Raw genomic sequence first — 57671 nt, 5'->3', positions numbered from 1 at the left:
ATGACCGGATTATTCCGTTCTGCCGCCCTCCGGGCGGCGACCCTGGCGCTGGCGGCGTGCATGACGCTGGGCGCCCAGCAGGCCATGGCGCAGACGCGCACGCTGGACGGCTTGCCGGATTTCACGTCGATTGTGGAAAAGACCGAAGGTTCGGTCGTGAATATCCGAACCACTGCCACCGTGCAGCCCCGTGGCGGCATGCCTGGCTTTGGCGGTGATGACCCCTATGAAATGTTCCGCTGGTTCTTCGGCCCCGATATGGTACCGCCGGGAGCCGGACGCCGGCCTGGGCCGGGGGCCGGGCAAGCGCCGGCAGAGCCGCGTACGGTGCCGCGCGGTATCGGTTCGGGCTTTATCGTGTCCGATGATGGCTATATCCTCACCAATAACCACGTTGTCGATGGCGCAACGGATATTTTCGTTACCTTCACCGATGGCCGTGAGGTCAAGGCGCGCCTGATCGGTGCCGATGCGCGTACCGATGTGGCGGTGATCAAGGTCGATGACCAGAAAGACTTGCAGCCGCTGGCCATAGGTGATTCCAACAAGCTGCGCAAGGGCCAGTGGGTGCTGGCCATCGGTTCGCCCTTTGGCCTGGAGTCCACCGTGACGTCCGGTATCGTGAGCGCCATTGGCCGGGAAACCGGGGATTACCTGCCTTTCATCCAGACGGATGTGGCCGTCAATCCGGGTAACTCCGGCGGACCGCTGATCAACCTGGATGGTGAAGCTGTCGGTATCAATTCCCAGATCGTGACGCGCAGCGGCGGCTTCATCGGTATCTCCCTGGCCATTCCCATAGACGAAGCCATGCGGGTGGCAGATCAGCTCAAGGCCAATGGCCGGGTGGTGCGCGGCCGTATCGGTGTGCAGATTTCCGAGGTCAGCAAGGATGTGGCTGACGCCATCGGCCTGCCCAACTCGCAAGGTGCGATGGTCAGCATGGTTGAGGAAAAAGGCCCGGCAGAAGCTGCTGGCGTGCAGGCCGGCGATGTGATCGTGGGCTTCAATGGTCATGAAATCAAACGCTGGTCTGATCTGCCGCGCCTGGTTGGCGATACCAAGCCGGATACCAAGGCGCCGCTGGAAGTCTGGCGCAAGGGTAAGAAAATGACCTTGAGCGTGCGTATCGGCGAGATTCCGGCAGATGAAAGCCCGGCAGCCGAGCAAGCACCTGCGACAGCCAATGCCAATGCGCTGGGTCTGGTTGTGGCGCCGCTGGATGCCGAGGCCCGGGCAGCGTTGAAGGTTTCCGGAGGGGTCGTGGTGCGTCGTGCCGAAGGCCCGGCTGCCGCAGCTGGCATCCGTGAGGGTGATGTGTTGCTGACGTTCAACACCCAGGATATCACTGCACCCGAGCAGTTCAACAAGCTGGTTTCCGAGCTGAAACCGGGCAGCCGTGCGGCCTTGTTGGTGCGTCGTGATGACATCAGCCTGTGGGTGACGCTGGAACTGCCCGCGAAGTAAGGGCAAAACCCGCTAAAATGGCTGGTTGCCGCAAAAAGGGGTGCGTTGCGCCCCTTTTTGCTATCACGGCTAAATCCCGGCCGGGCGGCGAATGCCTGCCTATCGGGCACCAGCCGGCCTGTTTCCGCCTTTTTCATGACGGTTTATGCAGCATATCCGCAATTTCTCTATCATTGCCCACATCGACCACGGTAAATCGACGCTGGCGGATCGCTTGATCCAGCGCTGCGGCGGTCTGCAGGATCGGGAAATGTCGTCGCAGGTGCTCGATTCCATGGATCTTGAGCGCGAGCGCGGCATTACCATCAAGGCCCAGACGGCAGCGCTGACCTACAAGGCCAATGACGGTCAGGTTTATCAGCTCAACCTGATCGACACCCCGGGGCACGTCGATTTCTCCTATGAGGTCAGCCGTTCGCTGTCGGCCTGCGAAGGCGCGTTGCTGGTGGTGGATGCCTCGCAAGGCGTGGAAGCGCAGACGGTCGCCAACTGCTACACGGCCATTGAACTGGGCGTGGAAGTGCTGCCCGTGCTCAACAAGATGGATCTGCCCCAGGCCGATCCCGAGAGCGCACGCTCGGAAATTGAGGATGTCATCGGCATCGACGCTTCGCAGGCGGTGCTGGCCAGTGCCAAAAGCGGCATGGGCATCGACGATATCCTGGAGATGGTGGTTGCCAAGGTGCCGCCGCCACGTGGCAGCGTGGATCAGCCCCTGCAGGCTTTGATCATCGACTCCTGGTTTGATAACTACGTCGGCGTGGTCATGCTGGTGCGCATCGTCAACGGTGTGCTGCGTCCCAAGGACAAGATCCTGTTGATGGCGACAGGCGCGACCCACCTCTGCGAGCAGATCGGTGTGTTTACCCCCAAGTCCGTCAAGCGCGACAGCCTGTCGGCGGGCGAGGTCGGTTTCATCATCGCAGGTATCAAGGAACTCGAAGACGCCAAGGTGGGCGACACCGTGACGCTGGCTGGCAAGCCGGCGTCCGGCGCTTTGCCGGGTTTCAAGGAAGTGCAGCCGCAGGTGTTTTCCGGCCTGTATCCGGTGGAATCCAGCGAATACGATCAACTGCGTGATGCGCTGGAAAAGCTCAAGCTCAATGACGCCGCGCTGATGTTCGAACCGGAAGTGTCGCAGGCGCTGGGCTTTGGCTTCCGCTGCGGTTTCCTGGGCCTGCTGCACATGGAAATCGTGCAGGAGCGCCTGGAGCGCGAGTTCGACATGGACATCATCACCACCGCGCCGTCGGTGGTGTATGAAGTGATGCAGCGGGATGGCGAAATGCTGATGGTCGAAAGTCCGTCGCGCATGCCGGAAGTGGGCAAGATCGAAGATATTCGCGAGCCCATCGTGAAAGTGACGCTGTTCATGCCGCAAGAGTATGTGGGCCCTGTCATGACGCTGTGCAACCAGAAGCGCGGCGCCCAGGTCAACATGAGCTATCACGGCAAGCAGGTGCACCTGGTCTATGAAATTCCGCTGGCCGAAATCGTGCTGGACTTCTTCGACCGGCTGAAATCGGTATCCCGTGGCTATGCCTCGATGGACTATGAATTCATGGAGTACCGTTCGGCAGATGTGGTCAAGGTCGATCTGCTGATCAATAGCGATCGCGTGGATGCGCTCTCCATGATTGTTCACCGCAGCAATGCGCGTTTCCGTGCGCGTGAGGTGGTGTCCAAGATGCGCGAGCTGATTCCGCGCCAAATGTACGATGTGGCCATCCAGGCAGCCATCGGCGCGGAAATCATCGCGCGTGAAAACGTCAAGGCCTTGCGCAAGAACGTGTTGGCCAAGTGCTATGGTGGCGATATCTCGCGCAAGAAAAAGCTGCTTGAGAAACAGAAGGCAGGCAAGAAGCGCATGAAGCAGGTCGGTACGGTGGAAATTCCGCAGGAGGCGTTCCTGGCCATTCTGCAGGTTGAGGACAAATAAGGTTGGAACGCGGATGAGCTGGAATTTCGCCCTGATATTGTTTCTGCTGCTGGTATTGACGGGGGCCGTCAAGATCATCGACCGGGTATGGTTGAGGAAAGCCAGGGCAGCGCGTGCCGAAGCGGAAATCCAGCGCCAGCTCAAGGAAGGCGTGCTGGATGCGGATTCCGCCGAGGAACGGTCGCGCGCATTGCGCAACAAGCTGAACCGTGCCCCCTGGTGGGTGGAGTACGCGGTCAGCTTCTTTCCCGTCATTCTGTTCGTATTCGTCTTGCGCTCGTTCATTGTTGAACCGTTCCGCATTCCGTCCGGTTCCATGTTGCCGACACTGCAATCCGGCGACCTGATCCTGGTGAACAAATTCAGCTATGGCATTCGTTTGCCGGTGCTGGACAAGAAAGTCATCCCCGTAGGGGATCCGCAGCGCGGCGATGTCGTGGTGTTCCGTTATCCGGTAGATCCGCAGACGGATTACATCAAGCGCATCGTCGGCCTGCCGGGTGATGAAGTCGCGTATATCAACCAGACCCTGCTGATCAACGGCGAGGTGGTGCCGCATGTGCGCGATGGCGATTACTACGACCCTGAGCGCATGGCGTATGGGGCGCGCTATATCGAGACCCTGGGCGAGCGCAAGCATGACATTCTGCTCAATGAAAACGCCATGCCGAACCTGAACCCGATCTGGCGCTTCCCTTACTTCGACCAGTGCCGTTATGGCCGCGAAGGCGTGCGCTGCATCGTGCCCGAAGGGAATTATTTTGTGTTGGGTGACAACCGCGACAATAGCCTGGATAGCCGCTATTGGGGGTTCGTACCCGATGAAAACCTGGTTGGCCGCGCGTTCTTCATCTGGATGAATTTCCGTGAGCCCAGCCGTATCGGCGGATTTAAATAAGACAATGACCCCTTTGCGTTTGCTGGAACAGCGCATAGACCATAAGTTTACGGATGCGGACCTGCTGGAGCAGGCCGTGACACACCGCAGCCATAGTGGCAAGCACAACGAGCGCCTGGAGTTTCTGGGTGATTCCGTGCTGAACTTCGTGGTGGCGGATTTGCTGTACCAGCGTTATGAACGGCTGGATGAAGGCGATCTGTCCCGCATTCGCGCGAATCTGGTCAAGCAGTCCGCGTTGGCGGATATTGCCCAGACCTTGTCGCTGTCGGAGTTCCTGCGCCTGGGTGAAGGCGAACTGAAGAGCGGCGGTTACCGCCGTCCTTCCATTCTTGCCGATGCGCTCGAAGCCATTTTCGGGGCAGTATTCCTGGATTCCGGGTTCGAAGAAGCGCGCCGGGTGATCCGGCGCCTGTACGAACCGGTGCTCGAAAGTGTTGATCCGCATACCTTGGGCAAGGACGCCAAGACCCTGTTGCAGGAATTCCTGCAGGGGCGCAAGCTGCCGTTGCCGGTTTATACCGTGCTGGCAATCCATGGCGCGGCACATGATCAGCAGTTCGAGCTGCAGTGTTCCATTACATCCTTGAATATCCATGTCACCGCCGCTGGTGGCAGCCGTCGTGCTGCCGAACAGCTGGCCGCAGCCGAAGCGCTGGCACAGGCGCAGCGAGCCTGTCCGGCGCCGTTGCGCGGCAAGGCCGCCAAGAAATCCTCGCAGTCGGCCCTGACCGTTGCGGTTGAACAGGAGCGCATGAAGCGCAAAAGCACATGAACAGCGAGCAAAACAAAGAAACAGACGTTCCGGCTGAAACACCGGAATCGGCTCAGGCGATACCGGCAGAGGCTGCTGTGGATACCGATTACCGCTGCGGGTTCGTCGCGCTGGTCGGCCGCCCCAACGTCGGCAAATCGACGCTGTCGAACGCCCTGATCGGCGCCAAGCTTTCCATCGTGTCGCGCAAGGCACAAACGACGCGCCACCGTATCCAGGGGGTGCTGACGCGGGATGATGCCCAATTCGTCTTTGTCGATACCCCCGGTTTCCAGACCCGCCATGGCGGGGCCATGAACCGCATGATGAACCGCGTCGTGACGCAGGCCCTGGCGGATGTGGATGTTGTCGTGCATGTCGTCGAAGCCGGCAAGTGGTCGGAGGGCGACGCCAAATTGCTGCCGCTGCTGCCCAAGGGCAAGCGCGTCATCCTGGCAGTCAATAAGGTGGATCTGCTCAAGCAGCGGAATGATCTCTTCCCCTTCGTGGCGAAGCTCACGGCCTTGCATCCCTATGATGCCGTGGTGCCGGTCAGCGCTGCCAAGGATAAGCAGCTGGACGTCCTGTTGGCGGAAATCGCTGCTGGCCTGCCGCATGGCGAAGCCATGTTCGAGCCCGATACGCTGACTGACCGGCCGATGCGCTTTATTGCCGCGGAGTTGATCCGGGAAAAAATCTTCCGCCTGGTTGGCGACGAACTGCCTTATGGCTGCACCGTCGTGATCGAGCAATGGGAAGAAAATGAAAATGGCGGCGTGCGCATTGCGGCTTGCGTGGTGGTCGAACGCGAGAGCCATCGCCCCATCTTGCTCGGCGCTGGTGGCCAGCACATGAAGCGCATCGCGACCGAAGCGCGCCAGGATATTTCCAAGTTGCTGGAGCAGCCCGTGTTCCTGGAAATCTATATCAAGGTACGCAAGGGCTGGTCCGAGCGTGAAAGCGCTCTGCGCGATCTGGGATATGAGTAAACGCGCCAGGCGCGTCAATGATGTCATTGCCTACCTGCTGCATGCGACAGCATGGCGGGAAACCTCGCTGATCGTCCAGGCATTCAGCCGTGATCACGGCTGCGTGGCGCTGGTTGCCAAGGGCGCCAAGCGCCCGTACTCCACTTTGCGTCCCGTGCTGCACACGTTCCAGCCCTTGCTGCTCTCATGGAGCGGCGCGGGGGAAGTGAAGACACTGGTGCGCGCCGACATTGCCGGGTTGATGCCTCTATCGGGGGCGGCGCTGATGTCGGCCTGGTATATGAATGAATTGCTGCTGCGGCTGCTGCCTCGCGAAGACGCCTACCCGGAAGTCTTTGATGCCTATGAGGCAGCCTTGCGCCAGTTGGCCAGCGGCGGGCCGGCGGTAGCAGCGCTGCGCCGCTTTGAATGGACCCTCTTGCGTGAAACGGGCTACGGCCTGGATGAAGCGGAACCGGACTTCTCCGCCCTGGAGAATGAGCCTGGCCTGCGGGCACGCCTGCGCGAGCGCCTGGCAGAACATCTGGCCGGCCGTCAGTTGGCGACGCGCAGGGTTTTGATCGACCTGCAGCGCTGGCTGGCCCAAAATCAGCCGGCCGCCTGAAGGGGCGATTCGGGAATCCACACTGAAATATCAGTGTGGAAATTTCAGACCCGGAATCTCAGTATTGAAAGTCCGGTCTGGAAAGTCCAGATAGGGGAAGCCCCAGGCACGGAAAGTCTCAGGTACGGAAAGTCTCAGGTACAGATAGTCTCAGGTACAGATAGTCTCAAGCACAGATAGTCTCAAGCACAGATAGTCTCGGGCACAGATAGTCTCGGGCACAGATAGTCTCGGGCACAGATAGTCTCGGGCAGAGGCGGGGAGGGTTTCGTCCAGGGTGGTTTTTCCACGGATGCTGTTCCGCTATCTATCGCAGGCCTGATACGAATCTTTGCGTGTGGACCATACGCTACAGGATTCTTATGGTTTCTTGTTCATATATCGCTTTCATGTAAGAATCGAAAGAGAATGGTTCTTAATGTATTTTCTTTTATCTTGCCTGTTGTTGACCTGATTAGGGTCTGAATAGAGCACGATATTTCTTGAGCGAGACTTCCCCTTATGTTTCAGCATGCCCAATTCCGGTTCAACCGGATAGCCACCGCTGTGTGCTTGTTGTCTGCTTTGCCGGTCGCGCATGCCCAGCAAGCACAGCCGAATCAGCCCGTACAACCGTCGCGTGAACTGGAAGCCGTGACGGTGTTGGGGACAGCGGCCGAAGAGCAGAAGGAAGCATTGGGCGTGTCGGTGATTACTGCCGCAGAACTGGAAAAGCGGCCGCCGGCTTCCGATCTCGCTGAAATCCTGCGGCGCGAGCCGGGTGTCAATCTGACCGGCAGCGCAGCTTCCGGTATGCGCGGCAATCGCCGCCAGATCGACATTCGTGGCATGGGCCCGGATAACACCATGGTGTTGATCGACGGCCGTCCGGCCAACTCGCGCAATGCTTCGCGCCAGGGCTGGACCGGTGAGCGTGACACCGATGGCGATACCGGCTGGGTGCCGCCGGAAGCCATCGAGCGCGTCGAAATCCTGCGCGGGCCGGCTGCGGCACGCTATGGTTCGGGCGCCATGGGGGGTGTGGTCAATATCATCACGAAGAAGCCGACGGAAGAGTTTCATGGTTCGGTGACAACCTACAACGATTGGCACCAGGATTCGGACGAAGGCCATAGCCGCCGCGCGACATTCCTGCTGTCCGGCCCGGCGGCGGAAAAACTGGGTTTCCGTCTTTATGGCGGCTATGCCAAGACGCAGCCGGATGCCTTGAACCTGAATGATGGCCATGGCTCTTACACCGAAAATGACATCACGGCGGCCGCTGGCAAGACGGGTAAGCGAGATCGCTATCTGAATGGCGAACTGGTTCTGGACATTGATTCGCGTCAGTCGCTGGAACTGGATCTGGGCTATAGCCGCAAGAGCGATCTGTATTCTGGCGATACCCAGAATATGAATAGCAAAGATACGGCGAGCAACCCCACCTTCCAATCGGTGCGCGATCTGTGGGGCTCGGAAACCACGATTGTGTATCGTACCGATCTGGGCCTGACGCACAAGGGCAATTGGGATTGGGGGGTATCCAACCTGGGGTTGAGCTACGGCTATACCCGCAATTCTCGTGGCGCCGAGGGGCTGTTTGGCGGGCCGGAAGGAGCTTTCCTGGGGGAAAACGCCTCGCCGCAAAGCCGTTATGAAAGCCGCTTCAAGGAATGGCGCCTGGATGGCGATGTCAGCCTGCCGCTGGATTTCGCTGGCCTGGAGCAGATGCTGACGGTGGGCGCGGAATGGAAGCATGAATCGCTGGACGATCCTGGCAGTTTCCGCAAACTGACCTTGGGCAACCAGAATTTCGAGCCGATTGGTGTGCCGGGGCGTGATGGGCAAAGCAAATTGTCATACAGCAGCTTCGCCATCTGGATTGAAGATAACGTGCGCGTGACGGATGCCTTTACCCTGACGCCTACCGTGCGCTTCAACCATCATGAGGAATTCGGCAATAACGTCAGTCCCGGTCTGACGGCATCCTATATGGTCAACGATGTCTGGACAATTCGCGGTGGTATTGCGCGCGCCTACAAGACGCCGAATCTTTACCAGGCCAATCCGAACTATCTGCTGTATAGCCGCGGCATTGGTTGCCGCACGACTTTGACGCCCAATGGCGGCTGCTATCTGCAAGGGAACGCGGATCTGAAGAGCGAAACCAGCGTCAACAAGGAAATCGGTGTGGCCTATGACGACGGCATTTTCAATGCCAGCCTGGCCTACTTCCGCAATGACTACAAGAACAAGATTGTGGCGGGTGTCGATCCCGTCGGGCAAGCTGGCCTGGGCGCGCAGAACCCCTATCTGCTGCAATGGGTGAATACGCCCAAGGCCGAAGTCTCGGGCCTGGAAGGCAATATCTTCATTCCGTTCACAGATGCCGTGTCCTGGAATACGAACTTCACTTACATGATTTCGTCCAAGGACAAGACCTATAACCAGCCGCTGAGCATCATTCCCAAGTACACGGTCAACTCCTGGCTGGATTGGGCCATCAGCGAGCGCTTGGCGCTGCAGGCATCCCTGACCTGGTACGGCAAGCAGGAAGCCGCTGATTTCGACGTTCGCCGTGGCGACGATGTGGTATCGCGCCCGGGCCTGAATCCCTATGCGCTGGTGGGCCTGAATGGCGGTTACGAAATCAACAAGAATTTCAGCGTGCGCCTGGGGATTGAAAACCTCTTCAACAAGCGTCTGTATCGCACCGGCCTGAATACAGGCACCAGCAATGCCGATGTGCTGGGCGCAGGTGCCCATACCTACAACGAGCACGGCCGTTCCTACTTCCTGAACCTCACTGCCAGGTTCTGAACGCAACACGCCCAGGTTCAGGTCCTGCCAATCTGTAAGCATCGGAGCGGCAGGATGGATCTGGAAATATGCCGCATGACGCCAGAACTGGCGTCATGCGGCATATTTTTTGGCAATAGGCTTGGCTGCCGTGGCAGCGCGGCAGCAGGCATACCGGGCGGTGCCGTCCTGCCCTGGGGCGGACGGCGTGGCCCGGGCGGGCCAGCCGGTACGCCTGAGGCTTAACTGCGACGTGCCGTCAGCCATTGCTCCGGGGCCAGCGGCGTGGCGGCGACACGAACTTCGCCCAGCTGGCCGAAGAAGCCATCGGTGCGTTCGCCCTCCCAACTGCCTGCGCCGATTACCCACGGCATCGCGGCGCCGGCCGAGGCCAGGCCGCTGGCATTGCCGGAATTGCGCAGTACCGGCGCACCCTCGATATACATGGTGCTCTCCTTGGTGGCCGGGTCGGCCACGATGGCGATGTGCACCCAGGTATCGGCCATGATCTCGCCCGACCAGCTGGCCTGCGGCGCGCGGCTGCCCGATTGCGCCGTCACCACTTCCCACTGGATTTCCCGCAGGCTGGATACGGCAAACAGCAGCGGGGGAGATTCCGGATCTCCGCCAGCAAAGCCCGGAACCGAACCACGCATGCCGTCGCGCGTCATGATATTCATCCAGGCATGGAGGCTGGCGTTCCAGTCTTTGTCGAGCTTCACGAAGGCTTCGATGGTGTAGCCGCTATCCGCGAATTCCATGGCATTGAGCGCCGCGGTGGCCTCTGTCAGGAAATAGCTCAGCCGGCCCTCACGCTTATTGGTATTGAGAAAGCGCACCGAGCCGGGGGCAGCCGACAGGTGGTGGCGGTCGTCCGACCACAGCAGATCCTCCAGCCGCGCCGAGCTCACGCCACGCTCGCTATTGAGCGCCGCGCGGCGAATCGGATTGGATCCGGTCTCATCGGCAATGACATGGTCAACCGGCACGGGCGTGCCCGCGCTGCCACCAAAAAAGCGCCAGTGGGCGACTGTCGCGGCGACATGGGCGTAATCATCGCTATCCACGGGTGGGCGCGGCTCGATGACTTCCGGTTCGGTATAGCCGCTCAGAATCAACGCACTGGTCTGGGCCACAATGGCCGAACGTTTGCCCTGGCCGGCGGCGAACGCCTTATTGAAACCTGAGAAGCGCTCTGCAAAATTCATCGAAATCGTCAGGCGTTCATTGCCGGCAGTCAGAACGGCCTGATCGAAGCGCGTCAAGGTATCGGCAGGTTTCTGCACAACCCAGGGCGAGAACGACAGGATGTCGATCAGATTATGGGTCAGGTCGAACTCATACAGCCGCATCAAGCCATTGCCGCCTTGATAGGCCATTTGGTAATCGACCACCATCAGCTCGACATTGTGGCCGAAATCGTTCTTTTTGGTCAGATGCGCTGCGCCATGGTGGTGGCCATTGAGCGTCATGAAAATCTGGTCATTGTCGCGGATCAGCTTGTCCCAGAGCATCAGGCCATAGGGCGTTTCCAGCGGACTGACGCCATCTCGGTCGATATTGAGCAATTGATGGTTGACCAGGATGACCGGCACCGTCGGGTGTTTGGCGATCACCTGGCGCGCCCACTCGATACCGGCATCGGACACGCGCCAGGACAGCGACAGCACCATGAACTGCTGCCCTTCGGCTTCAAAGATATGGTATTCATGAAAGCCGCTGCCATCGCGGGCGCCGAAGGTCGGCTGCCATTTGGCACGCGCCGGGCCGAACCACTGCAGATAGGGCTCGGCGGCCAGGTCGCGCTGGGCGTCGGTGCCGCTTTGCTGGCTGCTGGCATCCACATAGCCGCGATCGCTCAGCACATCATGATTGCCCGCCAGAATGGAATAGGGCACTTTCCCGGTTTCCAGTACGCGCATGGCCTGGTCGGCCACCTTCCATTGATCGGGCTTGCGAACCTGATCGACGACATCGCCCAGGTGGGCGACGAAAGCAATGCCGAGCTCGCGGGCGTGCTCGGCAATCCAGTAGGTCTGCGCCATGAATGGTTCGCTGCCGAACTTGCGGCTGTACTGGCTGCTCTCGTCGGGTGTGGCGTAACGGGAATAGAACTGGGTATCCGGCAGGACAGCCAGTGCAAAACGGGACGCGCCCCCGGTTTCCGGACCAGGTTGCGTGCCGCTGTTCTCGTCACTGTCGTGACCGCTGCCACAGGCTGTCAGCAACACCGAACCACCCACCGGCAACAGCCCTGCGGCCAGACTGCCGCGCAGCAGGCGGCGGCGTGACGAATCGGCAGGTGCCGGCGAAGGAACAGATGGATCTGAAGAGGAAGAAGACATGATGCGAAAACACCCAACCAAAAAAGAAAGACCCGTTTGTACTGTTCTTGCATGTCAGCACCGTGACAGGGCAATCAGGAGGCAAGGCAACTCACTTTCTTCAGGTCAACGCCGCAGTCTTCCGGCAGGCGCCTCTCAAGGCACGCCATTACTCCCGTGCAGCAAGAAGCCGGGTCGCTCCTTCAATCTGGCGAAATAATCCATGACCGCTGGCATGCGAGGATGATCCATAGGCGTTGCAAACCAGCGATTCACGGACAGGCCGACAGCAATATCCGCCAAACTGAAACCTGCGCCCGCAACAAACGCCCCGGTTTTTTCCAAACGCGCATCCAGCACTTGCATGAAACCACGCCAGGCATCCAGAGACGCCTGCACCTGAACCGGATCCGTATGCTGGGGAGATTTTCTTACCAAGGCCATAAACGCATAGCTCCAGGAACGATTCAAGTCAGATGCCTGCCAATCTAGCCACTGATCGACCCGAGCCCTGGCATGGGCGGCGCGGGGATATAGCACCTCGCCATCGTAGCGGTTCGCCAGATAACGCAGGATGCTATTGGACTCCCACAGCACAAAATCGCCATCGCGCAACACCGGTACCATCGCATTCGGATTGAGGGCCAGGAACTCGGGCGAACGGGTATCGCGGAATCCGCTGCCCCAGTCCTCCTGCCGCCAGGCGAGCGTCAGCTCGTCACAGGCCCACATCACCTTGCGGACGTTGATGGAAGAACGTTTGCCTAGAATGGTCAGCATGGCGGTCTCAGAAAAGGAAATCAGGGCGGCGAGGCCGCCCGAAGATGCAATCGTGGCGACAGCGTACTGCCGTAGCGGGTCGCTGTCATGTGTCATGCCCAATGCGGGTGTGAGCCTATCGCCGCAGGCAGGGCGGCTTCAGGGCTGTGCCAGCTCGCTGCGCCGCTCGATAATGCGCGACACCAGGCCATAGGCGACGGCATCGACAGCAGGCATCCAGAGATCCTGCTCGATATCTTCCCGCACCCGCTCCAGCGGCTGGCCGGTCTGGCGGGCGATCACGGCCGCGATACGCTCGCGCGCCTTGATGATCTCCTTGGCCTGCAAGGCCATATCGCTGGCACGACCGCCCGCGCCGCCGCTGGGCTGATGAATCAGGAAGCGCGTCTGGGGCAGGCAGACACGGCGTTCGCGGGGAACGCTCAGGTACAAATGCGTGGCGGCGCTGCCGACCCAGCCCGTACCGATCATATTCACAGGTGCGTCGATGAAACGCACCACATCATGAATGGCATCGCCTGACTCCAGATGGCCGCCGGGCGAAGATACAATCATGTCGATCGGGGCGGCAGACTCCGCGTCCAGCGCCAGCAGCCGCCTGACCGTTTCCGCAGCCAGCACATCCGTAATCGTGCCGAACACCAGCACGGTGCGAGCGCGAAACGCCTTTTCTTCGAGAAAAGCGCTGTTCTGGCTGCCGGGCGCGGGATTGGCGTTTTCGTTTTCTAGGGCGAAAGGGAAATGGCTTGCGATCATGAGTGCCTCCTGGGCGTGTTAATTTCTCCTGCTAAACGAATGAGCGCCCATGAACGTGACACCTCTTTCCAAACATCCTTTGGTTGATGATGACGCCTTGCGGCAGCGCCTGCTGAAATTGGCCTATCGCTGGGCCAGCGACCGCGCCGAAGCCGAGGATATGGTGCAGGAAACCTATCTGCGCACGGCGACAGGGGAGCTGCCGGAAAGCGCGTCAGGCCGGGAGGCCTGGCTGGTCACTGTGCTTCATCGCCTCTGCATAGATGCATGGCGTCGCCAGGGGCGCTATCAGTCGGTCCTGGCCCAGGAGCTGGTATCGTCGCCTGACGCGGCTGCATGGGAACCGGCGCAACAGACAGAGCAGAACCAGCGGGTCGAACAGGCGCTGGCTTTGCTGATCCTGAACTTGGAAGCGCCTGCCGTCGCAGCAGTCATCCTGTATGAAGTCTTCGGCTTCGGTCATGCCGAATTGGGAAACTGGTCAGGCCGCAACGAAACTGCGGCACGCCAGCAAATGCACCGCTGGCTGCAACGCTTGCGCGGCGCGCCGACTGGCGGTGCGGCAGCAGTGGCCCTGATGGCAGAAGAAGAATACGCCAGCCTGTTTGCCGTGTGCAGTCAGGCATTGGCGCAGCGCGAACCGGCAGGTCTCATTGCCGTCTTGCGCACGGCGCGGCCGCAGATGTCGGGAACGAACGCAGCGCTGGCACTTTCGTCCCGCGAGGGCATGGTGGCCGCAGCGCCGGGCGGATCGGGCAGGCCTTACCATCTTGACGCCTTGCTGGCCTATTTGGAAACAGGCCTGCCCGGCTGGCGGCAGCTGCCTGTCACAGCGGAAGCCCGGATGCACCGCCTGATGCTTGCCACGGTGTAAGCCGGCGCTGGCCGGGCAGGCCAGGCCGGCGACGCTTCACAGCACTTCGCGGCGCAGCTCCGGGAACACCTTGGATACCTTGTCCAGCAGGTAATCGCCATAAATGCCGTTGAAGGCATGGACATTGGCGCGATCCCAGCGTTCGGCGCTGTCGTCCTGCGCCGGCGCATCGGCCAGGTCTTCGATACGCTGTACACGGGCGAAGAAGTTCGGGTCGAAGAACAAGGGGAAGGAAAGGCGGTCATGGCCCGAGGTATTGCGCTTGACCCGATGCGGCGTGGATTTGTAGAGCCCGCCGGTCATGCGATCCAGCATGTCGCCGATATTGCAGACGAAGGTGCCCGGCACCGGGGGCGCGTCGATCCATCCACCTGGGGTGCGGACTTCCAGGCCACCGATATGATCCTGCAACAGAATGGTCAGCAGGCCGTAATCGGTATGCTCGCCCACGCCCCATTGCACATCCATGCCTGCCGGTACGGCTTGCGAGGGATAATTGAAAATACGGAACAGGATCAGCGGGTCGGCGGTGTAGCGATCATGGAAGTAGCTGGCGGGCAGCGCCAGGCTGAGCGCGATCCCCTCCATCAAATGATGGCCCAGCGCCGTCGTGGCAGCCATGTACGTCAGAATGGTGTCGCGCAGGCCGGGGACATCCGGGAACAGATTGGCGCCATGGACAGGCGTACCGGCTTGTACCAGCGGGTGCTCGGCGGGCAGTTCCGTGCCCAGGTACAGGCCTTCCTTCCAATCCGGGCGGCCGGAAGTCAGCTCGCCACCCAGCGGGAAATAACCGCGCCAGGCACTGCCGCCCAGCGCCATGCGCCATTGCAGCTTGGTGGCTTCATCAAGGTTGAAAAACTCGTGGCTCAGCTGCTCCAGGCGGCTGATCAGCGCAGGGTCGATGCCATGGCCGCTGACATAGAAAAAACCATGTTCGCGGCAGGCCGCGCGGATCTGTGCCGCCACCTGGGCGCGTCCGTGGGTGTCATGGCCGTCACGCAGTGCGGCAACATTGATGATGGGCAGGCTGATGGCGGAGGGGGATGCAGTGGGGGTGCTCATGAGGGTCTCGGGCGGAAATCAGACGCTGGCCTGCGGGGCAGACTCGGCCGTCGGTGTGGCGAAGGGGGAGCGGATATCCGCCAGGAACTTCTGTGCGCGGGGATGCTGGGGACGCTCGAAGAAATCCTTGGGCGTTCCGCGTTCCAGTACCTGTCCGGCATCCATGAAAATAATGCGGTCAGCCACTTCGCGGGCGAAGCCCATTTCGTGGGTGACGCACACCATGGTCATGCCTTCGCGAGCCAGGTCGCGCATAACGAGCAGCACCTCACTGACCATTTCCGGATCCAGTGCGCTGGTTGGCTCATCGAACAGCATCAATGGCGGCTCCATGGCCAGCGCACGCGCAATCGCCACGCGCTGCTGCTGCCCGCCGGACAGCGAGTGCGGCATGGCGTCGGCCTTGGCGGACAGGCCGACGCGTTCCAGCAGGGCCATGGCGCGGCTGCGGGCCTGGGCAGCGGAGAGGCCACGCAGGCGTATCGGGGCCAGCGTGCAATTCTCCAGCACGCTCAAATGCGGGAACAGATTGAACTGCTGGAAGACAAAGCCGATGTGCGAGCGGAATTCGTTCAAATCCAGCTTGGGATCGTAGATATCCTGGCCGTTCACGCGAATGGTGCCGGACTGTATCGGTTCCAGACGGTTGATGGTACGGATCAGCGTCGATTTGCCGGAACCGGACGGTCCGCAGACGACGACCACCTCGCCTTTGGCGATGGTTTCATTGATCTCGGTCAGCGCCTGGTACTTGCCGTACCATTTGTTGACGTTGTCGAACTGGATCATGTTCATGCGGGAACTCCTTGGGGTTCTTGCTGTACCTGCGGGCGCCGCGCCAGACGCCGTTCCATGGCGTAGGCGCAGCGCGACAGCGCGAAGCACAGCAGGAAGTAGGTCAGCCCCAGAACCAGATAGATTTCTACCGGATGGGTCATGACCTGGGTGTTGATCTGCGAAGTGACGAACGAAACTTCGGACAGGCCGATGATATAGCCCAGCGAGGTTTCCTTGATGGTGGAAACAAACTGGTTCACCAGCGAGGGCAGCATATTGACCAGCGCCTGCGGCAAGACGACGTAACGCATCGCGCGGAAGTAGCCCAGGCCCAGCGAGCGCGCGCTTTCCATCTGCCCCTGGGGCAGCCCCTGGATCCCGGCGCGCACGATCTCGGACAGATAGGCAGCGTCGAAAATCACCAGGGCGATCAGCATGGTGCCGAACTGGTCGGTCTTCACACCAGTCACGCTGGGTAGAAAGAAATAGGCCCAGAACACGACCATCAGCAGCGGCGTGCCGCGCACGACGAACACCAGCCCGGTGACGGGCCAGCGCAGCAGCCGCCATGGGCTCAGGCGCGCAAAAGCCAGGACCACGCCCAGGGGGAAGGCCAGCAACAGGGCGGATGCGGCCAGCACCAAGGTCAGTGCCAGCCCGCCCAGCGGGCCATTGGGATACTGGCCGATCAGGAAGTACAGCCAATAGGTGTCGATGATTTCCAGAAAGCTCATAGCGCCCTCGCCGGATAACGGTGCTGGTACCAGGCGGCCAGCGCGGTGATGAGCAATGACAAGCCCAGGTAGGAGGCCGATGCGAAGGCGAAGGCCTCGAAACTGCGGAAGCTTGCGCTTTCCACCTGGCCCGCCTGATACATCAGTTCCGATACGCCAATGACGGTCGCAATGCTGGTGCCCTTCCAGAGATTCAGCGTTTGGGAAATCAGCGGCGGCACCGTAATGCGGACAGCTTGCGGCAGGATGACCAGGCGCATGCTTTCCAGATAACTGAGCCCCAAGGCCCGGGCTGCCTCGGATTGCACAGGCGCCACCGCGCGTATGCCGCTGCGGATATCTTCGGCCATGTAGGCAGCGGTATAGAGCGAGAGCGCCACGATGGCGGCGACGGCTTCGATTTCGCCGTCATACAGCCAGAAACGCACGCTCTCGGGCAGCAGTTCGGGGGCGCCAAAATACCAGAACAGCATCTGCGCCAGCAAAGGCACATTGCGGATCGCTTCGACATAGGCCATGCCCAGTGCACGCAGCGGCGCGAAACGTGACAAACGCATCAGCGCCACGATGACGGCCAGCGGCAGCGCACAGGCCAGCGAGATGACAAACAGCAGCAGCGACAGCCGCAGGCCGGCCATCAGCATCTCGTGATACTGGCCGCCCATCAGCATGGAAAGATCGAAACCCATGGTCACCTGCTGGCGTCAGGGCTGCGAGGCCTCGAAGCGGAAATCCCGCTGCGTGAAGCCATGACGGGTTTCCGGGCCATACCATTTGAAGAACAGGCTTTCCGCCTTGCCATCCTGCTCCAGTGCACTCAGCGCCTCATTGACGGCAGTACGCAGCGCCGGTTCGTCTTTGCGCAGGCCGATACCGACCGTGGTGGTGCTGACGCGTTCGGGCAGGATGACATAGTCCTTGGCCTTGGGGCCGGCTTTGGACAGGACGCCGATCAGGCCGGATTCATCGTCCACGAAACCTTCGGCCTTGCCTTGCTGCAAGGCAAGAAAGGCTTGCGGCGCGCTGTCGAAGCTGACGACCGTCACGCCAGGGACGGCGGCCTTGATATTGTCTTCCTGCGTGCCGCCCTTGATGGTGACGACCTTGCGGCCATCCAGCTCGGCAACGTGCTGCAGGCCGGTACGATGCGGCACCAGCACCTTCTGGCCGGTCACGAAAGTGGGCAGGGAAAAATCAATCTGCTGTTCACGCTCGGGAATGCGAGCCAGCGCTGCGGCCAGGATATCGACATGCCCTTGCTGCAGCGAAGGAATGCGCGCCGCCACGGCAATCTGGCGGAAAACGGGTTTAACGCCCAGCGCCTGGGCGACTTCATTGCCCAGGTCGATTTCATAGCCGACCAGCTGGCGGCTTTGCGGGTCGATGAAACTGTAGGGTTCCGCCGTTCCCAGCACGCCAATGACGATCTCGCCCTTGGCACGGATGTCGTCGAGCTGATCGGCCTGGGCGGCGGGCAGGGTCAGCAGGGCAGTCAGGGCGAAGCTTGCAGCCTGGGCAAATTTTCGGATCATGAGAAAACGGTTCCTGTGGTCTCGGGTCGGACTGCGGAAAGCAGGAAAAACGCGACGCAAGAGAAATGAAGGGCAGCGGCAGCGGGAGGAAGCCTGCCGAGGGCGGCAGAAGAAGAAACGGCCGAGCGGCCCACATGGTTGCCATGCGGGCCGCTGCCGGTTCAAAGCTTCATGGATCAGCCGTCTATCTGGTCGGTGTCCAGCTTGAAGTCGCGGGATTCGAATTGCGACTTGGTGTCCGGGCCATACCACTTGAAGAAGATGCGCTCGGCTTCGCCGCTGTTTTCCAGGCCGCGCAGCGTTTCATCGACAACGGCCTTCAGCGAGGTCTCGCCCTTGCGGATGCCAAAAGCCAACGATTCCTGGCTCAGATTGTCCTTGAGCACCACGTAGTCTTTCTTGGCGTCGCCCAGCTTGGCATAGACGCGCAACAGGGCGGCTTCGTCATCGACATAGCCTACGCCCTTGCGCTGTTGCAGCGCCTGGAAGGCTTGCTGGCTCGTATCGAAGGTGACGACATCGACGCCCGGTACGGCTTTGCGGATATTGGGCTCCTGCGTGCCGCCGCGGATAGTCACGACTTTGCGGTTTTCCAGGCCGGACAGATCGGTGATGCCGCTGTCGGCGCGTACCAGTGCCTTCTGGCCCGTCACGAACGTGGTGACGGAGAAGTCGATCAGTTCTTCGCGTTCCTTGTTATGGGTCAGGCCGGCGGCGATCAGATCGACATGGCCTTGCTGCAATTCAGGGATGCGCGCCGCGACGGCCACTTGCTTGAAGACCGGTTTGACGCCGATGGCCTTGGCCACTTCGGTCGCCAGATCGACTTCATAGCCGATGAACTGGCGGGTCTTGGGGTCGATGAAGGTTGCCGGCTCGTCCGTGCCCAGCACGCCTACGACCAGTTCGCCTTTCTGCTTGATGTCATCGAGCTGGTCGGCCTGTGCCGAGAGCGCTGCCAGCCCAAGCACGGAGCCAGCCAGAACGGAAAATAAACGGCGGAATTTCATCTTGCATCCCTGATTCACGTTGAGTGATTGCAAGACTATCAATAGGACAGAAAATTATGAAATCACATTTTCATATAAACAAAGGATATCTTTTTATTTGGCCTGGACGGGCGGGCGCCGGGGCAGGCGAGGCACCTGGAAGGGGCGGGCGGCTTAGTGCAGACAGGGTGGAACCCGCCGGAATCCGGGGAGATGCGTGATGGCGTCATGCCTTGGCGGCATGACCCGCGTCGGTGGGATCGCCTGGTGGCATAGCAGAGAAAACTGAGAAACGAAAAAACAACGCAGACAGATGGGATAGGCCAAAATTTCCGTGGGCATATACATCTGTTGATAATAAGTATTATCATTTCAAATCTGGGCTGCGGGTGGGATATACCGTGTTATCAGATTGTGCGCCTGGCGCTCCGGTCCAGTCTGTAGCCGCCTGCTGCCGAGGCGGAAGAATTTTCCCCTGGAGTAAGGTACCGAAACATGGCTGGCGACATTGCGCAACGCGATCAAATCGTACATGGCCTGTACCGCGAGCATCATGCCTGGCTGGTGTCATTGTTGCGCCGGCGCCTGGGGGACAATCATCAGGCCGCTGATCTGGCGCAGGACGTTTTTGAACGGCTGCTGCGCGTGGATCTGGCGCATCTGCTGGAACCCCGTGCCTATCTCAGTACCATTGCTTCGCGTCTGGTTGCTTCGCATTTCCGCCGGCGCGCGCTGGAGCAGGCCTGGGAAGAAGTCATGGCCAATCAGCCTGAACCTTGCTGCGATTCCGCAGAAACGCAGTATCTGATTCTTGAGTCGCTGCTGGCGGTCTGGAAAGCCCTGGATGGCCTGTCGTTGCGAACCCGGCAGATATTCCTGATGGCGCAAATCGACGGGCTCTCTCACAAGGAAATCGCTGCGCAGCTGGGCGTGACGGCCAATGCGGTGCAAAAGGCCGTCGCGCGTGGCCTGGAACAATGTTATTTCGCTGTCTATGACTGTGTCTGACCGGCCGGCTTCCCCTGTGCGGGCGGGTGTTGCGCCCGCTGATGAAACACCGATGGATCGCGGCATCATCCGTCAGGCCGCCATGTGGGCGGCACGCATACAGGCAGGGGCGGGGCAACAGGATCAGGAGTCCTGTTGCCGCTGGCGCGCCGCAGACCCCCGGCATGAAATCGCCTGGCAACGGGTAACCGGCCTGGGCATGATGCTGCAGGACAACCTGGGAGCGGCCGGGGCGCCGCATGTGCGCGAGGTGCTGGGCCGGGCCCAGCACAAGGCAGCGCGCCGAGGTCTGCTGCGCGGCGTGGTCGGGGGCGCTGCGCTGGCTGGCATCTGGTATGGGGCCGGCCCGGCGCGTCAGGCCTCTGCCGTATGGCTGGCTGATGCCGCCAGCCAGCCTGGTGAACGCCGTATCCTGGAATTGGATGACGGCACCTTGATCTACCTGAATACCCGATCGGCCGTGGATGTGCAGTATTCCGCGGCGGTGCGCAGCGTGACGCTGCTGCAGGGGGAAATCCTGATCGAGACAGCCGTGGACAGTCAGGGGCGGCCTTTTCTGCTGCAGACCGCCAGCGGTGTGTTGCAGCCGGTAGGCACGCGCTTCGTGGTGCGGGAACACAGCGCCCGGCAATACGAGCTGACCGTCATGCAGGGGGCGGTGGATTGGTGGCCCTTGCAGGCCGAGGGCGAAGCTGCCGTGCGCGTGCAGGCTGGCGAACGCCTGAGTTTCGGGCAGCAAGGCCCTGAATTGCCGGTAACGCCGGCATCGCGCAATGCGGCGGCCTGGGAGCATGGCATGCTGGTGGCGGACAATCTGCCGCTGCATCGCTTTCTGGAAGAGTTGGGGCGTTACCGCCGTGGCTGGTTGTATTGCGATCCTGCCATTGCGGACTTACCGGTAGTGGGCGTGTTTTCGGTGGAGGATACCGAAGCCTCTTTGTCACTGCTGGCGCAAATCCTGCCCGTCAGGGTGCGCAGACGCTCCCGGTTCTGGATCACGGTCGAGCCTTTATCCGGCTGATTGTAAGAATTGTAAGCAATACGGCGTATCTGGCTGCGTCAAGCGACAACAGAACTGAAGCGTCCGGGGATGCCCTGGGCGCCAGCAACCGTTTTGATGGAATGCCGCCGCCATGCCAGTTAATTTCCTTCCCCGTCCCAACGTGACGCGGGCCTGCCTGATTACCGTCTTCCTGGGGCTGGGATATCTGCCCGGCGCCGGCATGCCTGCCGCCGATGCGGCAGAGACTGCGGCCGCGGCCGGTCTGCAGGATTTCAGCATTGCGCCGGGACGCTTGAATGAAGTGCTGGGGCAGTTCGGCCAACAGGCTGGGGTGATGGTCGGCAGTGCGCCGGCGTTGACCCAGGGTTTGGAAAGCCGTGGCCTGCAGGGGCGTTTTTCGCCCGCTGAAGGCCTGACGCGCCTGTTGTCGGGCACCGGCCTGGAGGCCAGGCAGCTGGAGGATGGCAGTTTTCTGCTGCGGGCCGCACCCCAGGCCGGCAATGCGGCGGTGCTTGATACCGTCATCGTGACGGGTGACGACCTCTCTCCCAAGGATGATGCTTATCGCAAGGCAGGTTCTTCCAGCTATATTTCACGCGACGATATCGAGCGCTTCCGGGGGACCTCGGTCGGCGACATTTTCAAGGGCACTCCTGGTGTGCTGGTGGGCGAAAACCGCAATAGCGGCGGCCTGGATATCAATATTCGCGGCATGCAGGGGCAGGGGCGGGTGCCGGTGCTGATTGATGGCGCACGTCAGGAAACCACGGTGTACCGTGGCTACTCCGGCGTGTCGTCGCGCAGTTATGTCGATCCGGATCTGATCGGCGGTATCCAGATCGACAAGGGCGTGACCATGACGGCGCAGAGCAGTGGCGCGATTGGCGGCCTGGTGAGCATGCGTACCCTGGAAGCGGCCGACATCGTCAAGGATGGCGAAACCTTCGGCATTCGCATGCGCGGCAGTGCCATCGGCAACAACAGCGGCGCGGCGGTGGAGCCCGGTACCCAGTCCGGTTACCGTTCGGTCGGCGGTTTGCTGGGCGGCGTGACGGAGTATCGCCAGGATTGCGCCAGCGCCTGGCTGTGCCAGGGCTCGGATGTCGCGCAGTTGTACCCGACCGATGAAACCATGAATCGGCCGGGCACGTTCAAGCCCAAAAGCTATGCCGGCAGCATTGCCATCGCCAAGCGTTTTGACAATCTGGATCTGCTGGCCGCCTATGCGCACCGGGAACAGGGCAACTATTACGCCGGCAAACATGGGCAAACGCCCTGGCTGGATCTCAGCGAAAAATACAACCGGGGTTTCTATACGCAGGTGGTGCCCAAACTGGAGGGCGCATCGCGTTTTCGTGGTGAAGAGCTGATCGTCAACAGCAACTACGAAAGCAATTCCACGCTGCTCAAGGCCAAGACCTGGCTGCCGGCCGACCAGGAACTGGAGCTGGGTTTCATGCGCTATGACAGCAGCTATGGCCAGCTGATGCCGTCCCAGCTGATCTGGTTCGGCAATGCCGAGCAGACGGAAAACAGCGAAGTGACGGTCAAGACCTATACCTCACGCTATCGCTGGAATCCGCAGGACAACGATTTGATCGACTTGCGCCTGAATGCCTGGCTGACGGATACCGATACGCTCAACCGGAACTATTCCGAAACCGTGGGTCAGGTATCAGGCGGTTCGCTCAATGGCCGGGAAAAATACAAGCGCCGCGGCCTGGATCTCACCAATACCATGATGATCTACCGGCTCGGCAGTATCCGCCTGGATTATGGCGCCTCCGCGCAATGGGAAAAGATCGGTTCGCATGCGCTGGGCGATACCCAGCAGGCGGATAACAGCTTTTATCGTGATGGCAAGCGCACCGAATACAGTCTGTTCACTTCCCTGCAATGGAAACCGGTCGATAGCGTGACGCTTGATGCTGGCCTGCGCTATACGCGTTTCCGGGTGCAGGATGACAATGCCATCGAGATCGACGAAGAAAGCGCCTATTGCGTGGACATGGACAACGACGGTCGCTGCGATCCGGTGTTCTACAGCAACCGCAAGACAGGCGTGACGCCCAGTCTCAGTGCAACCTGGGAGTTTGCCGATGGCTGGCAGGTCTATGGCCTGTACGCCGAAGCGATCCGTATGCCCAGCCTGTTCGAAAGTTCCAGCGGTTTCTCCGTAACGCCGACACTGGATTCCGATCTCAAGCCTGAGCATGCCTATAACCGCGAGTTCGGCCTGAATCTGTTCCAGGATGGCGTCCTGACATCGAATGACCATCTGCGCCTGAAGTTCGCCTACTTCCGCAATACCGTGCGCAACTACCTGACGCGCACGATCAGCAATACCTGGGAAGATACTTCTACCGGGCAGAATTCGTTCTGGCGCATGCGCAATATCGACAGGGCGACCTTCAATGGCCTGGAAGTCAGCGGGTCCTATGACCTGGGCTATCTGTTTACGGATTTCGGCGCGACCCGCTATACCAAGATCGAGACTTGCCTGACGGGCAGCTACCGCCGCTATGCCTGCACGGACTACGGCATTGCCAATAGCTACATCAACAACATGATTCCGCCCAAGTGGCATGCCACGGCCACTATTGGCACACGTTTGTTCGACCAGCGCCTGACGATGGGTGTGCGTGGCACCTTCATGGGTAAACGCAATCCGGTGCCTGAAAACAATAACCAGGCTTCCAGCAACATCGGCTTGGCTTCGACCGCACCGGTGGAGTGGCACGCCTACAAGGTGTTCGATCTGTTCGCCTCTTACAAAGTGAACGACAGCCTTAGCGTGGACTTCAATATCGACAACTTCACCGATCGCTATTACCTCGATGCGCTTAGCCTGGGGCTGGTTCCGGCACCTGGACGAACGGCGCGCCTGAGTGCCACGGTTTCTTTCTGATTGATTGTGCTTCGATTTTTCCAAGGGGGCGACCGCCCCCGGAGGCTTGATTTCATGAGTTCCATTTTTAAACATTCCCTGGCTGGACTGGGCATGGCGCTATTGCTGGCGGCATGCGGCGGGGGCGGGGATGGCGACGGCACGGCCTCGCCCAGCGTCAGTATCAGCGCCGATAAAACCCTGGTTGAAGTTGGCCAGACCATCACGTTTTCCAGCAGTACCGATGCCGGCGGTACGCCGGGCTATGCCTGGAAACTGCGTGGCCAGCCACCTGCCAGCAAAGCGGTGCTGGCAACGCCTGAGCAGCCCAGCAGCGCACTGACTCCGGATCGTGTGGGCAATTACCTGGTCGGCTTGACGGTGACCGACGGCCAGCGCGGCGCGGAAGCGCAAGTGACAGTGACCGCCTTCAGCAGGGTACCGGTTGCCAATGCCGGTGAAGATATTGCGACCCTGCCGGGTGAGGTGCAACTTGATGGCTCAGGCAGCCAGCCCCCGTATCAAGGGGATGCTACCCGGCTGAGGTATGCATGGGTTCTGGTCAGCCGGCCCGATGGCAGCACGGCGAGCCTGGATGATGCGACCTTGGTCAAGCCCAGACTCACTGCCGACAAGACCGGTGAGTACAAGGCGGCACTGACAGTGCGCTACGACGATATGGTCAGCGTGGCCGATGAGGTCGATATCAAGGTGGTCGCGGCCAATGTGCCGCCTGTGGCCGTCATCAGCAGGAATGGCGAGTCCGTCAATGGCAAGACATTGACGGTTGTGCGTGACGAGCCTTTGACGCTGGGAGCGGAATTGAGCACCGATCCAGACCGGCCGGGCGAGACTGCACACATGCAATATCGCTGGGATTTCCTGGGCAATGGCAATTCCAATGGCCTGCCTATCGGTTCCAAGGCAGTGATGCAGGGTGAGCGCACGGCAACGATGACCTTCACGCCGGATGTGGCAGCCACTTACTACGTAACGCTGCATGTCTATGACGGCGTGACGCGTTCTTCGGTCATGCTGGGCATTCGTGCCCAGCCGCCTGAAGGGGCGGAAAACAGGCCGCCGGTCCTGGCGTCGCCGCTGCCGCCCTCTGGCAACAATAGCTATGAAATCGAGCGCGGCAAGCAGAAGGTCATTTTCACCAGCGACCGGGCTGCCCATGACCCGGATGGCGACAGCTATGTCTATGAGTGGAGCTGGATTTCCTATCCTGACGGTTTCGACCCCGTGGCAGACGCCACGCTGAGCACCTCCTATTGGGACAGCGGTTTCATTCCTAAAGTCGATGGTGACTATGTCATTGAAGCGCGGCTCAAGGATAGCAAGGGGGCTTATAGCAATACCGTGCGGCAAACCTACAGCGTCATACTGGGCGCGAATCACGCACCGCGTGCCGAGGCCAGCAGCGCCACCGGCAACACCAACTTCATGGTAGGTGAAAAAGCGGCCTTGTCAGGCAGCAACAGTTCGGATGTGGATGGCAATCGTCTGGTATTCCGCTGGGAGTTGGTGGATCGCCCCGATGGCAGCGCGGCCGCGTTCGACAATGCCAAAATGGAGCGCCCCTTGCTGCTGCTCGACAAGCCGGGCTACTACACTGCCCGCCTGTCTGTGACCGACGAATGGGGCTTCCCGAACTATTACGCCAATAACCGGCCTGAATACATCACGATCAAGGCCAAATCGGAAAACCATGCGCCGGTGGTGCGACCTTCGCTGGATCAACCCTATACGGCGGAGCAGCCGCTGGTGCTGGGGGTGCGGGAGCGGCGCAAGTACACCAATGGGGTGACACAGGTGACGGAAGATGTGGTGGTGCATACATCGTTCTCGATTGATGCCAACGCTTACGACCCGGATGGCGATACCATGACCTATCTGTGGAATCTGACTGGCGAACCTTCGGGCCAGAAGTTTGCCTTTGCGTCGGACGCTGCATGCCAGAATGGCCGCACGGCATCGGATGCCTCGCTGGCGACGGCAGGCAAGACCCTGATGCAGTATTGGGCGGAAATCCTGGAGGCACGCAGCTGGTCATGCCCCAAACAGGTTTTGGCGCCTACCCTGCCGGGCACCTATTCGCTGGAAGCGCTGGTGTATGACGGTTCCATCACGGTCGGACCGTACTCATTGAGCGTGCCGGCGGTAGAACGCGCCAACTTCCCGACCTTGTTGCTGGAACACCTGAAAACGGCTGATGCTGTCGATGAAACCGAGGTGGTGCAGCGTGTGCTGCCGAACAAGCAACAGAACTATGTGAGCCGCTATTCCTTCGAGCCTGAATTCGACCCCGTCGTAAGCTATTACCGTCTGACGGCCTTCGATAAGGACTACACCATCGGGAACCTCAAGGCGACCTCGGATACGGCGGATTTCAGTGCCAGTTTCAACGGGTTGGAACAGGGCATGGTTATCCGAAAAGGGCAGTCGGTGGTATTCAGCCTGCGCTTGCAGCGGGATAATCCGAATGCAGACATGATCTTCAATGCGACCTTGCTTTGGTCCTTCGACATTGCAGGGCGCCCGGATTGGAGCTTCCTATCGACAGGGTGGCTGACCTATATGTAAACCAATGCCGTTGTCCGCGCAGCCTGCCAGGGCTGTGCGGACCTGGCAATACACTGATCTCCGAGGAGCGCAGGCGCCTGGCGCTATGAACTCAGCGCCAGAGGGTAGGGGGAAAAACTTCCTACATCCTCGCTGACAGCGAGTTTGCCGCCGATGTAGGGGAAGGCTCGCTGCGGGCAGCTGGGCCGTTCACAGACTTTACAGCCCATGCCGATAGGCGTGGGGGCCTGCGGATCGTGCAGATCCAGCCCTTGCGCATAGACCAGGCGATGGGCGTGTTCAATATCGCAGCCCAGGGCAACGGCAAACATTTTTTCCGGCTGGCCGAAACCGCCGGTTTGATGCGATACGGTACGGGCGATCCAGAGATACACACGGCCATCCGGCATGCGGGCCAATTGCCGCAGAATCCTGCCCGGATGAGAAAACGCTTCATAGACATTCCATAACGGACAGGTGCCGCCAATGCGCGAGAAGTGGAAATGTGCGGCGGATTGCCGTTTGGAGATATTGCCGGCGCGATCCACCCGGATAAAGAAGAAGGGTACGCCGGTGGCATCCGGACGTTGCATGGTGCTGAGCCGGTGGCAGACGGTTTCAAAACTGACACCGAACTGTTGCCCCAGCAGATCAATGTCGTAACGCAACGCCTGGGCGGCAGCCAGGAATCGGCCATAGGGCAAGATCAGCGCGCCAGCGAAGTAATTGGCCAGGCCCAGCCGCACCAGGCGGCGGACTTCTTCCCCGGAAAAACGGGGGGCTTCCGACATGCGGCGCAGGGTCTCGTCCATTTCCAGATAGGCCAGCTGCGTGGCCAGCTGGAAGGCTTGCTGACCAGGAGCCAGCGCCGGCGAGAGGTATAGCTCGGCTGCGGCTTCATCAAGCCTGCGCTGCAGACCGGCGCCGGGCGACTGCAGACGCACGGCAATGCCGTGGCGTTCCGACAGGCGTGCCGCCAGGCGGTCTGCCAGCCGTGGGGGCGGGCAGTCGGCCAGTTCCCATTCATCAACACAGCGTTCCGCGTAGCGGTCCAGTTCTGCGAAGTGGTTGTGGTGCGTGAAAAAGAAATCCCGCACTTCTTCATAGGGCTGGTCGGGCGCGGCAAGCGCACGGCCACGGTCGCCGGCATCATCGCCCGCCAGGACTTCGGCCATGCTGTCCAGACGCTCCAGGGCTTCGCGATGGCGCCGGTGCAGCTGGATCAGCACCCGTCCCACGGCAGGCATATTGGCCGCAATTTCCCGGATTTCCGCCAACGAAATGCGCGCGTCGTCAGTGCCGCCCACGGCAGAGGCCGGCAGGCTGGCCGTGACTTCACGCAGCGCAGCCACCATGCGCGCTTCGCCGTCATCGGAAAAGCTTTGGATATCGACATCCAGGGCTTCGCTTAGCCGCAGCAGCACCGGCATGGTCAAAGGCCGCTGGTTTTTTTCCAGCTGATTGAGATAGCTGGGTGACAGGCCCAGCGTCCGCGCCAGCGCCGCCTGGGTCATGCCGTGCTCTTCGCGCAGACGGCGCAGGCGCACACCCATGAAAACTTTACGCATGCCTGCCGTCCTCCCGAGGCAATCCTGATCTTTCTATTTTATTCGCAAGATTTGCAAAACAGGTCTTTGGCGTACGCCGAATTTCGCCTTGTAAAGAGTGACATGGCAAAGTGGCTTGCGTAGACTGCAAATAAAAAAAGGCCATTCGATACCCCCACGCTGAAGCACCGGTTCCGGCCGGCAGGCGGGAACCGGGCAGGCAGCATTTCCAAGGCGCTTTCAGGCGCCAGGTATTGTGGCGGAGCACTTCGGCCCCCAGGGGTTCAGTGTTCCCTTAGTGCAGCGGCAGACACCGCCAGGAAAACGAGGAGAGCAAAACATGAGTGCAGAAACGACTTCCACGGGAATCAAACCCAAAAAATCCGTGGCCCTGTCCGGCATCGTGGCGGGCAATACCGCCTTGTGTACGGTTGGCCGTAGCGGCAATGACCTGCACTACCGCGGCTACGATATTCTGGATTTGGCCAATGGCAGCGAATTCGAGGAAATCGCCTACCTGCTGGTGCATGGCAAGCTGCCGAACCAGTCGGAGCTGGTGGCATACAAAACCAGGCTGAAGAGCCTGCGTGGCCTGCCAGTGCAGATACGTGCCGTACTGGAGGCCCTGCCCGCCGCGACGCACCCGATGGATGTGATGCGCACCTATGTATCGGCGCTGGGCACGATCCAGCCCGAAAAAGACGACCACAATCTGCCGGGCGCGCGCGACATTGCCGACAAGCTGATGGCATCGCTGGGTTCGGCGCTGCTGTACTGGTATCACTATGCCAACAATGGGCGGCGTATTGAAGTGGAAACCGACGATGACTCCATCGGCGGCCATTACCTGCACCTGCTGCATGGCAAGAAACCGTCCGCATCCTGGGTCGAGGCCATGCATACCAGCCTGATCCTGTATGCCGAGCATGAGTTCAATGCCTCGACTTTCGCTTGCCGTGTCATCACCGGCACCGGGGCGGATCTGTATTCGGCGATTACCGGCGCGATCGGTGCATTGCGCGGCCCCAAACATGGCGGCGCCAACGAAGTTGCCTTCGAGATCCAGAATCGCTATGCCAGCCCTGACGACGCCGAAGCCGACATCCGTGCCCGGGTCGAGCGCAAGGAAGTCGTGATTGGCTTCGGGCATCCGGTCTATACCGTCAGCGACCCGCGTAACAAAGTCATCAAGGAAGTGGCACGTCAGCTGTCCAAAGATGCCGGCACGCTGCGCCTGTTCGACATTGCCGAACGCCTGGAAACCGTCATGTGGGATGTGAAGAAAATGTTCCCCAATCTCGACTGGTTCAGCGCGGTGAGCTATCACATGATGGGGGTGCCGACGGCGCACTTCACGCCGCTCTTTGTCCTGGCCCGCACTGCGGGATGGAGCGCGCATGCCATCGAACAGCGCCAGGACGGCAAGATCATCCGCCCCAGCGCCAACTATATCGGCCCGGAAGATCAGACTTTCGTGCCCTTGGCCAAACGCGGCGCGTAAGCGTCGCGCTGCCATCCGCTGCCATCACCCTGTGCCGGCCCCAGAGGCCGGCATGCACGACCCTCTATTTTTGAAAGACGAGAAGCCTTCATGTCCGCACACATTTCCAATGTCCGTCCCGATCCCGATCAGGTTCTGGTCGATATCGCCGATTACGTTCTCAACTATCGCATCGAATCCTCGCTGGCCTACGAGACCGCGCGCAATTGCCTGATCGACACGCTGGGCTGCGGCTTGGAAGCGCTGGAGTACCCGGCTTGCCGCAAGCTGCTCGGCCCGGTCGTCCCCGGCACCATCGTGCCGCATGGCGCCAAGGTACCTGGCACGCAGTTCCAGCTGGACCCGATACAGGCCGCGTTCAACATCGGGGCCATGATCCGCTGGCTGGACTTCAATGACACCTGGCTGGCGGCAGAGTGGGGTCACCCGAGCGACAATCTGGGTGGCATCCTGGCCACGGCCGACTGGATCAGCCGCAACCGCGTGGCGCAGGGCAAGGCGCCGCTGAAAATGCGCGATGTCCTGACGGCCATGATCAAGGCCCATGAAATCCAGGGCGTCATCGCGCTGGAAAACTCCTTCAACAAGGTTGGCCTGGATCACGTGGTTCTGGTCAAGGTGGCTTCGACCGCGGTGGTGGCGGAGATGCTGGGCCTGTCGCGGGAGGAAATCATCAATGCGGTTTCCCTGGCCTGGGTGGATGGCCAGTCGCTACGCACTTACCGCCATGCGCCGAATGCGGGCAGCCGCAAAAGCTGGGCCGCTGGCGACGCCACCAGCCGCGCCGTCCGTCTGGCGCTGATCGCCAAAACAGGTGAAATGGGCTATCCCAGCGTGCTGACGGCCAAAACCTGGGGGTTCTACGACGTGCTGTTCAAGGGCCAGCCCTTCAAGTTCCAGCGCAGCTACGGTTCCTACGTGATGGAAAACGTGCTGTTCAAGATCAGCTTCCCGGCCGAGTTCCACAGCCAGACGGCGGTTGAGGCGGCAGTCACGCTGCACGGCAAGCTCAAGGCGGCGGGCAAATCGGTTGATGACATCAGCAAGATCACCATCCGCACCCATGAAGCCTGCATTCGCATCATTGACAAGCAAGGCCCACTGAACAACCCGGCAGACCGCGACCACTGCATTCAGTACATGGTGGCCGTACCGCTCATCCATGGCAACCTGGTGGCAGCGCATTATGAAGATGCCTTCGCGCAATCCGATGCCCGCATCGACGCGCTGCGTGCCAAGATTCACTGCGTGGAAGATACCCAATTCACCGCTGACTATCACGACCCGGAAAAACGCAGCATTGCCAACGCGCTGACGGTAGAGTTCAAGGATGGCAGCCGCCTGGAAGAAGTCGTGGTGGAATACCCCATTGGCCACAAGCGTCGTCGTGAGCAGGGTATCCCTCTGCTTGAAGCCAAGTTCCGTACCAACCTGGCTCGTCAGTTCCCGACGCGTCAGCAAGAGGCCATCCTGGCGGTCAGCCTGGATCAGGCCACCCTGGAAGACACGCCGGTCAACGAGTACGTGGATCTCTACGTGATCTGAAGCCTCCCAGCCATCGGCATAGGTAGATGCCAGGTTGATGCGGGTATCTACCGGGCAGCGCCAGTCCCCACGGCTGGCGCTGTTTCGCCACCTGGCCGAGGTTGAATCAGGACCCCTTGGCGTGCCTTGCCGGGCAAGCCAGGGTGCCGGATGGCCGGCATCACGGATCTGAGTGGCTGCAATTTGAAGGAATACATGAAATGAGTCAGTCATCATCCCCAAGGAAAAAACTGCGCGCACTGGCCGAAGCCCGGCGCGGCATCATCGTCCCGGGTGCATTCAACGCCTTGTCGGCCCGGGTCATTGCGGACCTGGGCTTTGAAGCCATCTATATCACCGGGGCGGGCGTCACCAACATGAGTTTTGGTCTGCCGGACCAAGGGTTCATGGGGCTGAGCGACATAGCCGAGCACACAGCCCGCATCCGCGATGCCGTGGAGGTTCCGCTATTGGTGGATGCCGACACCGGCTTTGGCAATGCGCTCAACACCTATCACGCCGTGCGCACGCTGGAGCGTGCCGGTGCCGACTGCATCCAGCTGGAAGACCAGGTCAGCCCCAAGCGCTGTGGGCACTTTTCCGGCAAGGAAGTCATCGCGGCCGATGAAATGGTCGGAAAAATCAAAGCCGCTGTCGATGCGCGCCGCGACGCCGACTTTTTGGTCATGGCGCGCACCGATGCACGCAGCACGCACAGCTTTGAAGAAACCATAGAGCGTGCAGGCCGCTATGCTGAAGCGGGGGCAGACATCCTCTTTGTCGAAGCGCTGGAAACCCAGGAAGAAGTTCGACGCTTGCCGACGCTGGTGGACAAGCCACAACTCATGAACCTCGTCATCGGCGGCAAAACCCCGATTTTCAACGCCACGGAACTGGGTGGCCTGGGCTTTGCCTTCGTGCTGTACGCCAACGCAGCCCTGCAAGGCGCAGTCGCCGGCATGCAGAAAGCCCTCACGGTGCTGCGCGACGAAAAGGAAGTTCAGGAAGACCCTGCACTCGTCACCCCCTTCCTTGAACGTCAGCGGCTGGTGAACAAGCCATTCTGGGATGAACTGGAGAAGCGGTATCGCTGAGAACTCGATACGCTCCCTGGTGTGAGGGCGGAGCTGGCGAAGCCATCGTCTGGTTCGCTACCCGTTGCACATGTTGTGATCGAAGCCCGGGCCGGCAGCAATGTTGGCTTGGGTTTTTTTGCGTTCTGAGGTGAGAGGAGCGTTACAGGACGATTGTCGCGGCGGTTAAAGGAAGCCATAACAAAGGATTGACGTAAGATTAAGCTAATTTATTGACAGTAGAGAGCCAGGCGATTTCCCATGGAAGACATTCCTGCATCAGATCTAAGTACCTGGCATAGCCTGAAAATCATCCAGCAATTGAGTGCGCTGGCGGCATTAATGCACGATCTGGGTAAGGCCAGTGATGCCTTTCAGGATCGTTTGACGGGAGACCTTAAAGAGAAAAATCTCTATCGTCATGAATGGGTATCCGTCCGCCTATTTCAGGCCTTTGTGACGAGCTGCGGCGGGTTGACGGATGACCGGGTATGGCTGCAACAACTGGCTAACGCTGCAGATGCACAGGACGTTGCTTTGTGGGCGCAGCAGTGGACGAGTCCGGCTTTGCAACGGGATGGGCTGGATAACCCGCCGGATGCGTCCATGAATCCCTTGACGGTTTTGCCGCCGCTGGCGCGGGCACTGGCCTGGCTGATTCTGTCTCATCATCGCCTGCCCGCCGTGCCGGAGGCTGCCAGCAGTCAGGAGGCGAAGGTCTGGCATGGCAAAGTGCAGACCGAGTTGAATGTTGGCGATCTGGCTGATGTCCTGGGAAGAATAGACGCCAACTGGAACGAGCCCTATACGAGCGCACAGCGCCGGGAACAGGCTAAAGCGAAGGTACGCAGGTACTGGCAGTTCAGCCAGCCCTTGCCTGTTGTGGCATCAGCCTGGCGTAAACGTGCCGCACGCATGGCGATTGGTTTGTTGAAAGCCCTGCCGGTGCCGGGACCAGCGCAGGGTGTGCCTGCAGATAAGATGGCAGACCTGCCATGCGATACCTATGTGATGCATCTGGCAAGGCTATCCCTGATGCTGGGAGATCACTATTACTCCAGTCTGGGCATTGATACACACGGTAAGGCAGTGGTCGAGCGGCAAGCTTTCCTGTCAGCCAAGAGTCGTCTCTATGCCAATACCACTCGTCATGGCGGGGAAAACGTATTGAATCAGACACTGGATGAGCATCTACTCGGTGTGGAACAGGCTGCCAGCCGGGTGGTGCATGCCTTGCCAGGGCTGACGCGGCAGCTGGCACATCTGCGTAACCACAAACGCTTGAAAATGCGCAGCAGCAACCCGCGTTTTCGGTGGCAGGACAAGGCGGTTGACTGTGCGGCCGGTTTGGCAGGGCGTTCGGCCTTGCAAGGAGCGTTTATCGTCAATATGGCGTCCACCGGGTGTGGCAAAACGCTGGGGAATGCACGCATCATGAATGCGCTGGCCAATTCCCAGCAAGGCATGCGCTGTGCGTTTGCGATTGGCTTGCGGACCTTAACGCTGCAAACCGGGCGCAGCTTTCAGCAGGATCTGGGGCTGGCCGAGGATGAACTGGCGATTCTGGTTGGTGGGACAGCCAGTCGCCAATTATTCGAGTACTACGAAACCGTCGCAGAAAATACGGGCTCGGCTTCAAGCCGGGCATTGCTGGACGAAACCACGCATGTGGTGTTCGAGGGCAATGATCAGCATCCGGTATTGCAATATCTGGGACGGGATGCTGGTGCCCGCAAATTGCTGGCTGCACCCTTGCTGGTTTGTACGGTCGATCATTTGATGCCAGCGACTGAAAGTCTGCGTGGGGGCAGCCAGATTGCGCCCATGCTGCGCCTGATGACGGGGGATCTCGTTCTGGACGAGCCGGATGATTTCGATCTGGCGGATTTGCCAGCATTGACGCGACTTGTGCATTGGGCAGGGCTGTTGGGTACGCGGTTGCTGTTGTCGTCGGCAACCTTGCCGCCAGCCCTGGTTCAGGGGCTGTTCATGGCCTATCTGGAGGGGCGAAAAAGGTATCAGCGCAACCGGGGGGAGCGGTCGGATGAATCGCCTTGCATCCCCTGCCTGTGGGTGGATGAGTTCAGCCAGCAGCATGTTGAGTGTACGGATGCAGCCGCTTTTGAAGAGCAACACTTGCAGTTTGTCGGCAAGCGTGCAGCCGAATTGAGCATGCAAACCACCAAGCACGCACGCAGGCGTATGCAGGTGTCACCTTTGCCCAAGGGCTTGGGGCAATTGGCATCACAGGAGCGGCGTGAGGCTTTTGCTCACACCCTTTTGCAGGCGGCGCTCAGGTTGCACCGATACCATCACAGCGTGGATCCCAAACATAGGGGTGGGCAAGAGAAGCGTATCAGCTTCGGCTTGATACGCATGGCAAACATCGCGCCGCTATTTGATGTGGCACTGGCGTTGTTCAGGCAGCCTGTGCCGGCCGGGGTGCATATTCATTTGTGTGTCTATCACTCGCAGTTTCCGCTATTTATGCGCTCGGCGATTGAACACCGGCTGGACGGTACGCTGGATCGTCGGGATGAATATGCCGTATTTGACTTGCCGGATATTCGGCGAGCCATTGATACGCATGAGGAATCTGATCAGTTGTTTATCGTGTTGGGCTCGCCGGTGACGGAAGTCGGTCGTGATCACGATTATGACTGGGCCGTCGTCGAGCCTTCTTCCATGCGTTCATTGATACAGCTGGCGGGCCGGGTGTTGCGCCATCGTCCGAATAAGCCGATTACGCAGCCCAATCTATTGGTGTGCCAGACCAACCTGAAGCATTACGAAAGCAGGGATGGCGTTGCCTATTGCAAGCCGGGCTTTGAAAGCAGGGCGTCGGTCTTGCAAACACATCATCTGGCTGATTTGTTGAAACCCTGGCTGGATGAACAATGGCAGATGGCTGTGGATGCCAGGCTGCGCATTCAGCCCAGACCGCAGCACGAATGGCAGCCGGATCGCAATCTGGTGGATCTGGAGCATCAGCGGCTGGCAGAACAAATGTTGCCCAATGGCGGGTCATTGGCGGCGCCGGTGCGTCGCAACCGACTGGCGCGTCAGACAACGGCAGTTCCGGGAGACAGTGCCAGTGCCTCAGTGGCGAAGACGGTGCAGCTGAACGCCAGCAGTTTCTGGCAGGCCAACAATGTCTGCCTGACGGCTGCGATGCAGCAGGCACAGCCTTTTCGCCTGGAAACCCAGCCAGAGGAAGAACTCGTGTTCCTGCCGACAGAAGACGAAGAAGATTACCGCCTCTACCGTATCGTTAAAGGGCCCCGGAAGTGGGAGCGGGGTTATGACGAATGGGAGCTTCTGAATACCCGTATTGCGCAGGAAGCCTTGACCCATGCGCAGATCAGCTGCTGGGGGGATGCGGACATGATGGCAGCGATGCGTGCCCAGGCCGAGGAGATGGATATGCCGCTGAGAACATTCGCGGAAAAGTTTGCGACGGTGACCTTGCGGGTCAAGGCGGAGAACAACCAAGGATGGTATTGGCATCCTTGGCTGGGGTTTGCGCGGAAGGGCTGAGCTTGTCCTGCGATTAGAGATTGGTATATTTCAATTTATGAGTATTTTTTAATTTAGATTATTTTTGGTCTCTGGAAAGGAGCGATCTTGTCAGCAAGTGATGAAGCGGGGCGGACACAGCGTACGCGTGCCGTTATCCAGGCATTCCTGCAGGAACGCCTGCAAGCCAAAATTGAAAAGCTTGCGGAAGATGACCCCAAGCGCAGTGAATGGATCGCTCAATTTCAGGCCGAGCGTTGGCTGGAAGATGCCGCACGCCGCGTCCGGCAGATTCAGGCGGTTACCCATGCGCTGAAACCCATCCACCCCGATGCTCGCGGCACGAATCTGTATTGCATGCCGGCGCAATTGCCAGCGCATGCGCTGGTGGGCAGCCATCTATTGAAGCAGGACTTCTCTGCGGATGTCGTGGGCAACGCGGCGGCGCTGGATGTCTATAAATTCCTCAAACTATCTATAGACGGTCAGACGATACTGGCGTGGCTGCTGGCGGATGATGCTGCAGTGATTGCCGCGTTGCATTCCGATCCGGCGCAGGCCGAACAATGGCAGGCGGCCTTCATCGGCCTCACCCAGGCGCGTGAAGGTGGATTGAGTAGCCATGTCCGCGCCAAGCAGCTCTATTGGCTGGCAGACGGGGACGCCACGGACGACGGGCAGTATCACCTGTTGGCGCCCTTGTATGCGACATCGCTGGCCCACGTGGTGTTTGCCACGATACAAGAGGACCGCTTTGGCGAAAACAATAAAGCAGCGCGGGCGGCTCGCAGGGAGGGGCGGGTGCATGACGGCGTTCTGCATGAGTACCCAGGCTTGGCCGTACAGAAGCTTGGAGGTACCAAACCACAGAACATCAGCCAGTTGAACAGTGAGCGTGGCGGCAATAACTACCTGCTGGCATCCTTGCCGCCGCAATGGCAATCAGGGAAGTTGCGCCAGCCTTGGGGTTTGCAGTCTGTGTTCGATCACATGCTGCTTGCCCGCGAAGGGGTAAAGCCAACCGTCAAGGCGTTTCTGAAATTCCTGAAAAGCGATCCGCCGTCCAATGTGGAAACCCGCGATCGGGTGGAGACCTATGTGACCAGCCTGATTGACGAGATGGTGACCCTGGCAGGCGAGTTGCAGCGAGGGTGGCCCACGGGTTGGACGGCGGATGCGCGTTGCAAACTGGCATTGCCTGAGCAACTTTGGCTGGATCCCAAGCGCGCGGAAAACGATGAGGCATTTCGTAGTCTGTGGCTGTTCATGGATTGGCCGGCGCAGATCGGAGAGCGTTTTGGCAATTGGCTCAATACCCATCTGAGCAAGGAATTCCGGGTCGGAGATATTGAGGCGCGTGAATGGAAAAAGGAACTGTTGGTAGATGAGCGTACGGATGGTTGGGCGCAACGCCTGCATCGTTTGCGTGTGGAACAGAAAGCGCCGCGTTATATCCCGACTCGCGCGGGAGGGCAGGCATGACCGACTTTCGTCATACGCTTGATGGCAAGGGCTTGCTGGTCGTGCCGCATTTGCGTATTCAGAATGCCAATGCCATTTCCAGTCCCTTGACTCATGGGTTTCCTGCGATGACGGCTTTTCTTGGCCTGATGTGGGCGCTGGAAAGAAAACTGGCCGTCGAGAATATTCCTTTGGTGCTGGAAAAAGTGGGGGTGATCTGCCACTGGCATGAAGAGCTGGTTCATGACGGCTACGTCAAGACATTCCGTCTGAGCCGCAATCCCGTCGATAAAGATGGCAGTACCGCCGCCATCGTGGAGGAAGGCCGCATTCATCTGGATATCACCCTGGTATTTCAGGTAGATGGCGGAGAGGTGGACGACAGGAATAATGTGCTGTACCAAGACCAGGAGAAACGACAGGAACTGGCCTGGGCCATACGTCACATGCTGGTAGCCATGCGAATTGCCGGTGGTTCCGTTGTGCACGCTACCCCGGAGCCCGGGCAGTCTATTACTCCGGTATTGCTTGCGATACCGGGGAATGCTGAGGATAGGCTGACTCAGTTCCGCCTGTTGCGCCGTCGCTGGTTGCCGGGCTTCGCGCTGGTCAGCCGTGACGACCTGTTGCAACAGCGCTTGGCGCAATTGCAGACGGAGCAGGCAGAGGCCACGGCATTGGACGCCTGGATGGATCTTGCTCGTTTCAACTGGCGCAGTACAGAGGAGGAGGGCAAGGTCAACTGGAAGCATGACAGGCCCCTGGGTGCCGGCTGGCTGGTGCCAATTCCGGTTGGGTATGGTGCGTTGTCTGAGTTGTACCCCGGTGGGCAGGTTGAACACGCCCGCGACAGAAAAACGCCATTCCGGTTTGTGGAAAGTGTGTATTCACTCGGGCAGTGGATCAGTCCACATCGCCTGTCTGCGATCACCGATATTCTCTGGTGGACGGAAACCCGGGCTGAGCAAGGTCTGTACCAGTGTTGCAACGGTTATCGCCCTGTCGGCGGGCGAGACGAGGCGCTGGAGGATGCGCCAGATATCGGAACCATCGGAACCGAACATTCAAATCATTGAAACATATCCATTGTGATGAGAAAGGAATTGCCATGTCTTTGAAAACTGCTTCGGTATTGGCTTTTGAACGCAAACTCGATCCGTCAGATGCGCTGTTCCATTCTGGTTCATGGGACAAGCTGGCGCAGTCCGGTTCATGGTTGCCAGTAACGCTACGGGAAAAGGCAGTACGCGGTACGATTTCCAATCGTTTGAAAGCCAAAGACCAAGATCCGGTCAAACTGGATGCTGCGATTGAAAATCCCAATCTTCAGACGGTTGATGTGGCCACCTTGCCGGCGGATGCAGATACCTTGAGGGTCAGCTTTACGCTGCGTGTGCTGTCCGGGGCGGGCAAGCCCTCGGCCTGCAACAATGCTGACTATGAAGCCAAGCTGTTGAGTACGGTGGCATCGTATGTGCAGACGCACGGTTTTGCTGAACTGGCCAAACGCTATGCGCACAATCTGGCCAATGGCCGCTTTCTGTGGCGTAACCGGGTTGGGGCAGAGCAGGTTCAGGTGAACGTGGCGCAACTGGAAAAGGGGCTGCCAGTGCAGTCGTGGCAATTCGATGCCTTGCAACTGGGACTGCGCAACTTTGAGGCGGGGGCTGAACAAGCCCAGCGGGACGCATTGGCCGCGGTGATCGCCCAAGGTTTGGCGGGCGAGCAACATGTCTTACTGCAAGTCACTGCATTTGTACGTATTGGTGCAGGACAGGAGGTTTTTCCTTCCCAGGAGCTGGTTCTGGATCGGGGCCGAGGAGATAAAAGCAAGACGCTGTATGACGTTGATGGTGTTGCAGGGATGCACTCTCAAAAACTGGGAAATGCATTGCGTACCATTGATGATTGGTATGACGGAGCGGAAGAGATGGGGCCGATCGCTGTGGAACCGTACGGTTCCGTCACGACCCAGGGGAAAGCATATCGGCAGCCCAAACAAAAACAGGATTTCTACAACTTGCTGGATGACTGGATTTTGAAAGACAAAGCCCCTGCCCAAGCGCAACAGCATTTCGTGATGGCCGTCCTGATTCGTGGTGGGGTCTTTGGTGACGCGGGGAATTGAGGGGAGCATGGTATGACAAGCCACTATGTGGATATCCATCTGCTGCCTGACCCGGAGTTCAGCCAGACTCAGTTGATGAGTGCCCTGTATGCCAAGTTGCATCGCGTCCTGGTGCAGTTAGGAAGTCATGATATTGGGGTGAGCTTTCCTGGCTACAGCCTGAAGCCTAAAGCGCTGGGTGTTGTTATGCGTTTGCATGGTACGGAACCCAGCCTGAAGGCTTTGCAAGCCAAGGATTGGTTGCGTGGCATGCGGGATCATATGGAACACAGTGCCGTTCTGCCAGTACCGCAACAGGTGCAGTACCGGAATATATGGCGGAGGCAGTTCAAAACCAATGCTGACCGCCTGCGTCGGCGTCGTATGCAACGTAAAGGAGAAACGTTCGAGCAAGCTGTGATGGCCATTCCAGAAAGTATTGAACGACAGCCGGATTTACCGTTCATACAGATTCGCAGCGGTAGTACAGGGCAATCATTTCCCATTTTCTTGTTGATGGGGGAGATGCAAGACGAAGCCCGATCCGGGAGCTTCAATTCCTATGGCTTGAGTCAGGTAGCGACCATTCCCTGGTTTTGACCCTTTTTTTAGGGGTTAATAAAAATCCTTTAAAAACAATGGACTGTGATATGGCCGAAAATTTTCACCCTATCGCAGTCATAAAGGCTTTGTTCTTTAATAATCAATGGCATAGAAATAAGATAACCTAGTGGCCTGCCGCATAGGCAGCTTAGAAACGAAACTCAACCGACGCGCCCTGTTTGATTGCGTGGCCTGCCGCATAGGCAGCTTAGAAAAAGCTCAGAATACCCGTTCGGGGCATTCAAGGGTGGCCTGCCGCATAGGCAGCTTAGAAAAATCGAGGTCAAAAACAACTTAGATCTCAACAGTGGCCTGCCGCATAGGCAGCTTAGAAAAGAAGTCGAAAAAATCAGAAAAATTCCATATCGTGGCCTGCCGCATAGGCAGCTTAGAAATTAACCCTGGCAGCGCAGACTCTGCATTCCTTGTGGCCTGCCGCATAGGCAGCTTAGAAATAAAAACCCGCCCCCGACCTGGGGGCCACATAGTGGCCTGCCGCATAGGCAGCTTAGAAACAGCGAAAGCGAGAGGAACAGGAAGCCCAGGAGTGGCCTGCCGCATAGGCAGCTTAGAAATGGGTAAGCTGTATCGCGCCCTGCAGGACATCGTGGCCTGCCGCATAGGCAGCTTAGAAAATCAGGCCAGCGCCCGCTAATGCACCATACCCGTGGCCTGCCGCATAGGCAGCTTAGAAAACCGGGTTGTAAAGGTTCTGGTCTGCCAGGAAGTGGCCTGCCGCATAGGCAGCTTAGAAATGGAACGAAGCGCAGCCGGCAAACGACAATCAGTGGCCTGCCGCATAGGCAGCTTAGAAAGCTGATACGCCACGCGCAGCGCCCGCTGTACCGTGGCCTGCCGCATAGGCAGCTTAGAAATCACCGCTGCCCTTGTCGAAATCCTTGGTATCGTGGCCTGCCGCATAGGCAGCTTAGAAAAGAGCCAACTACCGGACGGCGACCCGGCTAAGGTGGCCTGCCGCATAGGCAGCTTAGAAAGTGCAGATACCCCGCTGGGGCGCGCCAAGAAAGTGGCCTGCCGCATAGGCAGCTTAGAAATGTCCGCCGCAACCTGCGGAACTTAGGCCAGGGTGGCCTGCCGCATAGGCAGCTTAGAAAGTGAAAAATCTTGCCGGTTGCGCCGGTCAGCTGTGGCCTGCCGCATAGGCAGCTTAGAAAATCCAGGCCCACGGAAAACGTCAGGCCGCCAGGTGGCCTGCCGCATAGGCAGCTTAGAAAAAGTTCGACAGCGCATCAGCAAGCGCATCGGCGTGGCCTGCCGCATAGGCAGCTTAGAAATGCCGCCAGGTGCTGTCCAGCGCCGATTGCTCGTGGCCTGCCGCATAGGCAGCTTAGAAAATGCTGCGCGCCAGGGAAGCACAAGGGGAAGAGTGGCCTGCCGCATAGGCAGCTTAGAAATTCTGATTGCAGTAGATGATGGCCGTCGCCGTGTGGCCTGCCGCATAGGCAGCTTAGAAAGAAGTCGCGGCTGATCACGCGCTTGACCTGCTGTGGCCTGCCGCATAGGCAGCTTAGAAACAATCCGCACTCCTGATTAGCCCTGCCGTTATGTGGCCTGCCGCATAGGCAGCTTAGAAAACATTGCAAATGACATGTTTTGACGCGTCTTCGTGGTCTGCCGCATAGGCAGCTTAGAAATGGCCAGTCATCAGCCACAGCGGATTGACGTCGTGGCCTGCCGCATAGGCAGCTTAGAAATAAAGCCTTTACCGTCGTGAGCGGCGGCGTGGTTGCTGGCCGCACAAACAGCCAATAAACCAGGTAATTCTTCTTGCGCACGACAGGCCTGCATCGCTGCAGCATCCGTTTGTTATCGTAATAGTCGCTGCATAGGGCATGCAGCAACGCAGTCCTTACTCACCGGTCGGGTGCTATGCTGGCCCGGTTACCACGCTGGCGTGCGGTTGCCGGCTCAAACCGTCAACAGGAGGTTCGCTTGGATAAGCTCATGGTCAAACAGGTTGCAGTGCTGGGTGCAGGTGTTATGGGGGCGCAGATCGCGGCCCATTTTGCGAATGCGGGCGTTTCGGTGCTGCTGTATGACCTGACAGCCAAAGAGGGCGAGCGTAGCGGGATAGCCGCACGTGCGATTGCCAATCTGGCGCGGTTGCAGCCAGCACCACTGGCCGAGGCTGCACGTGCCGGTTTGATTCAGCCCGCCAATTATGAGGATGATTTGGTCGCGCTGACGGCTTGTGATCTGGTGGTGGAGGCCATCGCCGAACGCTTGGACTGGAAGCGGGATCTTTATCATCGCGTGGCGCCGCATGTGGCCGATCACGCCGTGTTTGCGACCAATACGTCAGGCCTGTCTATCAATACTTTGGCGGATGCGGTTCCGGCTTCGTTGCGTTCGCGTTTCTGCGGGGTGCATTTTTTCAATCCGCCGCGATATATGCGTCTGGTGGAGCTGATCGCTGCGCGGGAGACCGATGCCGGCGTGCTGGATGGCCTGGAGAGCTGGTTGACCACGCGTTTGGGCAAGGGCGTGGTGCGCGCATTGGATACGCCGAACTTTATCGGCAACCGTATCGGTATTTTCGCCATGCTGGCAGCCTTGCATCACGCCGAAGCCATGGGGCTGACGCCCGATGAGGTGGATGCCATCACCGGGCCGGCGATCGGGCGTCCCAAAAGCGCGACTTATCGGACAGCCGATGTCATCGGCCTGGATACGTTCGCCCATGTGGTCGCAACCATGGACGAGTATTTGCCGCAGGATCCCTGGCATCGTTATTTCCAGCTGCCAGTCTGGATGCAGGCATTGATACAGCAGGGTGCGCTGGGGCAGAAGTCGGGTGCAGGGGTGTACCGCAAGGAAGGCCGGGTGATTCAGGTACTGGATACCCGCAGTGGCAAGTATCGCGAAGGAGCGGGCGCGATGTCCGCCGTACTGGCCGACATTCTGAAGGTGGCGGATCCCGTGGCGCGTATGCGCGCGCTGCGTGAGAGCGATGATGTACAGGCGCGTTTTCTCTGGAGTATTTTCCGGGATGTCTTCCATTACAGTGCGTACCACCTGGCGGATGTGGCGCATTGCGCACGGGATCTGGATCTGACGCTGCGTTGGGGGTTTGCCTGGGCGCAGGGGCCTTTCGAGACCTGGCAGCAAAGCGATTGGCAGGCGACGGCGCAGGCCATTGCCGCAGATATTGGGGCGGGTAGGGCATTGGTGGATGCCCGGTTGCCTGACTGGGTGCTGGAGCCTGCCCGCCAAGGGGTGCATCAGGCGCAAGGCTCGTATGGTGCCGGGGATGGCCGTTTGCATCCTCGCAGCACCTTGCCTGTCTATCGGCGCCAGTGCACGCCGGAGTTGTTGGCCGGGGAAAGCCAGACGATGGCGCGGACCCTGCATTGGGAAAACGAAGGCGTGAGCCTTTGGAGCCTGGATGAACTGGACGCCCGTATTGCCGTAGTGTCTTTCAAGAGCCGCATGCATGCGGTAGGCGAGGAGGTGCTGGACGGGCTGTTGCAGGCCATCGCCCGCGCAGAACGGGATTTTGATGGATTGGTGCTGTGGCATCCCGCCCCATTCTCTGTGGGCGCCAATTTGAAGCAGTTGTTGGCATTGGCGCAGGATGGGCAGTTTGCAGAGGTTGATAGCCTGTTGCAGCGTTTCCAGCAGGTGTCGTTGGCGCTGCAGTATGCGCAGGTGCCGACGATTGCGGCGGTCGAGGGCATGGCTTTGGGCGGCGGTTGTGAGTTCGCCGTTCACGCGGCTCGGCGCGTGCTGGCGCTGGAGACCTCTATCGGGCTGGTGGAAACCGGCGTGGGCCTGATTCCCGCCGGCGGCGGTTGCGTGTATGTCGCGCAACGTGCTGCCTTGCTGGCGGCGACGGCGGATGCAACCGGTACCATCCTGCCGCATTTGCGTCCGCTGTTCCAGAATGTCGCGCAGGCACGTGCCTCTCGCAGCGCCTGGGAGGCTCAGACGCTGGGCTATGCGCGCCATGGCGATACGGTGCTGTTCCATCCGGCAGAGTTGTTGTATGCAGGTATCCAGGCGGCGCGGGGTTTGGCGGAATCGGGCTATGCGCCACCCCCGCGCTATGCCGTGATTCCGGTCGCAGGCCAGGCTGGGCTGGATATGCTGGAAACCGAACTGAGCATACAGCGCGAAGCCGGCAGGATCAGTAATCATGATTATCGTGTTGCGCTGGGGGTAGCGACGGTTCTGTGCGGAGGCCTGGCTGAGAGCGGGACGCAGGCGCCGGTTGCGCAGATGTTGGCTGCCGAGCGCAGGGTGTTCATAGAGTTGCTGCGCACGCCTGAAACCCAGGCGCGGATCGCGCATACGCTGAAAACGGGCAAGCCCCTGCGTAACTGAGTCGGAGGCGGTTCATGATGCCCGGAGGCCTGGGATCTTCAAAGATCGCAGGCCTCCGGGTTTTTTTTCGCCATGCTGACGATCGGGCAGAGCATCCGGCATGGCTGTGTGAGCCGCGAGAAGAATTGTATTTTCCCGAGCTGAGTACGCACTGGGCTGTTGCATGATCAAGACCAGCCATTTACCAACGGTTTGCTGCGGTTTGTTCCTTCTCAAATCATAAATGCAATTACAATCAATTTTCATTTATGTATTTGAGGTGTGCGGCGCGGCGATGATGAACCGGGCTGTTGCTGCCTATGCCTCGCTTTGCCGATCTCATTTCCATGCGTGCTCCCTACACTGATATCGAGCAGATCTACCGCTCGCACCAACCTTGGCTGAAGTCCTGGCTGGCGCGCAAGCTGGGTGATGCCCATGGCGCTGCAGATGTGGTTCAGGATGTTTTTGTGCGCCTGCTGACACGCATCGAACCCGCCCCGCTGCTGGAACCGCGTGCCATGCTGACGACGATTGCGCAGCGCGTGTTGGCCAGCCGCTGGCGCCGCGAGCAATTGGAGCGTGCCTATCTGGAAACCTTGGCGCAGCACGAGCAGGCATACGCCATGTCGGCAGAGATGCAGGCGATCGTGATCGAAACCTTGATGGAAGTGGATCAGCTGCTGGCAGGCTTGCCGCGTGTCGTGAGGGAAGCATTCCTGTTGAGCCAGCTGGAAGGGCTCAGGCAGGCGGAGATCGCCGAGAAAATGGGCATTTCGGTGACGACGGTCAAGCGCTACCTGGCACGGGCAGCCCTGCAGTGCTATTTCCCGGAAGGCGCGCAGGCTATTTGCGGGCAGGGTGGCTGATTTTTTATGCGGCAATTGTTTCCCCATGATGCTGCTGACCCTGCCGGAGAGGCAGGGACGACAGCGGACACGTACCCGCCCGATAGCACGTGCTCATCCAGACAGGACACCCCGATGCCCGCCGCCAGCAGGGCGGTCGCCGAGGAGGGCTTGCCGACGGGCCAGTCGTCCCAGGAGGAGACCCCTCCTGTCTCGCGGGCGGTTGCCCAGCAGGCGGTGCTTTGGTTGCTGACGCTCCAGGAAGATCCTAGATCACGCCAGACATTGCGCGAGTGGTTGTGTTGGCGTGATGCCGCCCCCGAGCATGCGCGAGCCTGGCGTCGCATCGAAGCCTTGCATGGCAAGTTTCAGCAGGTTCAGACGGTTGCGCCGGATTCGGCAACTGCCGCGCGGCGGGCCTTGCTGGGGGCTAAGCCAGACCGGAGCCGCCGTGCCTTTGCGGGCATGATGGCGGCATTGCTGGTGGCCGGTGGAGCATGGTCGGCGCACGATAGCTTGCCCGTGCGGCGCTGGACCGCTCAGCTACGTACCGGAAAGGGAGAGCGCTGGCAGCAGCGGCTGGAGGATGGAACGGAATTGGCCGTGGCAGGAAATAGCGCAGTGAATGTGAATTTCGATGCCTCGCAACGGGTGATTGAATTGCTGGCGGGCGAGGTATTCATCAAGACCGGACATACTGCCGGGGAGTCACGGCCTTTTCTGGTGCAAACGCCAGTGGGCAGTGTGCAGGCGTTGGGAACCGAATATTCCGTACGTTTGCTGCAAAGCCAGGGCCAGCCAGCGGCCCAGGTGGCGGTGTTCAGCGGCCGGGTGCGTGTCCAGGTGATGCCTGCTGCAGGCAAGCCCTTGGCAGAGGCGCCGATAACGATGGCCGGCGAGGACGCGGGGAATGCACTGGCCGCAGCTGCGCAGGAGCGCGAGCACGGCAGGAGCATCACGGCAGGCACAGCCGACACGGCCCGCGCGGCCAGCGCTGCACCTGGCGGTTTGCTCCTGGAGGCAGGGGAGCAGGTCGAGGTTCATCGGGGAGGCTACGGCCAGCCTGGCCCGGCGGATGAAAATCGTGAAAGCTGGCGGCGTGGCATGCTGGTGGCCCGTCAGCGGCGCCTGGAGGATTTCCTGGCGGAGCTGGATCCCTTCCTGCCGTTTTCGGTCAGTTGCGCCGCGTCGGTCGCCGATAGGCGCCTGTCGGGTTCCTATCCGCTGGATCGGCCAGAGGACATCATATACAGCCTGGCGCGCATGCTGGATCTGGAGGTAGAGGTGCAGCGCCGGCGCTGGCGTAGTGATGCGTTCCGTTTGGCGCTGCGGACAGATACCGGTGCTGGCCGCTAGTGCCGGCGTTCATGACGGCGCCTTTTTGCAGGTGAGGGCGGTGTCGCTTTTGGTGCGGCCCGTGGTGTGCCGACATAAGAAGTGGTCTGTTTTTCATTCTCATGCGACATGACAGGTAGAAGCCCCGGCCGCTGAACGCCGTGGCGTGCGTGCATCCTGCCTGGATGCCGTTTCTTCTACGCGGATGAAATGATGACAGTTGAACACTCACGGGCCGAGCAGGCCTCTTTCCCGGCCATTGCCACGCCAGCCTTGTTGCCTGGTGCGCTGTTGTCGGCGTTGATGGCATTGGGTGCCGGCCCTGCCTTTGCAGCGTTGGAAGTGCCATCCGATGCAGCGGGCAGCGCGACGGCGGCACAGGCGGACAGCAGCAGTGGGGTCAGGTCTTTTGCCATTGCCGCAGGACCGCTGGAGCAGGTGCTCAATGATTTCGGAACGCAGGCGGGCTGGCTGCTGACATATGCGCCGGAGTTGGTCGAGCATAAGCAAAGCCCCGGCTTGCAGGGAAATTATCTTCCTCGGGCCGCGTTGGCGCTGTTGCTGGAAAATACCGGCCTGCAAGTGGTAGAGACCGGGCGGGGCGGGTATATGTTGCGCCGTGTGCCGGCGCGTACGAAAAGCGCCGGGCCGGCGATGCTGGATGTGGTGACGGTGACGGGCGTGGATGGCAGCTACGGCAAGCCGGGCGCGCATAGTTCGCGCGCCGTGAATGACAACATGCAAAGCCTGGATGCCGTCTTGCGCAGCATGCCGGGCACCTATACGCAGCTTGATCCCCTGCAGGGCGCGGTCACTGTCAATGTGCGCGGCATGAGCGGTCTGGGGCGGGTGAATACCATGGTCGATGGCGTGACCCAGACTTACTATGGTGTCGCACCTTCCAGCTATCACGGGGCAGGGGCGAACACTTCGTCGGGGGTGATGATAGACCCGAATTTTCTGGTGGGGGTGGACGTCAGCCGGGGCAGCAGCGCGGGCTCGCAAGGGGTGAATGCGCTGGTGGGCAGCGCCAATATGCGAACCTTGGGTGTCGAGGATGTGCTGCGCGAAGGCCGCAGTTTCGGGATGATGAGCCGGGCGTCGGTGGGCAGCAACGGCCTGGGCCGTACCGGCATGGTGACGTTGGCCGGGCGTACCCAGGCATTTACCGATAGCGGCAGCATCGGTGCGCTGGTCGGGGTGAGCGCCAGCACGCTGCACGCGACCTACTCCAATGGCGGCGGCCGCAGCAGCGAGGATTTCCTGGGGGAAGACAATGAGTTCATCAAGCAAAGCCCGCAGTCGCAGCTCTACAAACTGGATGTCCGGCCCAACCGTTTTCACCGGCTGGAATTCAGCGGCCGCAATTACAAGACCCGGATGACCAAGCGAGACATCCGCAGCGATGATTACTATCTGAAGTACAACTACGCACCCGTTTCCGACCTGGTTGATGTCAACTTGCTGCTTAGCAACAGTCGTTCACAACAGGATTTCGAACCCGGCGCGCCGTTTACCTATGAAAGCGCATCCATCCGGAACCGCTCGCAAACGGTGGATATCAACAATACGAGCCGATTTTCACTGGGAGACACCAAGGTCGCGCTGATGCTCGGCAGCAAGTTCATGAATACCCGTTATGAGCGTGATTACACCCGTTTTTGGGAAGACGACGGCTATAACGCTTTTCTGCCTGAAGGCCGCCAGCGCATCGCCGCCTTGTACACCGGGCTCGTATTCAATCGTGATATCTATCAGCTCGACTTGAACCTGAATTACACGCGCAGCAAGGTGCATGGCTTCAAGCCGGCCTGCCCGGAGGATGTGAATTGCTTCCCGCAGGGCGAAGCCTCATTGAATCTGAAAGACGCATCCTTCAATCCGTCGGTGATGTTCTCTGCGCAAGTGACGCCCTGGCTGCAGCCTTTCGTGGGCTATAGCCACTCCACCCGGGCGCCCAACGTCCAGGAAGTGTTCTTCGGCAATGAGGGGGGCGGCTCCATGAACCCCTTCCTGAAGCCTGAGCACGCACGTACTGTCGAGGCTGGTTTCAACCTGATCAAGCCGGATCTGCTGACCTCTGGCGATACCTTCCGGCTGAAGGCACTGGCCTACCGCACGCGCATCCGCGACTATATTGCCAGCGAGTCCTTCTTCCTGTGCAGTGATGGCTCGCTGTGCAAGGATATCAATGACGCCGATTCCGGCTTCAATGCCCATATGTCGGTCAACACGACTTCGCCAGTCACGACGCGGGGTTATGAACTGGAGGCTGCCTACGATGCAGGCGTGGGCTATTTGAATGTCGCCTGGAGCTGGCAGCATACGAATCAGCCGACGTCCATCGCCAGTACGACGCAACTGGGTTTTGGCTATGACGATATGGCCGATCTGCCGCGCAACTACGGCACGATAGATCTGGGCGCCCGGTTCTTTGACAAGCGCCTGGTCATCGGCAGTCTGATCAAAATCACCGGACGCTCCCAGCGCCTGAGCACCGAGGGTATCGACATGGACAGCAATACCGTCGAAAAGGAAGACATGCCACGTATCCCGACCATTGTGGACCTGTATGGCAGCTACAAGGTGTCTGAAGCGCTGAGCGTACGCTTCGGTGTGCAGAATCTGGCCGACAAGGACTATGCCGAGGCCCTGAACCGCATGAACCAGGACCTGTACTACGCTGAAGAGGGCATGTCCATCAATACGACGGCACGTGGCCGTACCTTCATGGTCGGAGCGGAGCTGCGGTTCTGATGAGACGGGCGGGGGCCTGGATGGCCCTTTGTCTGGTTTGCCGGTCGGCAGGAGGGGGCACGGCAGGAAAAAAAATCCTGCCGCAGGCCAGAAAGGCCGGGCAGGATACAGGGGTAAAGCGTTTGGTTCTTGAGCGCCGGGCCATCAGCGGCCCGGCGTAAATCTAATCATCAGTCACGGCTGCCGCCTGCAATGCCAAGAATGGCCAGCAGGTTCGAGAAGACGTTGTAAACGTCCAGGTAGATTGCCAGCGTGGCGGACACATAATTGGTTTCACCGCCATTGACGACGCGCTGCAGATCCACCAGCATGAAGGCCGAGAAAATCACGACGGCCAACACCGAGATGGTCAGCATCATGGCCGGCATTTGCAGGAAGATGTTGGCCACTGCGGCCAGCAGGATCACGATGGCGCCGGTAAACAGCCATTTCTGCATGCCGGACAGGTCACGCTTGATGGTCGTGGAGAGCGTTGCCATGGTGCCAAAGACAATGGCCGTGCCACCGAAGGCGGTCATCACCAGTTGCGCACCGTTGCTCATGCCGAGCACGAAACCCAGCAGGCGCGACAGCATCAGGCCCATGAAGAAGGTAAAGGCCAGCAGCAGCACGACACCCATGCTGTTGTTCTTGTTGCGTTCGATCATGTACATCAGACCGAAAGCGCCAACCAGGAACACGATGGTGACCAGGCCGGGGCTGCCGGCGGTCATGGCGCCGAAGTTCATCGACAGGCCGAGCGCTGCGCCCAGCACCGTGGGGATCAATGAGAGTGCCAGCAGCCAGTAGGTGTTGCGCAGGACACGGTTGCGCACGACCTCGCCTGGGGCGCTGGCCGAGCGATTAAAAGGGGAAGGTCGTTCGGTATTCATGACGGCTCCTATAGGGTTCCGAATGTCGGGCATGCAAGCCCGGACGCAAGTTCAGACACGTAGCATAGCTTACAGTTCCCTGAAAATTCAACTATGCCGTATTCAGGTACGCAAGCGGGGGCAATGCGATAGCGCCAGGCGGGCGGCGGGCTGCCGTCTGGCCAGAAGGAAACGCAGGAGGAATGCCCATCGTGGGGACACCACGGCTGGGCTTCGTCGCATGTGGCGATCACGGCCTGCGCCTGGGGAGGCAATGCGGGGCAGGGGTAGCAGGGTAAAAAGGGAAACAGGCGTCAGCGCCGCGAGAGGTCGTGAGCCTTCAGTTCGTGGCCATCGTCCTGGTAGCGGCGCCAGCGTAGCCGGGCATGCTGGCGATCTTCGTCGCTGCCCGAGACGAATTCCAGGATGCGGACATAATGACCATATTCCTGTGGGCAGTCGTCATCCAGATTAATGAGCCAGCTTTCCGTCGAGACGGGCGGCGGCACGGGCTGGCTGCGTGTCAGCAACACCGGCGTCTGCGCGGCCAGCGGGTCGTTGATGGCGACATGCGGCACAAAGGAAATATCGTCGAAGGTCCACAGCAGGCGATCAAAGGCCTGCAGCCTTTGCGTGTTGCTGCAGAAGACCAGCAACTGGCGGCCGGCCAGATACTGTCGGTGGACAGTCTGGCAGGCCGCCAGCAGGCGGTCGGCTGCGCCGAAGGCGAAGTCGATACGCGCCATGGGTCAGGCTCAGGCCTGTTGGCTCAACAGGTATTGCACCAGCAGCGGCACCGGTCGGCCCGTGCTGCCCTTGTCCTTGCCACCACGCCAGGCGGTGCCGGCGATATCCAGGTGCGCCCAGGAATAGGCATGGGTGAAGCGCGACAGGAAGCAGGCGGCCGTGACCGAGCCGGCGGGAGGGCCGCCGATGTTGGCGATATCTGCGAAGTTGGATTTCAGCTGTTCCTGATAGGCATCTTCCAACGGCATGCGCCATGCGGTGTCCTGAGCGGCACGGCCGGCATCCAACAAGGCCTGGGCCAAGGTGTCATCGGTCGAGAACAGGCCACTGTTGACATGGCCCAGCGCCACGACGCAAGCGCCTGTCAGCGTGGCAATATCAATCACCGCAGCGGGCTTGAAGCGTTCCGCGTAGGTCAGGGCATCGCACAGCACCAGACGGCCTTCCGCGTCGGTATTCAGGATTTCGATGGTTTGGCCGGACATGCTGGTGACGACATCGCCCGGTTTGTTGGCTGTGCCGCTGGGCAGGTTTTCGCAGGCCGGGATGAGGCCGACGACTTCGCGTTCCAGGCCGAGTTCGGCGATGGCACGGAATGTGCCGAGCACGCTGGCGGCGCCGCCCATATCGTATTTCATTTCATCCATGGTGGCGGCGGGCTTGATGGAGATGCCGCCGGCATCAAAGGTGATGCCCTTGCCGACCAGGACGATGGGTTGGCTTGCCTTGGCTTTGCCCTTGGCAGCCTTGGCCGGCTTGTACTGCAGGATGATGAAGCGCGGGGGTTCGGCAGAGCCTTTGGCGACGGAAAGGAACGAGCCCATCTTCAGGGCCTCGATCTGCTTGCGCTCCAGGACCTGAACCTTGATGGTGTCGTAGCTGCTGGCCAGTTTTTTGGCTTCATCGGCCAGGTAGCTGGGGGTGCAGATATTGCCCGGCAGGTTGCCCAGGGTGCGCGTCAGCGCCATGCCGTTGGCGATGGCAGCGCCTTCGGCCAGGCCGCGCTGAGCCTCGGCCGCTTCATTGCGGGCGACGATGAGCGTGAATTTTTTCGGGCCCGAAGGGGCCTGGTCTTCTTTTTTGCTCAGCGTGGCGTCGTAGCGATAGCCGGCGCTGATCGCTGCCTGGGCGGCCTGGCGTGCGCGGCTTTGCAACGTGCTGGCGTCAGTCGTGGGCAGAGCGACCAATGTGGAGGCTGCATCCGTCAGGGACAACTGGGCGAGTGCGGCAGCCAGGCCGCGCTCGGCCTTGGCATGCGTGGCTGCGGTGTAATCCGCCGCTTTGCCCAGGCCGACCAGGATGACGCGGCGGGCCGTGACGCCTTCCACGCGATGCAGCGTCAGAGTGGCGCCGGCGCTGCCGCGAAAGTCCTGTTTGACGACTTCGGTAATCAGCCCCTGGCTGGCGTGATCCAGCGCTTGCGCATCTGGTGTCAGGGAGCCGTCGGCATAAACGCCGACGGCCAGTGCGGCACTTTTAATCCGGTGCAGCGACACGGTTGACTGTGTGCTAAATTCCATGAGGATTTCCCGTTGCATTCAATAAGGAACGCAACGATTATCCCGCAATTTGCATCTTCATGTCCCTGTTCAAGAAATCCGTGGTGGGCGAGATCACCAGCCATGCCGGTGTGGTGTTCTCCACGCTCGTCATTGTCTGGCTGAGTGTGCTGCTCATCCGCCTGCTGGGCGACGCCGCCAGCGGCTCCATTGGCGCCGATGTCGTGCTCGGCCTGGCAGCATTCTCCACCATCACGGCGCTGCCCGTGGTGTTGTCCGTTTCGTTGTTCATCGCGGTGCTGACAACCGTGACGCGGAATTACCGCGAATCGGAAATGGTCGTCTGGTTTGCCAGCGGGTTGTCGCTGCTGGACTGGCTGCGCCCGGTGCTGCGTTGTGCGATTCCGACATCCATTCTGATCGCCGTGCTGACCTTGCAGGCGTCGCCCTGGGCCTACCGGCAGATCGCCGAATATCGCCAGCGCTATGAGCAGCGCTCGGATCTTTCCAAGGTTTCGGCCGGGCAGTTTCTCGAAACCAGTGGTGGGGCACGGGTGTTCTTCGCCGAAGAGCCCAAGTCGCCAGATGATGAATTGGGCACGGTCTTCCTGCGCATGAACGAGGATGGCTGGCTCAGTGTCGTGTCGGCAGATGGCGTACGCATTGAAAACCAGGATAACGGCGACCGCTTCCTGGTCCTGGGCGACGGCTATCGCTACGACTTCAAGCCTGGCACACCGGAGTTCCGCATGGCTGAATTCGAGCGCTATGGCGCCCGGCTGGAAAGCCGGGGGGGCGAGGAAGCGCTCAAACAGGCCAGGCTGGAAGCCGAGAATGTCGTCAAGGCGCGTCCTTTGGGGGCGCTGTTGCAGGATGGCACGGATCGTTCGAGGGCGCAGATCATGTGGCGTCTGGCCTTGCCCCTGGCTGCCCTGAATCTTGCATTGCTGGCAATCCCGCTGGGCGCGGTCAACCCGCGTCTGGGGCGTTCTGGCGATTTGCTGCTGGCAGGCTTGATCGCCTTGCTCTACATGAACCTGATCAATCTGTCGCGCAGCTGGATCGGCTCGGGCAGCCTGTCGTTCAGCGTCGGGGTATGGGCGGTACACGCGGTGTTTGCCCTGCTGACCGCCTGGTTGTTCTACATCCGCATGCGTATCAAGGCACCCAAGCAGCAGGTCGCCTAGTGGGCTGGACAGGGCCAGGGCACAAGCATGGAACGGTGAACGCTTCAGGACTTGCGGACTTAAGGGCTTGAGGGCTTGAGGACGACTTAACGGGAAGGGTAGCAGGCCTGGCGGGTGCAACCGGTTGTGCCCGCCTTGGACCCGAAACCGTCAAGTATGCAGGAAGGCAGGGAGTGGACAAACCCCTCACCGGGGAAGTAGCTTATGCCGGAGGGAAATAGCTTATGTGCATTATTTATAAGCTTTGCTTCCCTTATTCCCTACAATCGGTTGCTACGATGTCGAGGTAGCCACACCATGAACCTGCAGCAATTTCGTTTTGTCCGGGAAACCATTCGCCGCGACTTCAACCTCACTGAAGCCGCCCGGATGCTGTACACCTCGCAGCCCGGGGTCTCCAAGGCCATCCTGGAGTTTGAGGATGAGCTCGGGATCAAGATTTTCGAACGCCACGGCAAACGCATCAAAGGCCTGACGCGTCCCGGCCTGGCCGTTTCCCAGGTCATCGACCGCATCATGCTGGAAGTCGATAACCTGAAAAAGGTCAGCGACGAATACGCCCGGCGTGACGAAGGGGGGCTGACCATCGCCTGTACCCATACCCAGGCGCGCTACATGCTGCCCAAGGTAATTCCCGCATTCCGGCAGCGTTTCCCCAAGGTACACCTGTCGTTGGCTGAAGGCAGCCCGCGCCAGCTGGCTGAAATGGTGCTGCACGGCCAGGCCGACATGGCCATTGCCACGGAATCGCTGGCCCTGACGCCGGGGTTGGTGACGCTGCCCTGCTACACCTGGGAACACGTCGTGGTGGTGCGCCCGGATCACCCGTTGGCTGACTTGCGTTCCAGCGCCGTCAAAAAGCTCTCGCTGGAACAGTTGGCCGAATACCCCATCGTGACCTATGACCGGGCGTTTTCCGGCAGAACGGCCATTGACGATGCCTTTGCGGCGCAGCGCATCCACCCGGATATCGTGCTGGAAGCCATTGACGCCGACGTCATCAAAACCTATGTGGATGTCGGCATGGGCATAGGCATCATTGCCGGCGTTGCCTACGACCCGCGGCGCGATGCCGGGCTGGTAGGCTTGCCGGTGGGGCGCCTGTTCGGCACACACACCACGCGTATTGGTGTCAAGGCGGGTGTCTTCTTGCGCGATTATGTCTATACCTTCCTGGAAATGGCCGCGCCGCAACTGACGCGGGATGTCGTGCAGCAGGCCATCATGGAGCACGGTGGCGACATCGCGCCGGAGTGAAATGAATCCTGGCAGGCCGAAACGGCCTGCCATCGCCCCACAAACGGCCTCTGAGGGGCTGTTGGGAAGGCGCCCAGGCCGGTAGCACGTTTTCGATCAGGAAGCGGCTACCGGCCTTTCTGCATCAGGGCCACAAGCAAGCCCTGCGTAGCAGGACAAGGTTGTTCCATAGTGAAAACCTAATGATTGGGTTTGTTGCATAGAAATAAATTCCTGCATTCCCGACTTTTTTACTATTGCATTCCAAATAGGAATCACTATCATTACATCTATCGTAACGATGCTATGAGGAAAACCATGTCGCAATCGCTGAGTGCAGTCGTCGTCGGGGCAGATCGTCTGGGCAACATCCCGGATCTACTGAAAGGCCACAACATTGCCATCACGCACCACATCAGTGGCCGTGATCCCTCTCACCAAAAGAAAACCTTGCAATTGCCGTCCGGCACGGAGCTGGTCATCCTGCTGACGGACTTCCTGGGCCATAACGTCATGAAAACCTTCCGCAGCGCAGCCATGCGCAGTGGTGTCCGGGTTGTCGCCTGCCGTCGTTCCGTCTGCAGCATGAAGCAGGCACTAGACCAGTGTGGCCTCTGTTCTTCCTGCTGAAGATTTTTTCCTCATAGCATCCATGCGGCGCTCATCAGGGTGGGCCGCACAGGAAAGGATCATGCAGCGCCCGTTCCGGGAAATCGCCTTATGGCGATTCAGCCGGACGGGCTTTTTTTTCGCTGGCAGGTCTGTGGCTCAAGGCATGTGCCTGAAATGCATCCGGGCACGCCGAACGCATGCGCCGCTTAGCAAAGCGGGCAGGGTGGGGCGCAACGTGGGCGAGCGAGCGTGCGGGGAACTCAGCAATGACCGCGCATACCTGCCTTTTTGGCAAGTGAGGTGTCACGGCAATCAGAAGGTGGGAAAGGCTTGGCCGCTTGAACGGGCTTAGCTGGCGGAAGCTGACAGGCGGCGTGCGCCGTTGAAACGCTTGCTCCAGTAGCGGATATCCATGCTTTCGATACGGACAACGCCTTTAGAATTGGGCGCATGCACGAACTGGTTATCGCCAACATAGATCCCGACATGGGAAAAGCGGCGGCCCAGCGTATTGAAGAACACGAGATCGCCGGGTTGCAGCTCGGCGCGGGACACGGCCTTGCCCTCGTGGGCCATCTCGGAGGCGCTGCGGGGCAGTTGCAAACCTAAGGACTCGCGTGCGGCATAGACAACCAGGCCGCTGCAATCAAAACCCGTATCCGGATTGGTACCGCCCCATTTGTAGCGCACCCCCAAATGCTCCAGGGCGGAACTCACCAAAGCACTATCAGCATCGGAAGAACCATGGCTGGCGTAGCGGTCGGATGCCAGATTGCTGCGCGGCAGCGCGGCGATATCACGCTGCCTGGCGGTATAGCTGGCAATCAATGCATCCAGCGAACTGTCATCAGCCTGCGGCCGACGCGTATTGCCGTGCTGCTCCAGGGAGATCAGACGTGCTTGTTGCTGCTGGGGAGGAACGGTACTGGCACAGCCGGCCAGAAACAGAACGCTACATGCCACAAAACTGCGCGGCGCAGACATTAAAAGAGAGGTAATGCCTGAACGGAAAGGGCGAGCAGCGTGCATGGGCGTCGTGGGAAGCTTGGCAGCAGGGCTGCTGACGCAGCGCCGGCTTGAATGGCTAGGCGGTGAGCGCAAATTTTAGCAAATATGGCAAGAAATCGGGGGTATAAGCGTATGAAAGGATGTAATTGGCAATGAAATCAAACATCTTCCATCAATTTCTTTCTTTATGTCTTCAATTGCATTCTATTTGTCAAAAACAGGAAATGGCTGAGGGCGGTTATGGCAGTGCGCGCCAGCATGGTCGCTGGTTCTAGGTATGATGCCAAACTACCGCAATAGGCATGGCCGCATTTCGTATTGCCAAACATGAACGCGGCCCAATTCAAGTCCATGGTTTCAGTCAGGGAGTCTCTCATGCAGCAAAAATCGTATATGACCCAATCCGATGTCGCGTTAATCCTGGACACTGCCCAGGCCTATGCCAAACAGAAACAATGGGCGGTCACGATTGCCGTGGCTGATGATGGTGGGCACCTGCTGGGTCTGCTACGCATGGACCGCGCATCGCCCTTCACCGCTCAAGTGGCGCCAGCCAAAGCCCGCACGGCAGCCATGGGACGGCGTGAAAGCAAAGGCTTTGAAGACATGATCAACCAGGGGCGTTATGCCTTTGGCTCCGTTCCGCTCAGCGAAGGCATGCTCGAAGGTGGGGTACCGGTCATCGTTGACGGTCAAGTCGTCGGTGCTGTCGGCGTATCGGGTGTCAAATCCCATGAAGACGTCGAAATCGCCCGTGCCGGCATCGCTGCCCTGGGCCTGTAAACGCTAAAAGTCACACACGCCCCGGCCCAATCCTTCAGCCCGAATCCAGCCGCCACATCAACCAGCGGCCCGGTAGCCAGTCACCCGGCAAGCCAGCGTTATAGCGGAAACCCGATCTCGGGTGGTGGGGCTTACGGCATCAGGCGGCGTTAGCGGTGGGGCAGGACGTACACGCTGAACCAGCCCGCCGTCCGATTGTTTAGTCATCCGCTACGCCCGCGTTGGCGGAAACACGGTCTTGGGTGGTGTGGTGTGTCGAATCAGGCAACATCAGTAAGGGGCAGGACGTACACGCTGAACCCGCCCGCAGTCTGATCGTTCAGTCATCCTCTACGTCAGCGTTGTGGCAGGCCCCCGGTCTTGGGCAGTGGAGCGTGCCGAGTCAGGGGGTGTCAGCGGGGAGGCAAGGACGCACATGTTTGAGCGAGAC

General features: G+C 59.8%; 42 protein-coding genes and 1 CRISPR repeat array (1 of these 43 running past the window's edge). Of the genes, 28 read left to right on the top strand and 14 right to left on the bottom strand.

Going from position 1 to position 57671, the window contains the following annotated elements:
- The 7 genes from ACNA1V_RS04925 to ACNA1V_RS04895 all read left to right on the top strand — a co-directional run.
- Positions 1 to 1467 carry the 3' portion of a DegQ family serine endoprotease gene (locus tag ACNA1V_RS04925; RefSeq protein ID WP_415832465.1) on the top strand. It extends 18 nt beyond the left edge of the window, so only the last 1467 of its 1485 coding nucleotides appear in the window; its start codon lies beyond the left edge, outside the window; the stop codon is at positions 1465 to 1467.
- 145 nt (positions 1468 to 1612) lie between these two features.
- Positions 1613 to 3406 (top strand): translation elongation factor 4, encoded by a 1794-nt coding sequence (lepA, locus tag ACNA1V_RS04920; RefSeq protein WP_415832464.1) that lies wholly within the window; start codon positions 1613 to 1615, stop codon positions 3404 to 3406.
- 13 nt (positions 3407 to 3419) lie between these two features.
- A complete protein-coding gene (lepB, locus tag ACNA1V_RS04915) occupies positions 3420 to 4304 on the top strand; it encodes a signal peptidase I (protein ID WP_415832463.1) in 885 nt (294 codons plus the stop codon).
- 4 nt (positions 4305 to 4308) lie between these two features.
- Positions 4309 to 5079, top strand: a complete 771-nt coding sequence (gene rnc, locus ACNA1V_RS04910) for a ribonuclease III (protein ID WP_415832462.1) — start codon at positions 4309 to 4311, stop codon at positions 5077 to 5079.
- On the top strand, positions 5076 to 6047 hold the full coding sequence (gene era, locus ACNA1V_RS04905) for a GTPase Era (RefSeq protein ID WP_415832461.1): 972 nt from the start codon (positions 5076 to 5078) through the stop codon (positions 6045 to 6047). Before rnc ends, era begins: the two co-directional genes overlap by 4 nt.
- The gene (gene recO, locus ACNA1V_RS04900; RefSeq protein WP_415832460.1) at positions 6040 to 6651 is read left to right on the top strand and encodes a DNA repair protein RecO; all 612 of its coding nucleotides are present in this window, start codon (positions 6040 to 6042) and stop codon (positions 6649 to 6651) included. Before era ends, recO begins: the two co-directional genes overlap by 8 nt.
- A gap of 501 nt (positions 6652 to 7152) precedes the next feature.
- Complete coding sequence (locus ACNA1V_RS04895) at positions 7153 to 9450, top strand: FepA family TonB-dependent siderophore receptor (RefSeq protein WP_415832459.1); 2298 nt, start codon at positions 7153 to 7155, stop codon at positions 9448 to 9450.
- A gap of 221 nt (positions 9451 to 9671) precedes the next feature.
- Here the strand turns inward: ACNA1V_RS04895 and ACNA1V_RS04890 are convergent, their stop codons facing one another.
- From ACNA1V_RS04890 to ACNA1V_RS04880, 3 genes are all read right to left on the bottom strand, one after another.
- Complete coding sequence (locus tag ACNA1V_RS04890; protein WP_415832458.1) at positions 9672 to 11774, bottom strand: LamG-like jellyroll fold domain-containing protein; 2103 nt, start codon at positions 11772 to 11774, stop codon at positions 9672 to 9674.
- A gap of 135 nt (positions 11775 to 11909) precedes the next feature.
- Positions 11910 to 12533 carry a glutathione S-transferase family protein gene (locus ACNA1V_RS04885; RefSeq protein ID WP_415832550.1) on the bottom strand — a complete coding sequence of 208 codons (624 nt, stop codon included), beginning with the start codon at positions 12531 to 12533 and terminating at the stop codon, positions 11910 to 11912.
- Between the two features lie 138 nt (positions 12534 to 12671).
- Positions 12672 to 13289 (bottom strand): ATP-dependent Clp protease proteolytic subunit, encoded by a 618-nt coding sequence (locus ACNA1V_RS04880; protein ID WP_415832457.1) that lies wholly within the window; start codon positions 13287 to 13289, stop codon positions 12672 to 12674.
- Positions 13290 to 13338: 49 nt separating this feature from the next.
- Here ACNA1V_RS04880 and ACNA1V_RS04875 point away from each other — a divergent pair, with 49 nt between their 5' ends.
- On the top strand, positions 13339 to 14163 hold the full coding sequence (locus ACNA1V_RS04875) for a sigma-70 family RNA polymerase sigma factor (protein ID WP_415832456.1): 825 nt from the start codon (positions 13339 to 13341) through the stop codon (positions 14161 to 14163).
- A gap of 36 nt (positions 14164 to 14199) precedes the next feature.
- On the opposite strand, the gene ACNA1V_RS04870 is transcribed toward ACNA1V_RS04875, so the two are convergent.
- The 6 genes from ACNA1V_RS04870 to ACNA1V_RS04845 all read right to left on the bottom strand — a co-directional run bounded on the left by ACNA1V_RS04870 (position 14200) and on the right by ACNA1V_RS04845 (position 19281).
- Positions 14200 to 15228, bottom strand: a complete 1029-nt coding sequence (locus ACNA1V_RS04870) for an isopenicillin N synthase family dioxygenase (RefSeq protein WP_415832455.1) — start codon at positions 15226 to 15228, stop codon at positions 14200 to 14202.
- A gap of 18 nt (positions 15229 to 15246) precedes the next feature.
- Positions 15247 to 16023, bottom strand: a complete 777-nt coding sequence (locus tag ACNA1V_RS04865) for an amino acid ABC transporter ATP-binding protein (protein ID WP_415832454.1) — start codon at positions 16021 to 16023, stop codon at positions 15247 to 15249.
- Positions 16020 to 16739: an amino acid ABC transporter permease gene (locus ACNA1V_RS04860; protein ID WP_415832453.1), complete on the bottom strand. Its 720-nt coding sequence runs from the start codon at positions 16737 to 16739 to the stop codon at positions 16020 to 16022. Before ACNA1V_RS04860 ends, ACNA1V_RS04865 begins: the two co-directional genes overlap by 4 nt.
- Positions 16736 to 17428: an amino acid ABC transporter permease gene (locus ACNA1V_RS04855; RefSeq protein WP_415832452.1), complete on the bottom strand. Its 693-nt coding sequence runs from the start codon at positions 17426 to 17428 to the stop codon at positions 16736 to 16738. Before ACNA1V_RS04855 ends, ACNA1V_RS04860 begins: the two co-directional genes overlap by 4 nt.
- A gap of 15 nt (positions 17429 to 17443) precedes the next feature.
- Positions 17444 to 18271 (bottom strand): transporter substrate-binding domain-containing protein, encoded by an 828-nt coding sequence (locus ACNA1V_RS04850; RefSeq protein WP_415832451.1) that lies wholly within the window; start codon positions 18269 to 18271, stop codon positions 17444 to 17446.
- Between the two features lie 176 nt (positions 18272 to 18447).
- Complete coding sequence (locus ACNA1V_RS04845; protein WP_415832450.1) at positions 18448 to 19281, bottom strand: ABC transporter substrate-binding protein; 834 nt, start codon at positions 19279 to 19281, stop codon at positions 18448 to 18450.
- A 474-nt stretch (positions 19282 to 19755) separates the two neighbouring features.
- Here ACNA1V_RS04845 and ACNA1V_RS04840 point away from each other — a divergent pair, with 474 nt between their 5' ends.
- The 4 genes from ACNA1V_RS04840 (at position 19756) to ACNA1V_RS04825 (ending at position 26744) form a co-directional block, all read left to right on the top strand.
- On the top strand, positions 19756 to 20268 hold the full coding sequence (locus ACNA1V_RS04840) for a sigma-70 family RNA polymerase sigma factor (RefSeq protein ID WP_415832449.1): 513 nt from the start codon (positions 19756 to 19758) through the stop codon (positions 20266 to 20268).
- Positions 20269 to 20320: 52 nt separating this feature from the next.
- On the top strand, positions 20321 to 21289 hold the full coding sequence (locus ACNA1V_RS04835) for a FecR domain-containing protein (protein WP_415832448.1): 969 nt from the start codon (positions 20321 to 20323) through the stop codon (positions 21287 to 21289).
- 112 nt (positions 21290 to 21401) lie between these two features.
- Positions 21402 to 24179 carry a TonB-dependent receptor gene (locus ACNA1V_RS04830; protein WP_415832447.1) on the top strand — a complete coding sequence of 926 codons (2778 nt, stop codon included), beginning with the start codon at positions 21402 to 21404 and terminating at the stop codon, positions 24177 to 24179.
- Between the two features lie 54 nt (positions 24180 to 24233).
- On the top strand, positions 24234 to 26744 hold the full coding sequence (locus tag ACNA1V_RS04825) for a PKD domain-containing protein (protein ID WP_415832446.1): 2511 nt from the start codon (positions 24234 to 24236) through the stop codon (positions 26742 to 26744).
- Between the two features lie 83 nt (positions 26745 to 26827).
- On the opposite strand, the gene ACNA1V_RS04820 is transcribed toward ACNA1V_RS04825, so the two are convergent.
- Positions 26828 to 28291, bottom strand: coding sequence for a short-chain fatty acyl-CoA regulator family protein (locus ACNA1V_RS04820; protein WP_415832445.1), 1464 nt, complete (start codon positions 28289 to 28291; stop codon positions 26828 to 26830).
- 319 nt (positions 28292 to 28610) lie between these two features.
- On the opposite strand from ACNA1V_RS04820, the gene prpC reads away from it, so the two are divergent.
- The 12 genes from prpC to ACNA1V_RS04760 all read left to right on the top strand — a co-directional run bounded on the left by prpC (position 28611) and on the right by ACNA1V_RS04760 (position 49318).
- Complete coding sequence (gene prpC / locus ACNA1V_RS04815) at positions 28611 to 29771, top strand: bifunctional 2-methylcitrate synthase/citrate synthase (protein WP_415832444.1); 1161 nt, start codon at positions 28611 to 28613, stop codon at positions 29769 to 29771.
- 90 nt (positions 29772 to 29861) lie between these two features.
- Positions 29862 to 31316 carry a bifunctional 2-methylcitrate dehydratase/aconitate hydratase gene (locus tag ACNA1V_RS04810; RefSeq protein ID WP_415832443.1) on the top strand — a complete coding sequence of 485 codons (1455 nt, stop codon included), beginning with the start codon at positions 29862 to 29864 and terminating at the stop codon, positions 31314 to 31316.
- A 200-nt stretch (positions 31317 to 31516) separates the two neighbouring features.
- Entirely contained in the window at positions 31517 to 32389 is an 873-nt protein-coding gene (locus ACNA1V_RS04805; protein WP_415832442.1) for an isocitrate lyase/PEP mutase family protein, read from the top strand.
- A gap of 240 nt (positions 32390 to 32629) precedes the next feature.
- On the top strand, positions 32630 to 35905 hold the full coding sequence (gene cas3f, locus ACNA1V_RS04800; RefSeq protein WP_415832441.1) for a type I-F CRISPR-associated helicase Cas3f: 3276 nt from the start codon (positions 32630 to 32632) through the stop codon (positions 35903 to 35905).
- An 87-nt stretch (positions 35906 to 35992) separates the two neighbouring features.
- Entirely contained in the window at positions 35993 to 37366 is a 1374-nt protein-coding gene (csy1, locus tag ACNA1V_RS04795) for a type I-F CRISPR-associated protein Csy1 (RefSeq protein WP_415832440.1), read from the top strand.
- Positions 37363 to 38421, top strand: coding sequence for a type I-F CRISPR-associated protein Csy2 (csy2, locus tag ACNA1V_RS04790; protein ID WP_415832439.1), 1059 nt, complete (start codon positions 37363 to 37365; stop codon positions 38419 to 38421). Before csy1 ends, csy2 begins: the two co-directional genes overlap by 4 nt.
- A gap of 32 nt (positions 38422 to 38453) precedes the next feature.
- On the top strand, positions 38454 to 39473 hold the full coding sequence (csy3, locus tag ACNA1V_RS04785; protein WP_415832438.1) for a type I-F CRISPR-associated protein Csy3: 1020 nt from the start codon (positions 38454 to 38456) through the stop codon (positions 39471 to 39473).
- A 12-nt stretch (positions 39474 to 39485) separates the two neighbouring features.
- On the top strand, positions 39486 to 40052 hold the full coding sequence (gene cas6f, locus ACNA1V_RS04780; RefSeq protein ID WP_415832437.1) for a type I-F CRISPR-associated endoribonuclease Cas6/Csy4: 567 nt from the start codon (positions 39486 to 39488) through the stop codon (positions 40050 to 40052).
- Between the two features lie 130 nt (positions 40053 to 40182).
- Positions 40183 to 41770: direct repeats of the CRISPR family, unit length 28 nt; unit sequence GTGGCCTGCCGCATAGGCAGCTTAGAAA.
- Between the two features lie 238 nt (positions 41771 to 42008).
- Positions 42009 to 44399, top strand: coding sequence for a 3-hydroxyacyl-CoA dehydrogenase/enoyl-CoA hydratase family protein (locus tag ACNA1V_RS04775; RefSeq protein WP_415832436.1), 2391 nt, complete (start codon positions 42009 to 42011; stop codon positions 44397 to 44399).
- A gap of 326 nt (positions 44400 to 44725) precedes the next feature.
- Positions 44726 to 45247 (top strand): sigma-70 family RNA polymerase sigma factor, encoded by a 522-nt coding sequence (locus ACNA1V_RS04770; RefSeq protein WP_415832435.1) that lies wholly within the window; start codon positions 44726 to 44728, stop codon positions 45245 to 45247.
- A 114-nt stretch (positions 45248 to 45361) separates the two neighbouring features.
- Positions 45362 to 46582 carry a FecR family protein gene (locus ACNA1V_RS04765; RefSeq protein WP_415832434.1) on the top strand — a complete coding sequence of 407 codons (1221 nt, stop codon included), beginning with the start codon at positions 45362 to 45364 and terminating at the stop codon, positions 46580 to 46582.
- A gap of 189 nt (positions 46583 to 46771) precedes the next feature.
- The gene (locus ACNA1V_RS04760; protein WP_415832433.1) at positions 46772 to 49318 is read left to right on the top strand and encodes a TonB-dependent receptor; all 2547 of its coding nucleotides are present in this window, start codon (positions 46772 to 46774) and stop codon (positions 49316 to 49318) included.
- Between the two features lie 170 nt (positions 49319 to 49488).
- Here the strand turns inward: ACNA1V_RS04760 and ACNA1V_RS04755 are convergent, their stop codons facing one another.
- The 3 genes from ACNA1V_RS04755 to ACNA1V_RS04745 form a co-directional block, all read right to left on the bottom strand.
- Positions 49489 to 50190: a Bax inhibitor-1/YccA family protein gene (locus ACNA1V_RS04755; RefSeq protein ID WP_415832432.1), complete on the bottom strand. Its 702-nt coding sequence runs from the start codon at positions 50188 to 50190 to the stop codon at positions 49489 to 49491.
- A 293-nt stretch (positions 50191 to 50483) separates the two neighbouring features.
- Positions 50484 to 50915 (bottom strand): DNA polymerase III subunit chi, encoded by a 432-nt coding sequence (locus ACNA1V_RS04750; protein WP_415832431.1) that lies wholly within the window; start codon positions 50913 to 50915, stop codon positions 50484 to 50486.
- Between the two features lie 9 nt (positions 50916 to 50924).
- A complete protein-coding gene (locus ACNA1V_RS04745; RefSeq protein WP_415832430.1) occupies positions 50925 to 52436 on the bottom strand; it encodes a leucyl aminopeptidase in 1512 nt (503 codons plus the stop codon).
- 59 nt (positions 52437 to 52495) lie between these two features.
- On the opposite strand from ACNA1V_RS04745, the gene lptF reads away from it, so the two are divergent.
- From lptF to ACNA1V_RS04730, 3 genes are all read left to right on the top strand, one after another.
- On the top strand, positions 52496 to 53602 hold the full coding sequence (gene lptF / locus ACNA1V_RS04740) for an LPS export ABC transporter permease LptF (RefSeq protein ID WP_415832429.1): 1107 nt from the start codon (positions 52496 to 52498) through the stop codon (positions 53600 to 53602).
- Positions 53603 to 53899: 297 nt separating this feature from the next.
- Positions 53900 to 54859: a CysB family HTH-type transcriptional regulator gene (locus tag ACNA1V_RS04735; protein ID WP_415832428.1), complete on the top strand. Its 960-nt coding sequence runs from the start codon at positions 53900 to 53902 to the stop codon at positions 54857 to 54859.
- A gap of 297 nt (positions 54860 to 55156) precedes the next feature.
- Positions 55157 to 55468: a DUF2325 domain-containing protein gene (locus tag ACNA1V_RS04730; RefSeq protein WP_415832427.1), complete on the top strand. Its 312-nt coding sequence runs from the start codon at positions 55157 to 55159 to the stop codon at positions 55466 to 55468.
- A gap of 330 nt (positions 55469 to 55798) precedes the next feature.
- Here the strand turns inward: ACNA1V_RS04730 and ACNA1V_RS04725 are convergent, their stop codons facing one another.
- Positions 55799 to 56434: a C40 family peptidase gene (locus tag ACNA1V_RS04725; RefSeq protein WP_415832426.1), complete on the bottom strand. Its 636-nt coding sequence runs from the start codon at positions 56432 to 56434 to the stop codon at positions 55799 to 55801.
- A 399-nt stretch (positions 56435 to 56833) separates the two neighbouring features.
- Here ACNA1V_RS04725 and ACNA1V_RS04720 point away from each other — a divergent pair, with 399 nt between their 5' ends.
- A complete protein-coding gene (locus ACNA1V_RS04720) occupies positions 56834 to 57241 on the top strand; it encodes a GlcG/HbpS family heme-binding protein (RefSeq protein ID WP_415832425.1) in 408 nt (135 codons plus the stop codon).
- Positions 57242 to 57671: the final 430 nt, after the last annotated feature.

The sequence above is a fragment of the Kerstersia similis genome, from assembly GCF_965139615.1.
GTDB classification, from domain to species: domain Bacteria; phylum Pseudomonadota; class Gammaproteobacteria; order Burkholderiales; family Burkholderiaceae_B; genus Kerstersia; species Kerstersia similis.
The sequence above is the reverse complement of the archived record's forward strand: the minus strand, read 5'-3'. Positions and strand labels throughout refer to the sequence as shown.

Coding starts and splice junctions, on each gene's coding strand:
- ACNA1V_RS04835 (WP_415832448.1), top strand. CDS start 20,321: ATGGATCGCGGCATCATCCGTCAGGCCGCCATGTGGGCGGCACGCATA.
- ACNA1V_RS04730 (WP_415832427.1), top strand. CDS start 55,157: ATGTCGCAATCGCTGAGTGCAGTCGTCGTCGGGGCAGATCGTCTGGGC.
- rnc (WP_415832462.1), top strand. CDS start 4,309: ATGACCCCTTTGCGTTTGCTGGAACAGCGCATAGACCATAAGTTTACG.
- ACNA1V_RS04760 (WP_415832433.1), top strand. CDS start 46,772: ATGATGACAGTTGAACACTCACGGGCCGAGCAGGCCTCTTTCCCGGCC.
- ACNA1V_RS04855 (WP_415832452.1), bottom strand. CDS start 17,428: ATGGGTTTCGATCTTTCCATGCTGATGGGCGGCCAGTATCACGAGATG.
- ACNA1V_RS04890 (WP_415832458.1), bottom strand. CDS start 11,774: ATGTCTTCTTCCTCTTCAGATCCATCTGTTCCTTCGCCGGCACCTGCC.
- ACNA1V_RS04825 (WP_415832446.1), top strand. CDS start 24,234: ATGAGTTCCATTTTTAAACATTCCCTGGCTGGACTGGGCATGGCGCTA.
- ACNA1V_RS04880 (WP_415832457.1), bottom strand. CDS start 13,289: ATGATCGCAAGCCATTTCCCTTTCGCCCTAGAAAACGAAAACGCCAAT.
- ACNA1V_RS04885 (WP_415832550.1), bottom strand. CDS start 12,533: ATGCTGACCATTCTAGGCAAACGTTCTTCCATCAACGTCCGCAAGGTG.
- lepA (WP_415832464.1), top strand. CDS start 1,613: ATGCAGCATATCCGCAATTTCTCTATCATTGCCCACATCGACCACGGT.
- ACNA1V_RS04750 (WP_415832431.1), bottom strand. CDS start 50,915: ATGGCGCGTATCGACTTCGCCTTCGGCGCAGCCGACCGCCTGCTGGCG.
- recO (WP_415832460.1), top strand. CDS start 6,040: ATGAGTAAACGCGCCAGGCGCGTCAATGATGTCATTGCCTACCTGCTG.
- prpC (WP_415832444.1), top strand. CDS start 28,611: ATGAGTGCAGAAACGACTTCCACGGGAATCAAACCCAAAAAATCCGTG.
- csy3 (WP_415832438.1), top strand. CDS start 38,454: ATGTCTTTGAAAACTGCTTCGGTATTGGCTTTTGAACGCAAACTCGAT.
- ACNA1V_RS04840 (WP_415832449.1), top strand. CDS start 19,756: ATGGCTGGCGACATTGCGCAACGCGATCAAATCGTACATGGCCTGTAC.
- ACNA1V_RS04720 (WP_415832425.1), top strand. CDS start 56,834: ATGCAGCAAAAATCGTATATGACCCAATCCGATGTCGCGTTAATCCTG.
- cas3f (WP_415832441.1), top strand. CDS start 32,630: ATGGAAGACATTCCTGCATCAGATCTAAGTACCTGGCATAGCCTGAAA.
- ACNA1V_RS04895 (WP_415832459.1), top strand. CDS start 7,153: ATGTTTCAGCATGCCCAATTCCGGTTCAACCGGATAGCCACCGCTGTG.
- ACNA1V_RS04770 (WP_415832435.1), top strand. CDS start 44,726: ATGCGTGCTCCCTACACTGATATCGAGCAGATCTACCGCTCGCACCAA.
- ACNA1V_RS04870 (WP_415832455.1), bottom strand. CDS start 15,228: ATGAGCACCCCCACTGCATCCCCCTCCGCCATCAGCCTGCCCATCATC.
- ACNA1V_RS04745 (WP_415832430.1), bottom strand. CDS start 52,436: ATGGAATTTAGCACACAGTCAACCGTGTCGCTGCACCGGATTAAAAGT.
- lptF (WP_415832429.1), top strand. CDS start 52,496: ATGTCCCTGTTCAAGAAATCCGTGGTGGGCGAGATCACCAGCCATGCC.
- ACNA1V_RS04755 (WP_415832432.1), bottom strand. CDS start 50,190: ATGAATACCGAACGACCTTCCCCTTTTAATCGCTCGGCCAGCGCCCCA.
- ACNA1V_RS04805 (WP_415832442.1), top strand. CDS start 31,517: ATGAGTCAGTCATCATCCCCAAGGAAAAAACTGCGCGCACTGGCCGAA.
- ACNA1V_RS04735 (WP_415832428.1), top strand. CDS start 53,900: ATGAACCTGCAGCAATTTCGTTTTGTCCGGGAAACCATTCGCCGCGAC.
- era (WP_415832461.1), top strand. CDS start 5,076: ATGAACAGCGAGCAAAACAAAGAAACAGACGTTCCGGCTGAAACACCG.
- ACNA1V_RS04865 (WP_415832454.1), bottom strand. CDS start 16,023: ATGAACATGATCCAGTTCGACAACGTCAACAAATGGTACGGCAAGTAC.
- ACNA1V_RS04845 (WP_415832450.1), bottom strand. CDS start 19,281: ATGAAATTCCGCCGTTTATTTTCCGTTCTGGCTGGCTCCGTGCTTGGG.
- ACNA1V_RS04830 (WP_415832447.1), top strand. CDS start 21,402: ATGCCAGTTAATTTCCTTCCCCGTCCCAACGTGACGCGGGCCTGCCTG.
- ACNA1V_RS04850 (WP_415832451.1), bottom strand. CDS start 18,271: ATGATCCGAAAATTTGCCCAGGCTGCAAGCTTCGCCCTGACTGCCCTG.
- ACNA1V_RS04820 (WP_415832445.1), bottom strand. CDS start 28,291: ATGCGTAAAGTTTTCATGGGTGTGCGCCTGCGCCGTCTGCGCGAAGAG.
- ACNA1V_RS04765 (WP_415832434.1), top strand. CDS start 45,362: ATGCCCGCCGCCAGCAGGGCGGTCGCCGAGGAGGGCTTGCCGACGGGC.
- ACNA1V_RS04860 (WP_415832453.1), bottom strand. CDS start 16,739: ATGAGCTTTCTGGAAATCATCGACACCTATTGGCTGTACTTCCTGATC.
- csy2 (WP_415832439.1), top strand. CDS start 37,363: ATGACCGACTTTCGTCATACGCTTGATGGCAAGGGCTTGCTGGTCGTG.
- ACNA1V_RS04810 (WP_415832443.1), top strand. CDS start 29,862: ATGTCCGCACACATTTCCAATGTCCGTCCCGATCCCGATCAGGTTCTG.
- ACNA1V_RS04875 (WP_415832456.1), top strand. CDS start 13,339: ATGAACGTGACACCTCTTTCCAAACATCCTTTGGTTGATGATGACGCC.
- ACNA1V_RS04725 (WP_415832426.1), bottom strand. CDS start 56,434: ATGTCTGCGCCGCGCAGTTTTGTGGCATGTAGCGTTCTGTTTCTGGCC.
- cas6f (WP_415832437.1), top strand. CDS start 39,486: ATGACAAGCCACTATGTGGATATCCATCTGCTGCCTGACCCGGAGTTC.
- lepB (WP_415832463.1), top strand. CDS start 3,420: ATGAGCTGGAATTTCGCCCTGATATTGTTTCTGCTGCTGGTATTGACG.